The sequence below is a fragment of the Streptomyces sp. NBC_00572 genome, assembly GCF_026341815.1.
Classification (GTDB): domain Bacteria; phylum Actinomycetota; class Actinomycetes; order Streptomycetales; family Streptomycetaceae; genus Streptomyces.
The window spans coordinates 1-57,671 of record NZ_JAPENX010000002.1; the positions used below are offsets into that span (position 1 = coordinate 1).

Below are 57,671 nucleotides of genomic sequence, written 5' to 3' on the forward strand. Positions count from 1 at the left end.
AAACGCAGCGGTTCGCTGCGCTCACCGCCCTCCCGCTTCGCGGAGGGCCTCCGCTGCGCTCCGGGGCCTGAAAGGGGGCCGGCCCGCTGCGCGGTCCGGGTTGAAAGGTGAAGGGGTTCGCTGCGCTCACCCCCGCCCTGGCGCAGCCGGGTGGTCCCCTCCGCTGCGCTCCGGGACCCGAAGGGAGCCGGCCCGCTGCGCGGTCCGGGGTGCAGGGTGAAGCGGTTCGCTGCGCTCACTGCATCTCCCGCTTCGCGGGGGTGGCCCCCTGCGCTGCGCTCCGGGGGCCTGAGGGGCCTGGAAGGAGGCCGGCCTTGTTGTACGGCCCTGATGGGGAGGCTCACTGCGCGAACCAGGGCACTGTATCCAGGGCGGGACGCTGCGCTTACCCGCCTCATGCTCCACGCGCAAATCCCATCCCCCGAGTTCCGTGCTGAACACCAGACGCCACTACATGAAGCGAAGAGAACCCCAGGGGTACTGCGCCTCCGGCCCACACACAGTCAGAGACCCCCTCCACCGTGCCTCAAAAACCCCAACAGAGACCCGGAACACGTCAACTGCCGGCAGGTCAACTGCCGGGCGGCAGTACTACGACCCTCCAGAGAAGGCCCCCACCACACCCCAGCCACCCACAAACCCCACCACCCCAAAAACGACAAGGCAAGGGGGGCTAGTGACGGACCATCGGAACGAAAGAGGGAAGCTGGTGACAGGTCGTCAGAACAAAGAGACACGGGTACCGGAACCCGCTGCCCAGACAGAAGAAGCAAACCCGGGAGTGACCCCTGAGGTGATCCCGGGGGTGATCCCACGACTCACACCACGATGTGCTTCAAAACGAACAGAAGATAACCTATGGAGGAGTCCACACCCACCTCACCCCACCCCACACCTACCCGACACCGGCGGGCCGACGAGCGGGCCGTCGCCGCCGTCCGTGAGGCACTGCGCCGCAGACGCGGGCGTTCCAAGGGCACCGTCAACGGCCTGCTCCCACTGAACACCCAGATCCTTCAGAACCGGCACGGCACAGACATCGTGCCCGAGGTCATCACGGCGAAGGCCAAGCACCGTACTCCCGCGCCGGCCAAGGACGAGGAGACAGCGGCGACCGCGCCGGTCGTCAACCCAATGGCCGCCCTGGAGAAGTCCGACGCTTCCGCCCGTCGTCACGGAATGCGACGTGCAGCACCACACGCCGACGATCCCACCGTCGGTGTCACCCTCACCCACTGACCAATTCCAACCGCAGGCCCACCGGCCGTACCGGGCCACCAGGAGCTCGGTGACAGGGTCCAGCGAGCGTCGACGGTGCTCGTCAGCAGCTTCGGGGGTAGGCAGCAGGGGCACGACAAGAACAGTCAACGTACTCGCCGCACCCTCGTCCAGCTCGGCCGAATGCCGTAGCGGATCCACTTCCGCCCAGGTCAGGGTGTGTGCCCACAGCTCAGTCATGACGCCACTCTGCCGTGCGCGGCCGGTCGAACTCCAACCCAATACCGAGCAGGCGCCTCAGGTCACCGGGGAACGATCTCCGGCCACACGGGACGCTGTCTTCATCCGCCTCCGTCATGCCTGGTGAGCGGCACGTGTGAACAGCTCTCCGCACAGCCAGCACTGCCCCACAGCTGTTGCTTCTCAGAGCTCATGCGATGCGGCTCTGGCCTGCACAGACGCCGTTACCAGGGAAGAACGTCAACAACAGGCAAAGGAAGCGAGATAACCCAGGAACTCGACCCGGTCCTAAGGGGCTTCGACGCCGGTTTCTAGGGCGACGACCTGTAGAAGTCGCGAGGACGTCGCGAGGGACGCTGCCCCACGCCGATGCATCACGGTCCCGGCCGAAGGGGTGGGGCGGCCCGACGGTACTGCCCCCGGGGTGTGCCCCTGGGCGCCGGACCTCACCCGCGCACGCCATATCGGCGCGGGCTGCGGCCGACCCTACAAGATCGGCGCGGCACCAGGGTCGGCCGGACCACCGCCGAGACGCCGCCGGGTGGGCCTGGGCTCCAGCGGTGTGGCAGCGGCCTGTTCGGCGGTCCAGTCACCAGCGGCGGCGCGTTCGGCGGCGGTCCGGGCGCGCGGGTCACGTGCAGCCGGCTCGGGGATCTCAAGGCCTGGACCGAGGGCGGCCCGCCGGCGTGCGGTACTCACCGCCCCTGTCTCCCCCTCGCCCGGTCTATTCGGGCTTCCCCGGCTCACAGCGGTGAAGTCGGGGGGCACCCGACGCTCTGTGCATCGCCTCGGACAGCTCCACCGGGCCGCAGCACGCGTCCCTGCCTGCCGTGATCGTCGCATGGCAAGGTACGGTGCCCGCGTGGCGCGTCGAGATATCTCTCCGCGCCACGTCAGGGAGGGATCAATTTTGCGCACATCCATACTCCAGCGCCTGGCCACGGTGGCCACGACGCTGGGGCTCACCGCTGCAGGTCTGCTGGGGGCGGGCGTATCGCCCGCGCAGGCCGCGACCAGCGACTGCCCGTCGGGCTACTTCTGCGCCTGGAAGACCGGCGACGCCACTGGCTCGATGTACAAGACGAATTCAACCGCGCTGTCGCTCGGCACCTGGAACGGTACGTTCCGGTCGGTCAATAACCGCACGTCCAAGTGGGCCTGCCTGTTCAGCGGCACGAACTACGGTACCTCCGGCGGCTTCATGGCGCTCGCGCCTGGCTTCAAGGAGACCGGCTGGTTCAACGGCTTCGGCGGATCGGTACGAATGGTCCCGACCGAGGACGACTGCTACCCGAGATCGACGCCGACCTGGACCTCGACCGAGACTGGCGGGTCCGGGTTCAGCGATTTCAACGGCAACTGGAGCCCAGACGTCCTCGTCCGCGACAAGCAGGGACAGCTCTGGTTCCTGCCCGGAGGCAGAACCGTCGACCTCCTCGGTACGGGCGGCTGGAACGCCTTCAACGCTCTCGTGCGTCACGGTGACTTCAGCCAGGACGGCCAGGAGGACGTGATCGCGCGCGAGGCGTCCACGGGCAAACTCTGGCTCTACCCTGGACAGAATTCGGGCATGAGCACGGTCGCCTTCGGCACTCGCAAGCTCATCGGCACCGGTGGCTGGAACGTCATGGGCCAGCTCGTCGGCGCCGGTGACCTGAACGGCGACACCCGCTCCGACCTGGTCGCCGTCGAGAAGTCCACGGGCAAGCTCTGGCTCTATCCGGGCACAACTGCCGGCACCCTCGGCTCTCGCAAGCTCCTGGGCAACGGCGGCTGGAACGGGATGAACGCCCTGACCGGCGTCGGGGACATGAGCAACGACGGCCACCCCGACCTGGTCGCGCGCGAGGCGTCCACGGGCAAACTCTGGTTCTACCCTGGCAAGGCCGGCACCTACGGTTCCCGCGTGCTCATCGGCGGCGGCTGGAGCTCCATGGCCTCGCTCCTTGCGGTCGGCGACTACACCGGGGATGGCTACAACGACCTGGCTGCGATCACCGGGGTCGGCACCTCCGCCACCCTGTGCCCCGCAGGAGACGGCTGCCTGCTCATCTACCCGGGCACGGGAACAGGCAAGCTCGGGCCCGCCGCTCGGAAGGCCAACGACTGGTGGGACGTGAACGGGGCCTTCTGACCGACACGGACCCCAGAGACCCCTTTCCGACCCGCACGACTGCCGCATAGTCCGACCTGCGGAAACCATTGAAGCGGGCCCTCCTCTGAGGGCCCGCTTCTGCTGCGTAAGGCCTGCCGGGAGGCGGGCCGGGTCAACGCCCCATGGGCGCGGCCGATGAGGGGCCGCGACCACGCGCGGGCGGAGGGCTGGATCGAGGAGGGTGTCGTTGGGCCGCGCCCGTCACCCAGCACCAGTAGGCCGCCAGCAAGACCGGAGAGAGGTACTGATGAACGACACCGCACTTACGCTGCTGCCCGCCGAGGAACACTTCCTCAGCGACCTCTTCGACCTCGATGAGCCGCTGTTCATGTGGCTCGAAGGGACCACCAGCGACGCCCGAGCCGGGGCGGACGACGTATACCGGCTGCCCACCGACCTGGACGGCGTGGCCGTCCGAGCCGCCTGGAACAGCGTCTACCACGCCCTGCCCAAGGGCCTGGTAGACGAGCGGTACGCCCAGCGCACCGGGAAGGAGGTCGCCGGGGGCAAACGGGTCTACAGCCCCGACGGGTACGAGCACACGCCGCTGTACGGGGCGTCCATCAGGCAGTCCGACGTCGAGATCCTGGCGGCGCTCCTTGGCCACTTCCGCCGGGCCCTGGAGATGGAGCCGGGGTACACCGACCTGTGCAGTCTGCTCTACGACGCCGGCGAGTGGTACGGCGATGAGAGCAGAGACCGGGTCCCGGAGAGCCCCGAGCAGGTCGTCAACCGACTCTCCCGCGCCCTCACGGTTCTCCAGATGGACGACGAGGACACGCGCGCCCTGCTACCTGCCGTCACCACGGCCGGGTCCGACGGGCGGATCCAGCTCACCTTCGAGCAGGAGCAGGCCGCGCGGCGCTACTTCGAGCGCGTCATCACCGTCGTCACCGAGGGGAAGGGCCGACTGGAGCGTGAGCTCGCCCGGTTCGTCGAGTTCGGCGGCCGCGGCTGATCTCTCCTTCTTCGCCTTTCCCTCCGGGGCCGGGACCTCAGCCCGCACCCGAAGCCCAGGCCCCGGTGCCGTCCGGCGCGAACGGCAGGTACCACCCCACGACCTGACCGCGCCGGTCGGTGCCGGGGGGAGCGGGGGTCCGGGGGGCGGCGAAGCCCCCCGCGACCACCGGCCTCAGCCTCAGATACGCCCCATCGAGCCGACGGCAGCCCCGCAACGGCAGCACCTTCACACCGGTTCGACAAGGCGCCTTCACGACGGGAGGCGCACGGCGAACGCAACGACCAGGTTCTCCATGACCGTCTGAAAGCGGATCAGGTCGTCGGCCCACCCGGGGACCGCCAGGTACTGAACGGTGCTGATAGCGATCCCGGCCTCACCAGCGGCTCCATGCGGAGCGAGACCGCCTACCCGGGCCCACTGGTCCCACATCACGTCGGACATCAGGCGATGCATGAGCTCCGGGTCCTCCACGGCCCGCGTCCACAGCAGAACCAGCGTGCCGGAGGCTTTCGTGCAGGCGTGCACGGCCGCGCACAGCCGTCGGTCGTCGGCTTCCTCGACCACCCGCATCAGCCCGCGAAGACCGTGTGCCATCGGTGACTGTGCCATCAGGTCGACGCCGGCGAGTTCGGTCTCTCGGTGGGCGGCCCTGATGCCGTCGATGATCTCCTTGCCCTCGGGCCAGGTAGCTCCCCACGACTCCATAAGGCCCTCGAACCCCACATCAGTCGTTCCACCGACCAGCATGCGAGCCCCGGGTTCAGTCAGTGCTCGGTGGAAGAGGTTCGGCACAGAGCGGCTCGGCCGTCGGCAGTAGCGCTGACGTGGCAGGAACGCTCATCAGCCACGGCAGCACTCACGCGAGGGCAAAGCGACCCCGTGGCGCCAGATCGATCTCGACTGGCTCCGTGTCGAACGGGCCGCTGGAGGCACCTGCCGCGAGCTCGCCGAGGAGACCGGCTTCTCGCTCGGAATGATCAGTTACCTGGGCCGACGACATGACCTGCCCGGTGGCCGACCCGCCTGGAAGGGTTGACCTGCCGCGTCACGCGGCGGGGTCGTCGTCGAGCGTCAGCTCAGCAACCCAGTCCTTGGCCGCGACAAGGTTCGGTGCGGTGCCGACCACCTGGTACGTGAAGTCGTCCCACTCCTCCAGGACCCGTGGCTCGTCGGCCCGGAGGTGGACCGCGTCGCACCCCGCGCAACGGTTGGTGACGGGGGAGATGCCCAGTGAAAACGATCTCTTCGATTCGCGTCCGAAAGGGTTCCGCTATACAGCCCCGGGCGCGGGGTGCCAGCCGGTACCGTTGAGGCAGAAGTAAACACACGGGGGTCTGATATGCGCATGCCTCTTGAGGCTGGGCTGGTCCGGATCTGGGACGGCGACGAGCCCGTCGGGGCCGGCTTCCTCGCCGGCCCCCGGCACTTGGTATCGGCCGCGCACGTGGTGGCCGGAGTTCTCGGGATATCCGCCGATGAGCCCCCGCCCGAGGGGGCCTCGGTCAGTCTTGACTTCCCGCTGCTCGCTCCCGGCAGACGGCAGCTCGCCGACATCGTCGCCTGGCGGCCTCCCATGCCGGAGCAGGGGATGGACGTCGTCGGGCTGCGGTTGCGGGAGCCACCGCCAGCGGACGCCCGGCCGCTCGTCCTGAGCCGGCGTCACGGGGAGTTGGACGGCTCGCTGGTCATGGTGGGCTTTCCCCGCGGTCTGGAGCTGGGCACCTGGGTGCACGGGCGCCAGGGCGGTCCCGTCGCCACGGGCTGGGTGGAGATCGAGAGTGACCCGGCACGGCAGGCCATGCTGGCCCCCGGCTTCTCCGGAGCCCCCGTATGGAGCACCGACGCGGACGCCGCTGTGGGCATGGTTGGCTACCGGGTTACCGGCGCCGGCACGAAGATCGGCTACATGCTCCCGGTGGACATGCTGCTGGAGGCGTGGCCCGAGCTGGCCGAGGTGATCGAGCGGCGCGTCCCGTACCGGGCGCTGCGCCCCTTCACCGAGCAGGACGCCGATCTTTACTACGGGCGCGAGGAGTTGGCCGGTCAGGTCGCCGACCGCATCCGCTCCGGAGCGCCGCTGATCAGCGTCATCGGCGGATCGGGCATCGGGAAGTCCTCGCTGTGGCACGCAGGCGTGGTGCCCCGGTTGCGCGCCACCGACTCCTCGGGCGCCGTCCGGCTCACCCTGGCGTTACGCCCGTCCGACGCCGCCACCCCGCTGACTGCACTGGCCTTCGCGCTCGACCGGCTGATGCGCCCCGACCTCACGGCGGCGGCCCGGCTGGAGTCGGTCGCCGCGACTGAGGTCTGGCTGGCGGGCGGACAGCTGCCCGACATCGTGGCGGCTATGCTGGAGCAGCACCATGCGGACCAACTGGTCGTGTGTGTGGACCAGTTCGAGGAAGTCTTCGCGGCGTCGGACAACGACCGCTCCGCATTCGTCCGCGCTCTGCTTCCCTGCCTGTCCGCCGGGTCCCGACTGTGTGTGCTGGTGAACCTGCGCGACACCTTCCTGGGGACGGCGCTGGCCGATCGCGCCGCCGCTGACCTCGCCCGGATGTGGCTGCCGGTCACTGTGGGCGAGATGACCGAGGCCGAACTGCGCCGGGTCATGACCGGGCCGCTGGAAAGCGTCGGCACGGTCGCTTTCGCTGACGGGCTGGTCGAACGCATCCTGGACGACCTGAAGCACACCCCTAACCCCCTGCCCCTGCTCGAATTCACTCTCGCCGAACTGTGGCAGCGCCGGAGAGCGGGCCTGCTGACCCATGCGGCGTACGAGGAACTGGGCGGCATCTCAGAGGCCCTTGCCCGCTACGCGGACCGGATCTGGGCTGGCATCGACCCGGCGACCCGGGAAGTCGCCGACCGGCTCCTCATCCAGCTGGTTCGGCCTCTGCCCGACGGCGACCTCGCCGTACGCCGCACCGCGTTGCGCGACGAGTGCGACGATAACCAGTGGACTGTCGGTCAACGCCTCGCCACTTCACGGCTGCTTGTGATGCACCGGATCGGCGGCGACCCGAGCAGCGCCTCGGGCATCGAGCTGGCGCACGACTCGCTCCTGCTGCACTGGCGTCATCTGCGTGAACTCTGCGACGAGCACCGCGCGTTCCGCCTCTGGCAGGACACCCTCAGACAGCGCATGGCCACCTGGTCCCAGCAGGGCCACCCGGGCAGGCGGCTGCTCGCCGGTGCCGAGCTGAGGGACGCCCGCCGGTGGGGGCGCACTCATGAGGCCCATCTCTCGGCCCAGGAGCACCAATACATCCTGGCTGGCCGGGTGCGCCGCTGGCGGGTGAACGGCACGGCCTCCGTCGCCCTGGTCCTCGCGCTGGTGGCCGGGACGCTGACCTACCAGCACCGCAGCGAGCAGGTGGCGCAGTCCCTCGCGGGGACTCTGCGCGCCAAGGCCGAAGAGCTGGCCCCCTACGACTCCTACGCCGCGATGCAACTAGGCCTACGCTCTTACCGTACGCACCCGGGCAGCGGTCTGCCGGACGTCTTCGACGGGCTGGGTCCCGTCGACCGGATAGTGCCGAACCTCGGTGCGACGACCACGGCACCACGCGACGAATCCCCGACGCCGACGCCGACCGCGCAGAAGCCTCCCCCGTTGTCGTACGCCAACCAGATGGCACTCCAGGATCTGACCCACCTGGTGGCGGCTGGCGGCCAGACCCTGGTCACGCTCGCTTCGAAGGGCCAGATCGTCCCGTGGCGGGACACCGGGCGCGGGCTGGTGGCTGAGCCCCTGGACGGGGTGCTGGTGGAGAACGACCTGGCCAACGAGGCGGTGATCAGCCGCGACGGACGGTACATCGCGTTCCCGGACCAGCCCTTCCCGGACCTGGATGGGAAGCGGAGCGTCCCTGGCTCCTGCCCTGTACCGGACCCCATGAGCACCACCATCAAGATCTGCCTGGTTGTCTACGACACGGTCGAACGCCGGGTCGTCTTCGGCAAGGAGTTCGACCCACTGCCCAAGGTCGGCCGGGTCTCCATGAGCATCGATCCGAACAACCGGGTACTCGGGCTGGTGCTGCCGGACAGCATGATGCCCACGACCGCAGCGGGCCAGCGCAACACGCTGTACCTCCTCGACCTGAAGACCGGCATGCTCCTCCGCAAGGCCGTCTTGCCGTGGCGGAGCACCGTGTTCGACTTTTGGCTGGGCCCGGACGGCGAGTCCGCGATCCTCGGCGAAGGCGAGGCAGACGAGTCCTCGATCCGTACCGACATCACCCTGACCCGGGTGAGCGTGGCCCCCGACCGGATCACCCGCACCCCGCTGGCCGATCCCACCCGGACACAGAGCTTCATCACGAGCCTGGACGGCCGGACCGTCGCCGCGGTGCTCAAGGGCGCGTCCGGCGCCCCAGCCGAGCTGAGGGCCTGGAACATCGCCACCGGCGCGCAGACGGGGTACGTTCCGCGCCTCGACCCCGCGGAGGCGGACGGGACGCTCGCCCTCAACTCCACCGGGACCGCCGCCTGGTTCTCCCTCCTCCCCGATTTCGACGCCATCAACGACAACGCCGACATCGCCGACTTTGCCGCCGAGGCCGGGAGCCGCGTGTCCATCCGGTCGCTTGCCACGGGAAAGCGCGTCGGCCGCTCCTCCTATCCGGGGGCCTGGCCGACGCTGATGCCGCTGGGTGACTCCCCAGACGGCCCGGTCCTGCTCGTCGACGGCACGGCGCTGGGCGTCGTGTCGGCAGCCTCCGACGGGCGAAGCCCCCTCCAGCGGGTGGCGGACGCGGCCGAGGCCGGCCCACGCGAAGCCATCAGGAAGCCACCCAGCATCGACCGCGTGTGCGCGCTGCTGGGCCCCCAGGCCAACGATTCGCGCAACATCAAGAATGCGGTCCCCTCCGGGGCGTACAACAGGTCCCTGTGCCCCTGACCCGGGAGCACATCCTACGAAGCATGCACATTACTCATGGATGAGGTGTCACATGGCTGAGATCGCTCGCTGGTCGCTGGACAACGGCGGAGAGGTGCTGGTAGAGATCGCGGAGGACGGCCCTGAGATCAGCCCGGTGTCCCGCTCCCGGGATGTGGTCCGGTCCGCAGCGACCTCGCTCGGGTCCGCACTGAGCAGTGTGCGGGACGCCTCGTCCACCATCCTCGGCCAGTTCCGCGATGCGCCCGTGTGCCCGGACAAGATCGAGGTGGAGTTCGGGGTGCGCCTGAGCACCGAAGCCGGTGCCGTCATCGCCAAATCCAGCCTCGACGGCCACTTGACGGTCAAGCTCAGCTGGGAGGGCGGACGAGCCGCCCAGGAATGAGCCTCCCGGTACCGGCAGGTCGCGCACCGCACTTCCCAGCCTCCGCCGAGGACCTTGCCGAGAGCCCCGCCGAGACCCGCAGCAGAGGGCGCAAGGTTCCGGGTTCACCGTTCAGGTATGGAGAAACCGGAACTATGGGGCGAGACACGGTCATCGTGCCCCGCCCAGACGAGCCCGCGTCTCCCACCGGCCCGTGCGAGTAACGGCAGCCCCCGGCCGGACACAGCCACCGTCGAGAGCGCGCTCACACCGGCCGGACCATGACCACCACCGCCTTAGCGTTACCCGCTGATGTTCCCCGAGGCCGATCGCACCCCTTGCCCAAGCGATACATCCCCGACTGCACTGCCCCTATGAATCGACGATTGGCTCCAGCCCTGTTCCTGCTGCCGATGCTCCTCACAAGCTGCGGTGAGGGAGGAGAGAAGGCAACCGGGCCTTGTGCCGAGGGTGAGGCCCGACCGGACTTCAAGGGCGTCATGACCGCCACGAGCCGGGGCAAGGACACTATGCAGGTGCAGATCCAGATCAAGAACCCAACCTCGGTGACCTGTGAATACGAGTTCAAATTCGTGTACACCGACCTGCATGGTCAGCAGCAGACACTGACCCAGGAGATGGGCTCGAAGGGCCCGGAGACCTGGTCCTCTGTCGCTCCGGGTGAGCGCCGCTCCCACGACGTCCCCGACGTTCCGCGGAGGAACGCGGAGAGCTGGAAAGACGAGGCCGGCAACATCTCCTCCGATCACCTCATTGAATTCGTGAGGAAGCCCGCGAAGGAGTGACCACCTTCCGTGTCGGCCCCGGCGATGTTCCCAGGCGTACCAAGCGGCCGAGAGCGCCTGTCTGCTCGCGGACGTGGTGAGCGCCGGCGGCTGGAGCACGGTGGCTGCCGACGACGCCCTGACCGCGATCGAGACCCTGACCGGGGCGCTCGGCGGCATCGGGCCGGAGCTTGCGGAGGTCCTCGCCGCGGTGACGGCCGCGACCGCCACCGCCCGCCGGCGCCTGGGCCTGCCCGCCCTGCGCCGGAGCCTGCTGCTGCAGGGAAGCCCTCCCCTTGTACCGGACGCAGGCCCGGCGCCGCGGACTTGGCCTCGGGTTCCAGGGCATCCGCTGAGCCGCCACCGTCGTTCTCACAGCATGAGCGCCCCCACGAAGCCGGACGGCTTCTCCACCCTGCAGTACGCGGCCGACGCGATCGTCGGCGAGATCCTGCGCCGCCGGATCGATGCCGCTGCCGCCCACCGCCAGGACAGGCGACAAGTTCTGCAAGCCACCGGTACGCGGACTTCTGGTCCCCGAGGATGGGGCAGGCGTCCCTACCCGCGAGTGGCAGGGACTGAGGCCGAAGGGGAGAGAGCATGGGCGGAGGGCACCTGATCTCCGACGACGAGACCCGCCAGGTCGCGGAGGGTTTCCTCACGGCTTCCCCGTGGTTGGGAGATGCCGAGTGGGAGAGGGTTGTGATCGCTCCGGACGCCGAATACTGCTTGAGGCGGTTGAAGCAGCGTTCGACGACGTTGCGCTTCTTGTAGAGCTGCTTGTCGAAGGCGCACGGTCTGCCTCCGTCGCGGCCTCTGCGGGTTCGGTCGGCCCGCTGGTCGCGGCGTTCGGGGATGGTGTGGCCGATCCCGCGTTTGCGCAGGTAGGCGCGCATTTTGCGGGAGCTGTAGCCCTTGTCGCCCAAGACGTGGTCCGGGCGGGTTCGGGGTCGTCCGGGCCCGGCTCTGTGGACCCGGATGGTGTCCATGACGTCCTCGAAGCGGGTGCAGTCGGCGGCGTTGCCGCCGGTGAGGACGAAGCCGAGCGGCCGGCCGCGACCGTCGCAGGCGAGGTGGATTTTCGTGGTCAGTCCGCCTCGGGATCGTCCGAGGGCGTGATCACATATTTCCCCCCCGACTCCGCCCCCTTTTTCGGGCGCCGGCGGCATGCTGGTCTGCCCGCGCGACCGTGGAGTCGACCGACACCAGCCAGTCGATGTCGCCGGAGGCGTCCTTCTCCGCCTGGACCGCGGCCAGCATCCGTGTGAACGTCCCGTCCAGCGCCCACCTGCGAAAACGCGTGTACAGAGTCCTCCAGGACCCGTACCGCTCCGGCACATCACGCCACGCCGACCCCGTCCGCAGCTTCCACACGATCCCGTTCAGCACCCGCCGGTCGTCCAGCCGCGGCCGCCCCGAAGACGACCGCGGCAACAGCCCGGACAGCGCTTCCCACTCCACATCCGTCAGCTCATGACGACGCACCATACCGACATGATCCCCCATCAGAACCATTTGAAGACACCCCCTAGGGGCGGGCGTGAACGCGCCCAGCTGGGGCAGGTCCGCGACCACCGTCGTCCACGAAAGACTGGGGCGCCGTCGTCCACACTGGAGCTCCGGCCCCGTCGAGGGCCGCGTCAACCACATCAAGATGATCAAACGCCAGATGCTCGGACGTGCCAAGCTCCCCTTACCCCGCAAACGTGTCCTCCTCACCGCGGCACAAGTCGGCCACCGTCCCCCTGCCCTTGATAGAACTGCTTCATGAGTTCGAACGATGACCAGATCGTGCAGGTTGAGCACCACTTCGGAGTCCGCTTTCCCCAGGACTACCGGGACTTCCTGGGCACTACCGGGAGTCTGAGCCAGTTCGTTCCCCCCGCTGACGACTTCCTGGTGATCGACGCGCTGGACGAGCTCATCGGCATCAACGACGCCGGTGAATTCCAGAAGCGCTTCCCCGGCGCCGTCGTCATCGGCGGAGACGGAAGCCGCGAGCTACTAGCCTACGACTTCCGCCAAGACATCCCGCCTCTGGTGACACTCGACGTCTCCGCGGAAGACTGGTCATCCGCCATCCACCAGGCAACGTCCCTCTCCGCCCTGCTAGAGAATTTCCCCCGAACCGGATGGAAATGGGACGACGTCGATCCCCCGCTCTGCTGACCACTGCCCTCACGGAATGTGTGCCAGAACCCCTAGAGATGAACGAAGCCACACCGCGTGATCGTCGACGCCGGACTGGTCGACGGGATGGATCTCCACCGCGGTGCCGCGGCCCCGGTTGTGGGGCGCGCCTGGACGGAGCCGGTCAGGTTCGGCGGCGCGCTGCTGGTGGGTGCCGTACCCCTGTGTGCTCTGGGCTGGCTGGGGGCTATCCGAGCCAGACGATGCTCAGGACCGACAGGCGGTGGGTGAGGCGGTTGACCGTGTAGACGACGGAGAGCTGTCCGACGGATGCTGCGCGAACGTCCTCGCCCTCCGGATCGCCGGGGTTCCACTGCGGCCAGCCCCACGGGGAGCGGACCGCGATGTCCAGCAGGTCACGGACCATCTCCCGGGCAGGGTCGGGGAGCGCGGTGAGCGACTTGGCGGCCTGGGGGGACAGGCGTGCCGCCCACGGCTGTTCGGTCACAGGCGGCCACCGAGGACGTCGTCAAGGTCCACGAAGTCGGAGTCGTCTTGTCCTGAGTCCATGAAGGCGTCGATGTCCGGAGCGACGGCGACGCGCAGCTGCCAGGTGCGTACGACCTCGTGCAGCGGGGTGAGGCTGAAGGTGTGACGGGCGTCTTCCAGCGCTTTGGCCCAATCCCGCTCGAACGCCGGGACCCACAGCTCTGCCCGGCGGTCCGCGCGCAACTGGGCACGCAGTTCGGCCGGCGCGCCCGGCGCGGGCGGGGGCGCGGGAGCGTGTGGCATTGGGGGTGCGTGGTCGGGCTGGGCACTCATCGGCTGTTCCTCCCGGCGGCGGGTCGTACCGCAACGGTACGCGCGTCGGGTCGCCGTGGATGCGGGCATGGGCCAGATCCTTCTACCGGGCCGGCGTTGCAAGCGAGAGGCCTGGCGTGCCGGAGCGATAGCAGGTTCTGCCTGTTCCAGGCGGTTGCCGCATAGTTGAGCAGTCCGGTCGCCGTCCTCTCCGCCTGGGTCGGGTCGCTGGTGTGACTGAGCGCCTCGATCCAGACCGGCGGACGGGGTGACGTCACGCAGGGACGCCGAGCGGCGGGTGGTCGAGCACGCGGGGCTTGTACTCGACCAGCTGGATGCGGCCGTCGAAGGTGCGGTGCTCGATCATCTCGAGGGCAACGTCCGGATAGCCGTCGTAGATGCGTTCCTCGCCCGTGGCCCCGGTGATCACTGGGAACATCACGACCCGGAAGCGGTCGACGAGTCCGGCTCGTAGCAGGGACCGGCTCAGGCTGAGGCTGCCGATCGTGCTGAGGGGCCCCGAGCCACTCGACTTCATGGCGCGGACCGCCTCGACAGCGTCGTCGCGGACGAGCGTGGAGTTGGCCCACGGCAGCGGCGCTTCGAGCGAGGAGGAGAACACCACCTTGGACGCTTGTGTGAGCTCGTCGACGGACGCCTCTTCCTCGGGCCTGAACTCGTCCTGGCCGTCCGGGACCTCGCCCGCGGCGAAGCCCGACATCAGGCGGTAGGTGTTCGCTCCCATCAGATAGGTGACCTCGGGCTGATCGCCGAGCCACGCCAGGTACTCCGGGCCCTCAAGGCCCCAGAACCCGGGCCATCCCTGTCCCGATGCACAGCCGTCGAGGGAGGTGATGAAGTCGACGAGAAGCTCCGACATGGCAATGTCCTTTCCTGGCGTGTCACCAGCTTGGACCGACCCGGAGCAACAAACTCATCGGCCGCGCCGTGGAGCAACGAGGAAACGGCCCGGGTGAGGTCTGAGGAACATCCGTGTCAGATCGTGCGCTCAGCGTTCTCTGGGTTGATTGGCGCTTTGACCGCCCAGAGCCGCGCCCCGATCCCAGCAAGCTCAGGCTGGGAGTGCAGGTCTACGCCGACAAGTTCGGGGTGGGCGGGGCGGTCGAAGCGGCCCCGCCCACCCCTGAGGGTCAACCAGTGGCGACGATCTCGTTCACGATCCCCGCGCCAAGTTCTTCGGTCATGGCGGTGTGGCCCTCACTGCGGCTGGCGCACGTGAAGGCGTCGAGTGCGCTGTCGTCCGGGGTAATCGGCCGGTAGAGCGCCTTCGGGTCGTTGATGTCACCGGCGCCGACGGCGCTGATGCTGGGAATGAAGCAGGACGTGGTGATGACGTCTGGGTCCACGGTGTTGCCGAGAAGGCCCATGAGGGCCGCGGCCAGGCCGAAGCTGCCGGTGTCGCCCGCGGGGGACGGCACGGTGAACAGGCCTCCGGGAGCACCGTCGATGTCGGGCAGCCCGCTGGTGTGGACCGATACCGGTTCTCCGCCGGTCTTCTGCAGGCGGGCGACTACCTGGTCACCCTGCGCCTGGGTCTTGAGCCACGTGTCGTGCAGCGTGTCACCGTCGCACCTCACCGCGGTTGCGTCGGCCTTGATGCCGTTGCCGGTACCGGTGTCCACGCAGTTGGCGACACCGACCTTGCGCGGGCTCCGCGGCCATCCCCCGACCTCGTCGAGCGCCCTGAGGAACGCGGTCCGCTCCGATGCCTGCTCCGGGGTGGCGTCGGCCTTCTCGATGTGCCACCGCGCCATCTGCTTCGCTGCGGGGCTGTTGAGCAGCCCGGAGAACTGGCGCAGGACGGGGCCGATGCCCGGGGTGTCTCCCCAGTTGTCCGTCGCGAAGTGCGTGAAGGCCTGAATGGCGATGGGGAACCATGGGCCCTGGTGAGGGGTGTCGTAGGAGAAGTAGAGGGACGTCTCGTGGTCGGGGAGGCCGGGGTCTTGCTCCATCTTCGCCAGGGCGTAGCGGGTGAGCCGTCCGCCCATGCTGAATCCGCCCACGGCCAGCTTCGCCCGGCCCACCCGCTCGTCGATGGTCCGGCGGATGCATTCGATGACGGTTTCCGCGTTGTCCGTGATCGAGGCCGTCCGGTCGGTGTAGCCGAGGATGATCACGTCCCGGCCTGCCGCGTGGAGCTCGGAGATGAAGCGGTAGTCGCCGTTCTCCTCCAGGCCGTGCCAGAGCTGGTCGAGGTCGCTCGACCCGTTCGAGAAGCCGTCGGAGAGGATGACCGGGCGGACGAGCTACCGACGGTTCAGCGGGCTGTAGTAGACCCAGGCCGTTCCGCCGGAGAGGGGCCATTCGTCATGCGGTTCCGGAGCGGGGGAAACGAGGAGCGGGCTCCGGGGGAGACCGGACCCCAGACGTCAACGACGGGTGCGGACATGATCAGTCGACTCCTTGCACAGTTCACGGGTTCACCGAATGGCCGGTCGATCACGCCGTCATTGCGAGATCACGACCATCCAGCACCTTGTCGTCAGCTCTCCTTGCAACCGTTGGGCATGTCATTCAAGATGTCCAGGTGGCCTTAGAGGTCGTTTCTTATGGTGCGATCATTCGCTGGTCCGTGCATGGCGGATCTCGTTGAGCGGTTGGTGCCGGACGAGTTGTGGGTGCTGTTCAGGCGGGTGGTGCCACCGACGGTGGTGATACGTCCGCAGGGCGGTGGCCGGCGCCGGGCGGGTGACCGTGAGGCTCTGGCTGCGATCGTCTTCGTGGCGACCTCGGGCTGCACGTGGCGGCAGCTGCCACCGGTGTTCGGCCCGAGCTGGCAGACGGTCTATCGCAGGTTTGCCCAGTGGAGCCGGGACCGGGTCTGGGCGAAGCTCTACCGCGTGATCCTCGACGAACTCGGGGCGCGAGGTGAGCTGGACTGGTCGCGGTGTGCGATCGACTCGGTCAGTCTGCGGGCGGCAAAAGGGGGCCGCTGACGGGACCGAATCCGACCGATCGCGGCAAGCTGGGATCGAAGATCCACCTGATCTGCGACCGGAACGGTTGGGTATCTCCGGCGCGAACATGCACGACAGTCAGGGCCTGGAGCCGCTTGTGCGGGGCATCCCGCCCATCCGCTCCCGCCGCGGGCCCCGGCGCCGAAAGCCGGCGAAACTGCACGCCGATAAGGGCTACGACTACGATCACCTGCGCCGATGGCTGCGTCAGCGGGGCATCCACCACCGCATTGCGCGCAAGGGCGTCGAGTCCTCGCAGCGGCTGGGCAGACATCGCTGGGTGGTCGAGCGAACCGTGTCCTGGCTGGCCGGCTGCCGCCGGTTGCACCGCCGCTATGAGCGCAAGGCCGAACACTTCCTCGCCTTCGTCGGCATAGCCGCAACCTTCATCGGCTACCGCCGTCTGAAGCGATCAAGTGCCTGTCACGAGCGGGAGAACACCGCCACGTCGTAGCGTTCGAGGACTGGTCGGGGCTTGCCCGACGTCTGGCTCCGGGCCGCGGCCTCCATACGGACAAGGCCCCGGTGGAACTCCTCATCGGTGAGATGGGTGAACTTCGACTGAGGCCGGACGACCAGCCGGGCCCAGTACTGCTCCAGGTTCGCCGCGACCGGCTGGGCGAAGGAGATGACCTCCTCCAGGTCGAACCCGGCAGAGACGAAGTCGGCGACCACTTCCTCTTCGCCCGGGAAACGCAGCTCGTCGATCGCCCGGAGCCGCGGCCAGTAGTCGTACACCAGCGCGTCCAGCCGTTCGCGGAACGTGGTGCGGACGACCACTTTCCCGCCGACGCGCAGCACGCGGGCCAGTTCCCGGGCCGCACGCGCGCGGTCGGGGATGTGGTGGATCACGCGGGACATCAAAGCCAGGTCGAAGAAGCCCTCAGCAGCGGGTACAGCCTCCGCCTCTCCCGGCAGATACCGCACCGCGGGATGCGGATGATGCCGACGTGCCTCGACGAGCATCGCCTCGGACGCATCGATGGCCACCACCTCGCTTCCCTCGATCCAGCGGGCCATCGCGGCCGAAAAGACGCCCGTTCCCGATCCGATCTCGACGATGGACGGCGATGACCGCCGCACATAGGAAGCGATCAGCTCGACCCAGGCCCGCAGCGAAGCTTCGGGCATCTCGTTGCCACGCTCATAGGCGCCGGCCAGTCGCTCATCGTCATAGACACGGCTCATGAGACCGATCCTCACCCAGGGATCACACCCAGACAAGAACGCCTCCGCCCACCACAAACACCAAAAGAAACGACGTCTTAGAGGTGATCGTCGGAGTAGTGGGCCTGCTCGGAGGCGCTGCCATCACCGCGTTCGGGACCGCGCCTGTACAACGCTCCAGCCGGCGGTCGGCCGAGCGGAGTAGGTCTCTGGACAGGCAGGCGCAGACCAGGGGGCAGGCGCTGGAATCAACGGCGGCCGCACGCACGGCTTCCAGGTCCTGCGCACTCTTTCTGGGACATGTCATCCAAGATCTGGAGGCCGACCGGCCGATCGATATCAGCCTCTTCGACACCACGCTTCGCGAACTGCTGGCCGAAGTGAACACCGCCTTCTTCCGGATGGCCGCCACCGAAGCCGAACTCGTCGACACCCGGCCCCTGGCAAGTGCCCGTACGTCCCTCACAGAGACCAGCACGGTGATCAGGAAGGTGCTCCTTCAGAAGGAAGCGGGCCGGTCGCTCGACAAGTCTCCGGCAGAACTCGCTGACCTCGTGGATAGAGCAGCAGCGGACCTCAACCTGCTGATGCACACGCAGGCAGTCCATCTCCGAGGCGCCGCCACGCCCGAGGTATTCGGCGGGGGCTACGGCTACCCCGGTGCGTCAGCCTCTCCAGTACCTCGCGCATACCCGTATCCGGATCCTGCGGCGCTTGAAGGCACTGGGACGCCCCGCGTGTACCCCCAGCTGCCGATGCCGCAGTCTTCGGCATACGAAGACATCGCGATGCCCCGCGTGTACCCCGCGCCGCCGACGCCACGTCCTGCGGCATCCGAAGACACGGAGGCGACCAGCCCGCACCCTGAGCTGCCTCCGGGTGCGTCAAACCCCTTCTGGTTCGCGGTGCCCACGCAACGCCGGCTCAGCGTGAACATCGGTCCGCCCGTAATTCTTGAACCTGGTACCTGGTACCTCGCTGTGTCTCAGCGGGGGGACACCCTGGACGTCCAGATCCAGGACGGCACTCGTGGAATCCTCTACGACACCAGTGGAATTCAGCGAGCCTGACTGACCCATCGGGGAGCGTTCTCAGTGTGCGTCGGCGACCGTCGCCTGGGTCAAGGCGGGCTGGACACCGTACGTCTGTCCACTCCAGAAGGACGCCTTGATTTCATCAAGCGTCGTTGGGCTTGCCGCGTAGGTTCCGGCCGACGTAGGCGCGGACGTTGCAGTAGCCGTCCGGGTAGCCCTGCGCCTTGATCTCCTCCCACAGTGTCCAGGCGTTGAGAACTCCTTCAGTCAGAGGATGGAGGGTCGGAGCGTTTGATGGCCCGGCCGACGAGCACGGCGAGCGGGATCACGACTGCGAAGTAGACCGCACAGATCACTGCTGCCGTAGTACTGAAGGACACCAGGAGGACAAGCCCTCCAAGGACGAGGGCCACGGTGAGGGCCAAGAGGAACAGGCGCATGGAAGGTTAACGACCACAGCTGCTTGGGGACTTTGAGGGCAACCCAGGGCGCCGGTCCCGTGCGAAACCGGCGGTGGCCGCCCATCCCATCACATAGCTGGTACCCACACTCAGATATGAAGCTCGGGAGGGAAACCGGTCCAGCGGAGCTCGGCCGGAAGGTGGCCTGTGTCATTGAATAGGAGGACGGACGGGAGTCGGCCGGGCGCGTAGCGGATGACGGTCAGTGCGGCATTGGCGTGGTTGATGCCCATCCAGCGCTGCTTCGGGGCGTCGAGGGCATCTCGGACAAGCCAGGCGATGAGGAAACTGTGGGTGACGACGAGTTCGTGGCAAGGCTCACCGCCGGTGACGGGTCCGGTGAACTGCGCGAGGGCCTCCTGCGCCAGCCCGGGTCCCTGTTCGCGTTCCTCGGCCGGGAACTGGGCCAGGTGCCCGAGCATGGCGTCGGCCGAGTGCGGCGGCAGCTCTTCGCGTTGCGGCATGTAGGGAATGTAGTCGCCAGCAGGTGCGAACCGTCGCAGGGGAACACCGTCAAGCTGCTCGCCGATGAGCTGAGCCGTCTGCTCTGCGCGTGCGAGCGGGCCGTGGTAGACGGCGGTGAGCGGGGCCTCGCGGAGACGTTCGCCGAGCAGGACGGCCTGGCGGCGGCCGATGTCGGTCAGCTTGCTCTCGTCCGGCGAGGCCTCACCGTGCCGCGTGAGGTAGAGATGGCGGGCAGCTGTGCCGGTCATGGAAGGATCCTCCGTCAGAGTTGAACTTGCGGACGTCTGAGCGGACGTTGGCAATCGGCATACGGTTCCGCCGCCGATGGCTACGTCACGCAAGGTACCTACCGGCATCGATGCGACTTGGTCCGTCGACGGTGCCGCGCCCCTTGCTGCCGGCCTCCGGCATGAAGTGAGCAGGTAACCGGGGGGGATCGCGGGCGAGAAGTGCCCGAGCCACCGCGCCAAGGTCGCGACGGACTCCTGATGCGGTCCGGTGCGGTCGGCCATGTGGATGGTGTGCGCCGCTGACCGGCGGACCCGCTCCACCGACACGACCCGACCCGCCGCGTCGGAGCAGACGAGGCTGCGGGACGATGAGGGCATGAACGCGGAAGAGATCGCTGCCCTCATCACACAAGCCGGTCACAAGGACCCCGATCTGCGTGCCGAGGTGGCGAGCGAGCTGCCCACGGCCCTGTCCGGGCAGGCGGACGATCCCGTACTGGCGGCTTTGATCCGGCTGACCTCCGACGACGAAGCGTGCGTGCGCGAGCAGGCCACCTTCGCGCTGGGGCAGCTCGCCGAGGTGGACGGTCCGGAGATCAGGGCTGCCCTGTGGCGGCGCGTCGAGGACGAGGACCAGGAGACGCGCGAGGAAGGCGTACGCGGTCTCGCCGTGCGGCGGGATCCCGGCGCCGTGCCGCTGCTCGCGGCGCTGCTCGACGAGCCGACCGCCTACGTCCAGACGTTCAACGCGGCGGCGGTACTCGGCGATCCGGGGCTGCTGCCTTCGCTGACCAAGTACGACCCGGCGGATCCCGGTGTCAGTGAGGCGCTGCAGGCCTGCGACCCGGCCGCCCGCGCCCTCCGCGACGCGGCGGCGGGCGCCCTGCTGGAGGCGGTCTACGCCCGGGTGCCCGAGGCGGACGCGGCACTGTACGCCTCGCGCTTCGAGGCGAACCTGACCCTGTCGCTCGTCACCGCCGCACACGGCGTGGTGACGTGGAACGCGGACGGCCTGCTGGTCCGCGCCGACGGAGACCCGCTGCGGGCGGCGGACCTGGTCGCCGAGAACGTCTGAAGGAGTCCCAGAAAGCACCGTGCCCCCGTCCGGCGAAAAGCGCCGGACGGGGGCACGGGGGTATGACGCGTGCTACTTCTTGCGCTTCTGCGCGTTTCGCGTCTTCTCTACGACCTTCTCGTTGAACTTTCTCTTCTGCCTCGCCGAATTCAGCACCTTCTGGTCGAGACAGGGCTCGTTGTTGTCGTACCTCTCCAGGGCTTCTTCCTCGGCAGCGGACAAGGTCTTGCCCGAAGTCTGCTTGCCGCCCTTCGACTGAGCCACGCTCGAGCTGGTGTCCCACGAGGTGGCGTCGTCGTTGGTCGAGTCGTACGTCGTTCCGTAACTCTGCGAGTCACGCCAGCTGTTGATTCCCTCGCTGATGGCGTAGGCCACCGCGACGACGACGACGACCACGACCACGGCCACCACGAAGACGACCAGCGCCTCGGGTGCCGCGAGTACGGCCACGACACCGCCCAGGAGGGCTCCGAAGAACCTTCCGCTGGGGTCGGCGTGGTTGAGCGGGTTGTTGTCCACGTACCCGTAGGCGCTGAGGGTGCTGCGCACCTCCGGGTCCACGGTGAGGAACTGCGCGGTCGACGGGTCGTAGTAGCGGGCCCGCAGGTAGGTCAGGCCCGTCTCCGCGTCCGCGTACTGGCCCGAGTACTGCAGCGGCGTCGACGTGCCGGAGTGGGCACTGACGGCGCCGTACGGCGTGTAGCCGTAGGTGCCGGCGATCGCACCCGCGGCGTCGGTCAGTGCGCGCGTGGAGCCGAGCTGGTCGTGGAAGTACCACTGGCTGCCGGCCGCGGCGATCTGCTCGACCGGGGTGCCGCCGGGACCGTAGAGGTAGCTGGTGGTCCCGTCGTAGAGGAGGTTGGGGTCCTGGTCGGCGTCCCACGAGAAGGCCGTCGTAGTGGTCCCCACGGTCTTGGAAGCGCGCAGGCCGTTGCCGTCGTAGGCGTAGGTCGAAGTGGCGCTGCCGATGGTGGCCTTGGTGAGCCGGTTGGCCTGGTCGTAGGTGTACGCGCTGACGGCACCCGCGCCCGTGGTGGCCTTGGTCCGGTTGCCCTGGGTGTCGTAGGCGTACGTGGTGGCGCCGGAAGCGGGGGTGCCGCAGACCGGGTTGACCGGCGCGGCACCGGTGGTGGACCAGCAGAGCTGGCCCGCCGCGTCGAAGACCTGGTTGGTGGTGCCGATCTGGATCGGATTGGCCGCCGCGTCGTAGCCGAAGGTGGTGGTCGTGGAGCCCGTGGCGGTCTTCAGCTGATCGCGTGCCGTGTAGGCGAAGGTCTGCGCGCTGCCCGGTACACCGGTCGGAGTCTCACCGCTGAGCTGGCCCGCGAGATCACGGGTGTAGGTCAGAGAGGCGAGTGTGGTCGTGCCCTTCTTGAGCGTGTCCGTCATCCGCTGGCCGGAGTCGTTGAATCCGGTGGTGGAGACGGTGCCGTTGGGGTAGGTCGTGGAGTTCCAGTGGCTGTCGGCGTCGTAGCCGAAGGTGGTGGACTTGGTGTTCCAGTCCACCAGCCCGGTCAGCCGGTCGGCCTTGTCGAAGGTGCGGGTGAGGGTGCGGCCGGTGCCGCCGGGGTAGACGATGGAGGTTTCGTTCCCGTTGGCGTCGTAGCCGAACGTGGTGGTCGCCCCCGCGCCGTTGGTCTGGGAGGACAGCTGCCCGAAGGCGTTGTAGGAGCGGGTCGTGGTGCCCGTTCCGTCGGTCATCGACGTCTGCCGGCCCGCCGGGTCGTAGCTGATCGCGGTGACGTTCGGCGTCGTGCCGTCGGAGTACGTGACCGACACCGGCTTGTTGGCCGGGTCGTAGGTGTACGTGGTGACACGACTCTGCGGGTCGGTGGTGGTCAGCAGGTTGCCCGCGGTGTCGTAGACGGCCGTCGTGGTCCGGTTGTCCGGGTCCTTCCTGGTCGTCTGCAGACCCTGGGCGTTGTAGCCGTAGACGGTGGCCGCACCGGCCGCGTCCACGGTCCTGGCCACGGTCCCGTCACCGTTGTAGACGGTCGTGGGCTTGCTGTTGTCCGGGAGGGTGACACTGGTCTTCTGGTCGAAGGCGTCGAACCCGTTGACGGTCTTGTGGTTGTTTCCGTCCGTGGACGAGGTCATGTTGCCGTTGGCGTCGAACGTCGCCGACACGGTCCGGCCGAGCGGGTCCACGGTCTTGGTGTGGTGGCCCCACACGTCGTAGGTGAATGCGGTGCAGCCCTTGGCGGGCGGCGTGCAGCCGGGAACGGTACCGGCTGCCACACCCGCGGGGCTGACTTGAGAAGTCATCAGCCCCCGGTTGGCGTCGTAGCCGTATCGCGTCTTGTTGCCTTCGGCATCGGTGGCGCTGGTGATGTTGCCGGCCGCGTCGAAGGTGTTCGTGCTCGTGTTGCCCCGCGCGTCCACCGTCCGGGTGGCGTCCGAGGGGTGGGCGGCGTCCTCGTAGTTGATGTTCACCTTGCGCGCGGGAGCCGTGCCGCTCACCGGCTCCTGGGTGACGCTGGTAAGGAGCCCGAATCCGCTGCCGGAAGCCGTGACGTGTCCGGATTCGTCGTACCCGTAGGTGGTGTGCAGACCGGACGGGTCGATCTTCGAGATCAGGTGATCCGCGTCGTCGAACGCCTGGCTCGTGGTGAAGCCACGGGCGTCGCTCGCCGAGATCTGATTGCCGTGGTCGTCGTAGGCGAAGGTCTGGAGGTTCCCCTTCGGGTCGCTCGCCGACGTCATGCCCATGCTGACCGGGTCATAGGTGTACGTCCAGGTCCCGGCTTCGGCGGTGCCGAACCCTCGGGTCTCGGACGTCAGCATCCCGCTCTGGTAGGTGTAGAGCGTCTTGTGGCCCACCGGATCGGTGACCCGGGTCTGCCCGGCCGTCAGGCCCGCCGCGGCATCCGGACCGTACTCGAAGCCGGTGATGCCGCCGAGCGGATCGGTCTGCTTCGTGACGCGCTCGGAGGCGTCGTACACGTTGGTCGTGACCGGGGTGGGGGTCGCCGTGGAGCCGAACTGCGCGGCACTGCGCATCGACGTCATCAGGTGCGCCGCGTTGTAGCCGAACGTGGCGTGGTCGTCGTCCTTGAGCGACGGGGTCCGCGTGGTCCCCGCACCGTAGACGTCGGTGAGGTTGCCGCCGCCGTCGTAGCCGTAGGTGACCTTACGGCCCGCCGAGTCGGACAGGCCCGTGATGTGGGTGCCGGTCCAGGTCAGGGTATACGCGCGACCGCCCGGGTCCGTGATGGTGCTCAGCTGGCCGGAGCCGTTGTACGCCATGGTGGTGGCGTACGGCGGGGTGGCCTTGCTGCCGACCAGGTCGGTCGCCGAGAGCAGGCGCCCCGTCGCGGTGTCGAAGGTGAAGACCTCCTTCGACTTGCGCGTGAAGGTGTACTTCGTACCGGACTTTGTCAGGGACGCGTTGTAGCGCGGGGCGCTCGGGGCATAGGTGCCCGCGGTGTTGATGAAGGTGACCTGCGAGCCGTCCTCCTGACTCACCGTGACATCACCGCTGGTGCCGTTGGTGGCGGCGGAGAGATTGTAGGAGTACGTCCAGCCCCAGCCGAAGGCCCCGTTGATCGCCAGGGAGGCGTTCGGGCCGGCCGGGCTGGAGAGGGCGGAGGCGTAGGTGCGCGAGAAGTTCAGCGGCGCGCCGCGTCCGGGAGTGTTCAGGTCGGTGATGGTCTCGCCGAAGTACCCGGTGCTGGTGTCCACCGGGTCACCAGCGGTACGTCGCACACAGCCGCACTGGGTCCAGGCCGGGTTGCTGCCCTTGGGTGCGTCCTTGATGCCGGGCGGTCCGCCGATGGGCTGGCCCGGGGTGCCGCCCATCGGGATGAAGGCCACGGCGTCGTAGGCGACGTCGTAGTCCGCGTAGTTGATGTTGCCGGAGCCGGTGATCTCACTCTGGTTGGTGAGCTTGACGTTTCCGCCGTTCTGCATGGCGAAGGTGCCGATGGTGACCCATTCCTCGGATCCCCAGTCCTGGTTCACCCGGATCTTCCACGGGCTCACCCCGCCGCCCGGATTGATCGTGTAGACCACGTTGGTGGCCGAGGCCGCGGTCGACGGGAAGTGCAGCTTGATCTTGTAGTACTGCAGCTTGGGCAGGTTCGGCGTCCAGGTACCGGTGTTGATCAGGTCCGGGTTGGAGCCGTCCTCGGTGTGCGTGAACAGCACGTGGCCGCCGAAGCCCGCACCCAGCTGGTGGGTGTCCAGGGCTCCGATCGGGTCACCGGCGCCGTTGGTGCCATAGGAGTACGAGAAGGTGCCGCCCTGCGACCAGTTCGAGGAACCGCAGCCCACCAGGTTCAACGGTGGCTGGCTCTGGGACTCGTCGACGATGATCGGCGAACCGTAGCCGGCGTTCGGGACCTTGGAGGTGTCCAGGGTGCAGGTCGGCGGATGTGGGTGGGGCTTGACGACGGCCGGTTCTGTGGACCCAGCCCCAGCGGTGTACGCGCTGGTCGCGCACGTGGTGGCGCAGTCCGAGATGAACGTCACCGGCGAGTGCCACCAGCACTGGAGGCTGGCCAGGGTGCAGTTCTTGGGGTTCTGCGCGCCCGTCGGGTCGCACAGGTTCTCCGCCGTGCAGAAGGCGCCGACCGGCGGGATCTGCAGCCAGGTCTTGCCGCCGTGGTAGTCCGGCTTGGGGTACGCCGGCTGGTTGAAGCGCAGGATGGGCTGGCCCACCCAGCCCATGATGCGTTCCTGGTACGGCCAGCTCGCGGGGTGCGAGGCGTCCGCGTAGGAGGAGCGCAGGTAGGGGGTGCGGGTCGGCGGGTAGTCGGGGTTGGCCGGGTTGTTGGACCAGCCCAGGCCCCAGGTGCCGTCCGCACCGACGCAGGTGGGGCTGGGAACGCAGCCCGTGGTGTTGCCGAACTTGGCGTTGGGCTGGATGCCGGAGTTGTACGCCCAGGCGGCCAGGTACCAGTTCTCCAGGTAGCGGGGGTTGCCGCCGTTGACGGTGATGCCCGCGTCGTAGAGCTGGTTCCAGGTCCTCTGCAGGATCTGCAGGCCCGCGGACACGTTCTCCTGGTAGTCGACCGCGATCTTCGTCTGGCCGTTCACCGAGTAGGTGGTGTCGCCCTTGGACATGCCGGTCGTGACCTGGCCCAGGCCGTAGCCGCAGTCGCCCTTGGCATAGTCCATGTGGCTGATCGAGCCGCCGGCGCCGTAGTAGTCGCCGACGAGTACGCCGCCCGCGATGCCGGGCAGGGCGTGCCAGGAGGCCTGGCTGTAGTTGCTCTCCTGCGCGACGATCGCCTGGTAGATCGAGCGGGGCACCGTGTCGAAGGTGTCGCCCGCCGGGTGCTTGAGCGCCACCCTGCCGAAGTCGCTGTTGGGAGCGTACGCCGCCAGGCCCAGGTTCGAGAACCCGGCCGGGCGGGTGTAGGCGGAGCCGGTCAGCAGACCCTGCTCGGCCATCTCGATGCCCCAGGAGACCTGCGCCGTACCCGGCTGGAGGACCTGCCGGTTCTCGGCGAGCCGGTCCACCGCGCACTTGGGGGTGGTCTGAGCCGCCGCCACCGCCATGGGAATGACCGGCTGCGGCGACTTCGTCCACAGGCTGCCGGAACCGGAGCTCGGCGCGGTGTTCAGGGACTTGTCGCCCGCGGAGGGTGCGGCGACGGGCTTCACCACGGGGGTCGGCAGTGCGGTGACCGCGGACCTGGCGGACTTCGCTGCCGGGCGGTTCAAGAGCCCGCCGCTCTTGGTGGCCAGCACCAGGGGCGCGGACGAGGTGGTCTTGGCGCCGTCGCCTATCAGGGCACCACCGTCGAGGGAGACAGCGGTGACGCCGTTCGGGAGGCCCTTGGCCTGTGCCCGGGTGATCCCGGAGCCGGAAGCGACATCGCTGGCGCCCACCGCGATGGCATGGCCGGAGCGGCCCTGCATGAGGCGCAGCGACTCCTTGGGGCCCTGCCCCAAGGAGGAGAGCTTTCCGGAGCGCAGCCGCATCAGCTTGGACGGTTCGGAGCGCTCGGACTGGACCGCGAAGTCCACCGTTCCGCCGGCCGTCGGCCGCAGGTCGTACGCGTCACCGTCGACCTTTGCGAGCACCTTCGGCGCGGCGGAGCCCGCCGCGGGCGAGGGAATCCGTACGAGAGAGGCACCCATCACGCCGACCGGGCCCTCTGGTGTGGGGACCACGGAGGTCACCTGCCCCTGCACAGTGACCGTGCTGCGGATCTCGCCCGTGGGCAGATCCACCGAGAGGACCTGTGTACTGCGCTGGTTCTCACCGGGGTTGACGACGAACGTCGCGTCTCCAGCGAGGCCACAGCCCGGCGAGTGGTACTTCATCGCCACACCGCTGGCCACCGGCTTGACGGCGCCGCTGCGCAGATCGACCGAGTACGCGAACGCCCCGTGGTCCCGGGCTTCCGCCCGGTTGACGGCGGACGCCGGCAGTATCGTCACCGCCGCGTAGCGCCCGTCGCCCGAGACGCACTGATAACCCGTCCAGGAGGCATCGTCGATGCCTCCTGGACGCATGACCGCCAGCTCACGCCAGGTGTAGCCGCCGGCGCCGGTGCCCACGGCCAAGTGGTAACCCGCGCTGTCACCCCACCCGTTGACGAGAACGTCTGCCGCCGGACCCGTCGATTCGGCGGCTGTCCGCGCGGCGGGCGCCTTTGCGGCCGTCGGACCGGACGCCGCGGACGCGAGGCCCGGTGGAGCCGCCAGCAGGGACACGGCCAGGAGCAAGGTCCCTGGTACGCCCAGCGTTGGCCTTCTATATCGCGACACAACAAACTCCCCCTGAAGGGGTGCGCACGGTGCACACTCCACACGCCGCACCGGATCCACCAGCACGGCGAAACCCCGGCCGGATCTGGACCGATGGAACGGCCGGACCGGCAGGGAAACCTTTGGACGACGGCAAGGCCGAGACCGGCGGCGGTGCCGGAGTCAGGGACAGAGGAGGGGCCCACCGGCCCGGCGGCGGAGACGATCACGCCAACCGCGACGCCATGGATGTACCCCCAGCCGGACCACGTCCGACACGCCCCTCAACGCGTCGGGCTTTTCCGGCAAGCGGGTGTAGTCGAAGTGGCCCCTCCCACGTCGAACCTGATTATTAGATCATCCTTAAATCTAGACAATTGGCACATACAATAAATGGGACAGTAAAGATTTGACATTGCCACAGGTGGCACCCGAACACGCTTCGGCCCCGTCGGGGGAAGTGCATTCCAGGGCCGGGGCGCCATGCGCCAAGAGGTGCCGGTGCGGAGAAGTCCAGACTGGGTGACATGTCGGTTATATGCACACTGGAGCAAGTGGAGAATCGACTCGCTCACCACCTTTATGTCCACCTTCTTCACATTCGGGATATTCGGGTCTCGCCGAGCATGGCCACCAATCCGGTGAATGGCTTGATTCAGACTTGCAGAACGAACCGCGGCCATGGCATATGCACGAGAAATCTGGTCGACACCTACAACGAGAACACCTCACAGCGGCAAACGTGAGGTGAATGCTGAACACTCGTGCAGGCGGCCAGTCGAACGGTCGACTGGCCGCCGATCACACTCACGGAAAGGAAGATTCGATGAGGCGCAACATAATTCTTGCCAGTGCTGTGATGGCCTCCCTTTCCCTGGCTTGCTTCGCTACCCCGGAGAAGGCCTGCTTGATGGGCCGCGGGACTCCCGGTACCTCCGGCTTCCGGCACCGAGGTCGACGCCGAGAAAACCGCCACGAACATGGACCGACGCCACGGGGTTTATGAGGCCTGCCAGGTGGCGGAGTACGAATACCAGACGGCGGCGTCGTCGTCCCAGCCGTCCTCGCGCTGCATGTAGCCAAGCATCGAGCGGCGATGGCGATGGAGTCGCGGCCGGCGCGGCGGGCGGCGGGCGGCGGGCGGCGGGCGGCGGGCGGCGGGCGGCGGAGGCCAGACCGATTTGCAGCGAATGCCCGATCCAGGTCATCGGAACCCCAGACCTTCCTTAAAGTTCAATCTCCCGTCCTGGGAGCTCCTGCTCCTCCCAGGGCAGCTCGGATGGAGGGATCAGGAAGGACTGAGTGGGCTCGTGCCGCCGGACCCGTCCATCCCGCTGCAGGAACCTCCTCCCCGCCGCCTGGCGAACGAGTAGCCTCGGGGGCGGGATCTGCGCTTCGAACCACGGGGACGAATGCAGGTCCTTCACCTCAATGGCCTTGCCGTCAACGACGATGTCCCTATCCTCCGGACGAGACCGCAGCGCCCGGCTCCACGCCGTGGTCCGGACGTCCCAGTCAGCTTCGGGAACCTCGCACGCCATCAGGAACCCGACGAACTGGCTCCGGCTCCGCGGAATGAGCTGCCGGGTCACGAGGCGGTGCGCCGCACTGCGCCGAAGTACCCCGTACCCGCCGGCCCGCGACTCCATCAGCCGCAACGACAGCGACCCGGCCCGCCGGTACAGGTCCACCAGCGCCTCGATAAGCTCCGCCACATCCCAGATCGCCTCCGGCTTCGGCGCAGGACGCCTCCGGCGCGTACCAACCACCGCCTCGCGCCGGGCCGCCTTCCACAACAACAACGCCGTCTCCAACGACGCGTCACATGCCCTGGCGTACGACAGGACCGTCGTACGCGTCGGCACCGAGTCCCCCGATGCCGCCCGCTGCAACGCCGTCGCCGTGCACTTCGTCCTGGTGGCCAGCTCCCGGTAAGTCCGGCCCGACCTTGCGCGCTGTCCCGCAGCCAGCGCGCAAGGTCGGCCAGAGCCCCCTTGCTGGTCGTCACCGGACCCGCAGATCACGGCCGCACTCAAACGAGCCGGCCGTAAGCGCGGCAACGAGGCCGAAGCCGAGCGGCTCCGCGAGGCCTTCCGCCAGGACTGGGCCCACCAACCGCCCCTGGTCGAGGACGCGTTGGGCAGGCAAATGCTCGCTCTCCTAGGCCAGCTCACAGCCGCTTGCGCCGCCGCGGACGAACTCGCCCAGGCGGTGGAGGAAGTCTTGCCGCAGCATCCTGACGCGGAGATCATCCTCAGCTCTCCCGGCCTTGGCACCCAGCTCGGGGCCCGTGCGCTGGCCGAGATCGGAGACGATCGCACCCGGTTCGCCGACGCCCGTGGCCTGAAGGCCTACGCCGGCGCCTCACCCATCACCCGGGCCTCGGGGAAGAAGTCGAGCATCACCCGGCGCTGGGTGAAGAACGACCGTCTCAACCATGCGGGATACCTCTGGGCTTTCGCCTCTCTGACGGCCTCCATGGGAGCCCAAAGCCCACTACCGACGCCGACGCGACGAGCACTCCGACTGGCACGCCGCCCAGCGCAATCTCTTCAACCGGCTGCTCGGCCAGCTCTACCGCTGCCTCAGGAACCGTCGGCTGTTCGACGAACTCGCTGCTTTCCCACCTTCGGGCGAAGCACTTGGTGCGGTGGCCGCATAGGTTGCGGACCGATCAAGCCGGAGGTTTCACCCAGGGAGCCAGACGTTCCCCGACCGTGAGGTTCTCGCACCAGTACCGGAAGACGGTCCCCTGGACGATGTCGAGCTGCCCAGCCGCGACCAGGCCGGAAGCGAGACTCGGCCCGCCCGCATCGGCCTCGAAGGCAACTAGTACGGGAGGTGCCTCGCCGACCTGCCGGGCAATGAGCCGGACCTCGTCAGGCGTCGGCGCACGAAACACAGGATCCTGGAAGGCGGCCGGGCACATGACAAAGACCGGGTCGCTGAACACCAACTCCAGGCCGTGGGCATACGAGATGTCGTGCCCGGCGCCCAGACGCAACCGCCCGGGGTCGCAGGCGACAATGTCCCAGTCCCACCAAGACCCTTCGGGAAGCTCAATCACAGCTCGTTGCCGACCCTGGACCGCGCCGTCAATCGTGAATCACCAAACCAAACTCACGCAGCCGCGGAAGGCAGACTTCCAGGCACGCCTCCAGAGAGACGGCGTCCACGCGGACCAAGAGATCATCCCGAAGCGGAGCCCCGCTCGCGACGACGGTCCAAGGCTTCATCGCATCGCGCATGCGCTCGGCGTCGGCCTTGAACAGCACTGTCACACCCTGCTCTGCCAACGACTCCATGACCCGCACTACGTCCATCGCATCCCCACCCCCTGCCCGCAATCGAACAGCCAGAAGGCTACACCGGGGCTCTCACGACCCCGGCTTGACTGCTTGGCACCGTGAGGTGTCTACCGCCTCGCCAGCACCCGAGCACGCGCCGAGGAATCGGCCAAGGCCGGCTGATCTTGTCGTAACTGCCTGCCGGCCCCGAGATCCGGACGAGAATCGGAGCCCAGGAGGACTGATGAAGGGGGATGGCCGTGAGGCAGACACTGAACCTGTGGCGTCAAGAGCTCGGAGAGGTGCCTGAGTCGGTCTGGCGACAGACCGAGCTCCGCGTGCTGATCCTCGCGGACAACGGACTTACGGCCCTCCCTCCAGACATCGGGCACCTACACCAGCTGAACACCCTGGACCTGGGACACAACGCTCTGACGTCGGTGCCCGAAGAACTCGGCAAGCTGACCGAGCTCAGCGACTGTCTCTACCTCCATGACAACCAGCTGACACGACTTCCGGACTCTCTGGGAAACCTGACCCGGTTGCGCTACCTCAATGTTGGTGAGAACTCCCTCACCACCCTGCCGGAGATGATCGGTGGGATGAGCGGCCTCATCGAGCTCAGGGCACAGCACAATCGGCTCACCACCTTGCCCGTTGCCATCGGCCAGCTCCACAACCTGCGTGAGCTATGGCTCAGGGGGAACGCGATCGAGCACTTGCCGATGTCGGCAGCCGGCCTGCGCGAACTACGCCATCTGGACCTACGCGAGAACTCTCTGAACGGGGTGCCGGAGTCACTGGCCGGCCTCCCGCGCCTGCGTCAGATCGACCTGCGGAGCAACCGCCTTGGCCAGCTGCCCGACTGGCTCGCCCTGATGCCATCGCTGGAGAAGCTGGATCTGCGTTGGAACGAGGTCGACCCCTCGCTACCGCTCCTCGGCGAGCTGGAGCGGCGGGGGTGCGTCGTCCTGACGTGACAGAGACGACACCACCTCTCGCCACAGTGCCGCCATTTCTCGGGTTCTGGCTCAGGTTCCGTGCAGCAGTGACTCAGCGTTGCGCCTCGGGAGGTACTGAACTTGATTGAGTGATGTCGGGGCTGGCCCCCTGGCAGGAGTTGCGCGTCTCGTGAGCCTGTGGGTGTTGCCGAGCAGTCCGTCGGGAGAGGATTGTCCCGTGAACCAGCCCCTGCCGCAGTTGCCGAAACCCGAGTTCGTCTGGATTCCTGTTGAGGCCCCGCCCGAGGTACCCACCCAGGTTGCGCTCGATCTCGGGAAGACTGGCATCCCAGGCGGACTGATCGGATACGAGTACCGACCACTGAGCGAGCCGGTGTACCTCGCGAAGCTCGGTAAGCGGGGGCTGGTAGGTATCGCGATGAGCGGCCTGTCCGGACGTATCGCCATTGACGTGGCCAGCGGTCACGTGGTGGAGACTCCCTCGATCGAGTCAGCGGCGGTCAGTCACGTGAACAGGGACCTCGCCTCGTTCAACCGAAGCGTTGCGGCCGTGATCGCACGCTTCCCGTTCTACGCCGAGGGCGACGAAGAGACATACAAGGTGGCGGAAGAGTTGCGCGATCTCCTCTCCGGCATCGACGAGACCGCTCTCGTGCCCGATGGGTTCTGGGAGACCTTCTGCGACGACGTGGAGATGGGGGACTACGCGGGCTGGGATGCATGATCCGGGACCGGTCCCGGATGCGGTCAGCCATCCAGACTCAGGTCGGTGGCAGCGATGCAGCCGTCGAGGGCAGGGCGGTACTGGATCTGCTTGAGGCTGCGCTTCACGGCCCTGGCCATCTGGTCGACGCGCGGCGAGTCTGTCCCGGGAAGCGCGCGTGGCCGGCCGGGGAGAGCATGGGGGTGTGGACGCGGGGCTGGAAAGGAGTCGTCGCCGACGGGTGTCCGAGCCCTTATCGCGGGCGCCGGTTCCACCGGCTCGGTTCGCCTCTAGTGCCTGCTGAGGCACGGTCCTGACACCGCCGCGCAAGGAGGAGGCGGATGAGCGAGCCTGTGGAGGAGCTGGTCAGCGGTGCCGCGCGGGATGCCGGGGGGTGGATGGGCGCGCTGGCGGTGGCGCAGGTGGCCACCAGCGCGGACGGCATCATCGTGCGGTGGAACCGCGCAGCCCAGGAGCTGCTGGGCTACACCCCGCACCATGTGGTGGGCCGGCACATCGCGGACCTTCTGCACCCCGGCGCGGACCGGAGTCTGGGACGGTCACTGTGGGAGGCCGCGGCCTCCGGCCGGGGCGTGATGGGCACGGTCACCGCCTGGCACGCCAAGGGGCATCCGATCGAGCTGGAGATCTGGGCGAGCCCGCTGCCCGACCGCCATGAGGACACGGCCGCGGTCATGGTGTTCGCCGCTGACGCCCACGCCGCACGCCGTATCCGTGGCTCGTCGGCCGTGTGGGACGGATTGTTCGCCCGCTCGCCGGTCGGCATCGCGGTTCTGGACACGCAGCTGCGGTTCCTGCGGGTCAATCCGGCTCTGGAGAGGATGAACGGCCTGTCGGAGTCCGCCCACGTCGGCCGGCGCCTGTCCCAGCTGCTGCCGGAGGTCAACGCCCGCGACATGGAAGAGGCGATGCGCACCGTCCTGGAGAGCGGGCAGCCGGTGCTCGATCGCCGCCGGTCCGGGCGCACTCCGGCGGCCCCCGATCGCGACCGGGTGTGGTCGTGCTCCTATGTCCGCGTCGAGGACCCCGGCGGCCGGGCGCTCGGGGTCATCGCCACCCTGCTCGACATCACCGACGAGCAGCGCGCCCAGACCGAGGCCGAGGCCGGGCGGCACCGTCTCGCCCTGCTCAGCGAGGCATCGATTCGCATCGGTTCCAGTCTGGAGCTGGAGGGCACCGCCCAGGACCTGGCCGACCTCGCCGTCCCCCGCCTTGCCGATGCCGTCACCGTCGATGTTCTCGACTCCCTCGCCCGCGGCGACGAACCCGGTCCGGGTCTCTCTGCCGGCGTGGGCCTGCGCCGCCTGGGCAAAGCCCCGCTGACCGGCTCCCCGGTCATCGCCGCTCTGGCTCCCCTCGGCCGCACCCTCGTCTTCCCGGCCGGAGCCCCCTACACCCAGGTCCTCGCTGGGCGCGAGCCGTTCTTGCTGGCCCACCTCGACGCGAAAGCGATCGCGCCCGCGGCACGCCACACCTCCCGGCCGGCGAAGCTGCTGGAACTGGGCGTGCACTCGTTCATGATGATCCCGCTCGTCGCCCGCGACCTGGTACTGGGCATGGCCACCTTCTACCGCACCCGGCCCCTGGGCCCATTCGACAGCGACGACGCCGCGCTCGCCGCCCAGCTCGCCGCCCGCGCCGCGATCAGCATCGACAACGCCCGCCTCTACCACCGCGAACACGACACCGCCGTCACCCTGCAGCGCAGCATGCTGCCCCAGCACATCACCCCTCCCCCGGGCATCGAGGTCGCCCACCGCTACCTGCCCGCCAGCGACGCCAACGAGGTCGGCGGCGACTGGTACGACGTCCTGCACCTGCCCGGCGGCAAGGCCGCCCTGCTGATCGGCGACGTCATGGGGCACGGCATCGCCGCCGCGGCAGTCATGGGCCGGCTGTCCGCCAGCGTGCGCGCACTGGCCCGCCTCGACCTCGACCCGCAGGACATCCTGGCCCAGCTGGAAGCAGCACTGGAGGACATGACCGAGCCGATGCTCACCACCCTGCTGTACGCCGTCGTCGACCCGGCCACCGGCCACTGCCGCCTCACCCGCGCCGGGCACCCCCCGCCCGCGCTCATCAACCCGGACGGCGAAGTCCAGCTCCTCCATGTACCGCCGGGCACGCCGCTCGGCGTCGGCGGCACCCACTACACCACCACCGACCACACCCTCCAGCCCGGCAGCATCCTCGTGCTGTACACCGACGGGCTCATCGAATCGCGCACCAGCGACATCGACGAACGCCTTGCCGAACTCACCGACGCCCTGGCCGAGCCCTGTCCGTCCCTGGACGCCATGTGCGACAGTCTCCTGGCCCGCCTTGTGCCCGCCTCCGCCGACGACGACATCGCTCTCCTCATCGCCCGCACTCCGCCCGCCGGGGCATGAACGCCGTCCGCCCGCGTTCGAAGAATCTGACAGGTCAGATGCATCGTCGGACGTCCGGGGCCGCAGTGCCGATCTCGTAAGTTGATCAACGAAGTGCAGGCCGCGACGCAAGGCCATCCGCCCCTACGCCGAACCGAACCGAGCCGCCCGCAAAGCCCCTGGGGGTACCGCGATGACGTCCGCCCGTCGTGTCCTCGTGTCGTCGCGGGGAAGCGGCGAGGATCCTGTGACCCTGAAGCATGGACGCCGCCGCACCCGACTGGGAGCCCACCCAGTTCCCGGGCCTTGAGGTCCGCAATGACGCGACGGGAAGCGTGCCATGCCGATGAGAGGTGACGCGCGGGCCGAGGTCACGCCGAGTGCGGCGCGGATCGCCTTGAACTTCTCAGCGGTTTGGCCGACGGTGAGGGAAGAAACGCCGTCACCGGCCGCGATGGACAAGTTCCGGGGAGCAAGGGTCTGTCGGCACTCAGCCGGCCAGAGAGTTTCCGCAGGTCGGCAGCGTCGGCAACCCGTCAACGTCGGCAAACAGCGGCGCCAGCAGTCCTACTCGCGGGTGACTTGTCCGCTGGTGTCCGAGGCGGGAGTCCGGGGCGAAAGCCGCCGCTGCCTTTCACTGCCCTGCCGTAACCGCAGCGAGGCGGGTGGGCCGGGCGCTGAAATTGCAGGGCCGACCGGGCGCGCGTCACCCTGGTAGTCGAGGGCAGGTGCTGACGTGCACACCAGCGACGAGATCTACCACCGGGTGCTCTGGGACCCGCGCTTCGACCCCGAGCGGTTCGTGATGGGGATCGCCGAGCGCGGGGCCCCGCCGAAGCGGGTCCTGCTCGGCGACTTCGTACCGGGCGGGGAGATCCCCTGGCACCGGGTGGCGTTCTTCGAGGCGGACGGCCAGGTCGTCTGGGACCGCGCCTCCGGCGTCGACCGGCTCGACGAGACTCTCGTCGGGCAGGTCGGTCCCGTGCCGGACCCGGCACCCGGCGACGTCCTCGCCGTACCGTCGACGAACCGCACCGCCGTCGCCTGGCTGCCGCCGGCGGAGTTGTGGCCGCCGATCCAGCACATTCGCCGCGAACACGACCGGCAGATCCGCCGCTGGCCGCCGCACGTCAACGTGCTCTTCGGTTTCGTCCCCGAGGCCGAGTTCGCCCGGGCCCTGCCGCTGGTCGCCGCGGCGCTCGCCGAGACGCCGCCGTTCACCGCCCGCCTGGCGGGCGTCCACTGGTTCGGACACCGCGAGGACGCCACCGTCTGGCTCGACCCGGCCGCCGCCGGCGACGAGCCCTGGGCGCGGCTGCGGGAGTCCCTGGAGCTCCGCTTCCCGCTCTGCGGATGGCACGCGCACGGCTTCACCCCGCACCTGTCCCTCGGCCGTACCCCGGACCCGCACCTCCTCGCCCGCAAGGTGCAAGCCCTCCTTGGCCCCATGACGGCCCGGGTCGACGAGCTGGTCCTGCTCTCCCGGCGAGGCGACGAGCCGATGCGGGTCCGGGCCCGCGTCCTGCTCGGCAGCGGCGGCGTACGCCACCCGGAGAAACCGGCCCTTCCGGGCAACCATCCGTCGTCATCGCCCGTCTAGTCAGGTGCGGCACGATCTGACGCCGACGTTCCTCAGGCCCCGGTTCGGAGGGGGACGAGCCCACCCTGGCGAAGGCACCGTCAACCAGCGGTTGAGGTACGCCCCAGGGCAGTCCGGGTGACCGCGACGCGCCCCATCCGTCCGCGCTGCGGATGCGGATGCGGATGCGGATGCGGATGCGGATGCGGATTGCAGAGGTCGTCCACTGTTTCCTGGCGGTCCTGCCGTCCCGGTGCCCGTGGACAACCGCGGCCGGGTCGGCGAGCTCGGTCAGGGCGTGAACGGCGGCGTCCTTGCCATGTCTTTGACCGCGCTCTTGCCCGACCTCCACGCCATGCCCTCGCTCGCTCGTCGACATCGAGTTCTGGGGCTGGCGCCTGCCGACCTCGGTTCGGCAAGATTTCCGGCATGGGGATGCGGCGAGCGATCCAGCGACGCCTGCTGTGGTCCGGGGCAGGCGCGGTCGGGGTGTGGCTCCTGGCGTTGGGGTTCATGGGCGGTTGGGACGTCGCAGATCCCGTCGCCAGTGTCGTGGGAGCCCTCGCAGGCGTGGCGGGCCTGTCCTACGCCCTGGTTGCTCCGCTGGACACGGAGCAGTTGGCCGACCGGCTGGCGGGCGAAGTCGTGCGGCAGGAGCAGGGCGAGTATGTGCGGTGGCTGGACGGGAGTACCGGTGGACGTATCGACCTCGCCTACACCGTGCTTGTCCACGGCCAGGTCGAAGGGGCGCCGATCGATGGGCGACTGAGTGAGCTGACTGCACTGCACGATCGCCTCTCACCGTCGCGCATGGTCATCACCAGCGCCGACATCACGGACGATGCCGGGACAGGAAAGTCCCTGGCAGCCCTGTCGATGGTGCTCGACCTCGCACGGGACAGGCAGCCCGGACAGGCCGTCGCCCTGCGCATGGCAGCCACGTCGTGGACCGGCCAGGACCTGGAGGACTGGCTTGTCCGGCACCTGGTGACGGCCTTCGGCGTGGGCAGCGGGCCGGCGCGACGGTTGGTGGAGGCACGCCTCGTGCTTCCCGTCGTCGACGGCCTCGACGAACTGGACCCGCCGGGTACCGCCCCATACTCCAGCCGGGCCGCCTCACTGGTGCGCCTGTTGAACAACTGGCAGCACGGCACGCAACCGGCCGCCGTGGTCCTCACCTGTCGACGCGGCGTCTACGACGGCCTTGTCAGCGCGGAGGCGCACCTGCGGGCCGCCGTCGTGGTGCGGCTGGCGCCGGTCGACGCAGAGCAGAGCCGAGCATTCCTCCGCAGGAGCGTGGCCGACACCGAGGCGGGACTGAGCCGCTGGCAGCCGGTGCTCGATGCGCTGGCCGCCGCCCCGCAGGGGTCCGTAGCTGCGCGGACGCCGGCCGTTGCCCGGCTGCGTCAGGCATTGGCGACGCCCTGGCGCCTGTCGCTCGCAGTGGCGGTCTACCAGGAACGGACCGCTGAGGGCCACTATCGCCGCAATCCCGCAGAACTTCTTCCGCTCGCCGAGTCCGGCACGCTTCACCAGCACCTCCTCGACCTCTACATTCCGGCGGTGCTGGCCGCGCGGGGAGATGAGACCGTGGACCCCAACGGTCCGGCCCGACGCTGGCTGGCCGTACTGGCCTCCTACCTCGACGGCAACCGCCACGGGCGACGGGCGGAAGACCGCACGCTCTCCGCCACGGACCTCGTGCTGCCCGAGCTGTGGCCCATGGTCGGGGCGCAGCGCACCAAGCGTGCCATTCGGTGGGCCTGCCTCGTCTGGGCGGCAGCGATCGAGCTCGCGGTGGTGGTCCGAGCGGCCCTGACGTCCTGGGATCAACTCGGCTTCTCCTTTCTACCGTTGTTCGCACTGCTGTTCGCGTTTGGGCCGGACCTGTGGGAGGGCGATGACCGTATGGTTCTGCGGCCGCACCGCTTCGCGCTGGGATGCGCCTTGGGTTCCGTCCCTCTCGTGCTCGTCGGGTTGTTCGTTCCCTCGACGGGTTCGCCGGCCGGCTGGGTGGCGGCTGCGGCAGCCTTCGGGCTGATGGCCGGTGGTGCCATGGGCGTTGCTGTCGCGCCCGACGAACGACGAGACGGGCCCCGCGCCCTTGTGCGCAGCGACGCGGTTTCCTGGGTCCTGTTCCTGGGAGACCTCGTGGCGATCTTCGCTCTGCTGGGCTATGGGATAGCCGGTTGGCAGGGCCTCGTTTTGGCGCTTCTGCCTCTCGCGCTCTTCGGTGCGCTCAGCTTCCACACGTTGTCGTTCCGGTACGTGGTCTTTCTCGTGCTGGCCCGGGGGATGCTGCCGTGGCGGCTCGGCCGCTTCCTGCACGCGTGCCACCAGGCCGGGATACTGCGGACGGCCGGTGCCGCCTACCAGTTCCGGCACCACGAACTCCAGGACCACCTAGCCGGCCAGCGGGATCGCGCGGACATGTGAGGCACTGGACGCTGTGCGCTCCTCGGTACGCCTCCGCGGTGCACCTCAGCGTTGGGCAGCCGATCGGGCAGTGGCTGTCGAACCTGCGCCGCCCGGGTGCTGTCGTCGACAAGCCGGAGTGGGAAGCTGCGCTGCGGGAGCTCGACGAGGACTTGAACCCGTCGTGGCCGGGCGGGCGGCAGCGGCATTTTGCTGTGGTGCGGGAGATGCTCGTGGAGGAGACCGTCCTTGCCCACGTCGAGCCGGGCGTCACCGTGCATGGGGTGGACATCGGGGCGTGGCTCGTGCAGCAGCGTCAGCCAGCCCTGTGGGCCGGGCTGATGGACGGGTGTCGGCGTACACATCAACCGTGCTCAGCCGCCCGCGGACGTACAGGGTCTGTCGCTGATCTTGTGACGCGGCGAGGCCGAACGTCTCGCGAGACACGGATCCCGGTCATACCAGGGACGAGGCGTCGGCTTCGACCGCGCCGACGGGTACACGGACCTGGCCAGGTCTTCCTCGCTGACCCTGCCGGGATGCTGCTGGATCGCGCGGGCGGCCATCCCCGCCCCGAGCTCGGGTCAGCCGCCGGATCACCTCAGCCGCCTGACCCGCCGCCGGTCGTAGCCCCGGTGATGGCCTGTGTCTCCCGCCCGATCATGTCCTGCAGCGGCACGCCGTCGATGTTGCTGAGGATGACGCCGACCCAGCCGGTGTACGGGTAGATGTCCCAGTTGGCGGCGACACCCGGGTTGCCTCCGGCGCGCTGGTACTTCCACTGCCCGTTGACGATGGAGACCGGAATCCCGTACGTGCCGAACGACGCCGGTCCGTGGGGGATCTTGGCTCCGGTGAGCACGTCGGCCCAGGGCCGGTCCAGAAGTGTGCCGTCGCCCAGCGCGCGTGCGAACCGGACCAGATCCGGCGCGGTGGCGAAGCCACCGTCCCCGGGGGCATCGATGAAGGCGCGGCCCGGGTTCCTGCCGAATACGTTCGGGTTCGGACTGCTCTTGTCCAGGTTGCGGACGGCGTCCACCTGGCTGCCGTCGGCCAGCGTCATGCACGGGTGCGCGATGTGCTTGTCGGTGAGCCACTGCGGCCTGGTGTAGAACGCCGAGCCGGTCATGCCGCAGCGCTTGAAGATGTGTTCCTCGACGTAGTCCCAGTACGTCGTGCCGGCCACGGCCTCCACGATCAGCGCGGAAATGGTGACCTCCACCTCCGCGTGAGAGGTGTCGGGGGTGCCCGGGACGCCCACCAGTTTCGCCTGCCGGGCCCGCTGCTCATAGTACTTGTGCACCTCATCCCGGCTCTGGAAGACGCGTTGCACGTCCTCATCCGGGCTGTCCAGCCCGGAGGTGCCGGAAAGCAGGTGATGGATGGTCACCTTCTCGGCGACGTCCTTGGCGAAGCCCTTCAGATGGGTACCCACCGTGTCCGACAACTTCACCTTGCCCTGCTGCGCCAACTGCAAGATGGCCACCGCGCCGAACGGCTTGCCCGCCGAACTGAGGCTGAACGCGACGCCCTCGTGATTGCGGATCCCCTTCTCCTTGTCGGCCATGCCGTAGCTGCGCGACAGCACCGTCCGGCCCTGGTGCGACAACAGCACCACGCCGGAGAACTTGCCCTCGGCGGCCAGCTTCGCCACGTACCGGTCGTATGCTCCGCCAGGCCGGGTGTCCGGTGGGATGCCGGGGTCGGCTGGGGCCGGACGGTGCTGTCCCGCAGCTACGGCATGGCCGCGTCGGGCGCCCACCAGCGGCACGCCGGCGGCCACCACGCCGGCGGCCGCCAACCCGCCCCACCCGAGGAGCCGCCGCCGGTCAATACCACGTACGGAATCCGAGTCCATGATCACGGTCCATTCTCGATCGCCAGCCCGACCGTTGCAGGTCTGCCGCTGTCCATGCCTCCACTGAAGACGGAAGACTGTTGCGGTGGCGTATGCGATTTTCGATACGCCCGCGAGACTTCGAAGCCCCGGCATCAAGGAACTGTCGCAAACTGGCAGTGAGAGGGCCCTGTCGCTGATGATCGCGACAGCCCGGCTACTGCAGGTGCTGGACGACTCGTCCTAAAACATCGCGCTGCCGAGCATCCAGGACGAGCTCGTCATCACGCCCGCACGTCTGCTGCCCTGGACCATGAACGCCTGGGAACCGCGGCGGCGGCACGCGCATCCACCCCGGTGCGCCGGTCGGCCGGGAGCGACAGTCGGCCAGCACCGGTGGTGTCAGTGACAGCTCGTAGGGTGCGCTGGGATTCGACGAGGAGGTTCCATGGGCTTTTCCGGTCATCTGGTCTTTGCGCGCAGCGAGCGCCCACTGCTGGAAGCACCCCTGTTCGGCAGCACCGGTCCAGAGCTGAGGGACGACGTGCACGAGTGGCAGCCGCGGCCGGGTGGCTGGCAGACCCTGCAGTTGGAACAAGGCATCTGGGAGGACGAGCACCTGTCCACCTTGGTCGATTGGACCGGAGTGCCGGCCTGTGTCGCCGATGTCTCCGACAGCAGCGTCGCCCTCGTGACCGGCCTGGACACCATCGGGCACCGCTGGCAGGCATGGCTCAACCTGGACAACGCCGCTGCTCTCCTCGTCGAGGAACCCGAGGACATGGACGACGTGAGCCTGTGGATGGCCACCCCGGAGTTCGAAGAGGTCATCGGACGTAAGCGCGCAGAACTCGATGCGGAGGTACCGGCCGACGCCGAAGGCGCTCTCATATGGGCGTCAGCAGCTGGTGTCCAAGCCGCGGCGCAGCAGCCGCGGATCGAGGAACTGCTGCGCGCACAGGAGACCTTCGTCGAGGAGCTGTTCGACGCGCTGCTGGACGAGCTGGGCTTCTCTGAAGCTGTCCACTCCGCACCGCAGCCATAATAAACGACGTCTTACGAGTTGGTGCGTGATAGCGGGTGAGGTGTGTTCGGCCTGGCCGCGGCCGGTTTTCAGACGTTGGCGGTGCGGTCGGAGACGAGGCCGGCGATGGCGCGGTAGGTGTCGGGCAGGACATCTCGCCGGTGTGTCCAGCGGGTCAGTTGCTTCCAGCGTTTGTGATCGGCAAGGGCGTGTTCGACGGTGATGCGGTCGGACGAGTGCCCGTGTCGGTCCCGTTCCCACTGCTCGACTCTGCCGGGCAATGCTCCCGGCCGTGGTTTTCTGGGCGGTGTGATCGCTTGGCCACGGTGGTCGCGGCTCAGGCCGAGATAGCCGTCGTCCAGGAGGACTTCGACGTCGGGGAAGTGCCGGAAGCAGACGGCGATGCCTTCGTTGCGGGCGGCCGTGGCGTCGTGCATACGCCCAGGTCGCAGGGCATCGGTCCATAACGTGCGGCCTCGCCAGTCGGCGATCACGGTGGCCTTCATCGTGTTCTGCTTCTTCTTGCCCGAGACGAAGGCCCGGCGTCCGCCGCGGCTGGCCGGCGGCCGGCGGACCTGGATCTCGGTGGCGTCCAAACGCAGCTCGACGCCTTCGGCCTGGGCATAGGCAAACACATCCGTCAGCGTCCGAAGCCGCAGGCCGGGACGGTCGGGAACCGCGCACCCCCGCTCCGCCAGGAGCGTGCGCACCTCTCCGATCGCCCGGGTGACGGTGGAACGGTCGACACCGAACAGCAGACCCAGCACCGAGTGCGGCAGGTCGTGCCGCCGATGGATCAGCGTGGCCACCAGCCTGTCGACGAACACCAGCTGATGGCTGGCGCCGGCACCCGCGGCACGCTTCCTGGCTCCGCCCCGCGTCGCATGGCGACGACCTTCGACCCCGGCCTGCCACGGCTCGGCCAACTCTTCGACCAGACACGCAAGATGAGACCGAGAGAGCCCCGTGAACAGCCGATGCGCCAACACCGCCCGGTTGACCATGATCGCCACAGCGGGATCATGCCATCCACCTGGCACGACACCTCACCCGCTATCACGCACCAACTCGTAAGTCCAAAGTCTTCGGGTGCATGAAGCGAGGGTCTCGTTGATCCGTTTGTGACGACAGATCTCGAAACCCTCGCGACAGCACTGTACGTGAGGTTGATGACTCTCTGACAGGAACGCGGCGTTGGGGCCGTCCGCCGAGGCTGACCGATGCCGAGGGGCTGCGGTCGAAAGCCCGGCGCCTGGCGGAGCGCGGGTGGCTCCTCCTGGAGGCGTCGGGGGCGTTCAGTGCCGGTCGGCGGCCCGAGGCCGTGCCAGACGTCGGCTCATTCGCGTGACCATCGACCACTGGATCACCGCTTCACTGGTGGCGGGCAGGGTCTTGTAGTCCCGGGCCAGGCGGCGGGAGTTCATCAGCCACGCGAACGTGCGCTCTGCCACCCACCGCCTCGGCAGCACCACGAACCCTGCCAAGTAGTCGGGGCGCTTGACGGTCTCCAGGGTCAGAGCGAACTTGTCCCGACACCAGCCGACAAGGCCGCCGGTGTAGCCGCCGTCTGCCCACACGAGGGTGATGTCGCGGTGCAGACGGCGCAGTCGCATCAGCAGGCCCGCCGCGGCGTCCCGGTCGCCGATGTTCGCCGCCGTGAGCGCGACGACCAGGAGCAGGCCGAGGGTGTCGGTCACGATGTGCCGCTTGCGGCCCGGCACCTTCTTCCCGCCGTCGTAGCCGCGTGAGGCGGCCGGCACCGAGGCCGCGGCCTTCACTGACTGCGCGGCGATGATCCCCGCCGGGGGCTCGGCCTCGCGGCCCTCGCGCTTACGGACCGTCCCGCGCAGCCGGTCGTGGAACTCGGCGATCAGCCCGTGCTCGCGCCAGCGGCGGAGCAAGGTGTAGACCCGGCCCCAATCCGGGAAGTCCGCGGGCATCGCCCGCCACGAGATCCCGCCCGCGACCAGGTAGCGGATCGCGTCCAGCACTTGCCGATGACAGTAGCCCCCGGACCGTCCACCCCGCCCCTGGAACCAGGCAGGCACCGGCAGCAACGGCCGGACGGCCACCCACTCCGCGTCGCGGAAACCGCCGCAGTCACCCGATCGGGACTCCCGTTCGACCGACAGCCTTCGAGATCGGTACGGGCAACAACCACTTACATGTCGGGATGCTGCGGCAGGGCGAGCCAGTCCGACCAGGAGATCTCACGGCCGAGGAAGCGCGGCCGCTCGAACGGCCAGTCGGCGGCAATCCACTGCGGCACCAGCGCGTCGAGGGCCTGCTCGACCTTGCTGCCCACCAGCTCGTCCACCACCCACCAGGAGATCTCGCCGTCCGCGCCGGCCCTCTCCGGCGGGTCGATGTAGACACAGCCGAGCAGAACTGTCTCCGCCGCGTCGAACAGCGCGTAGTTGAAGGACTGGTGCGCGGCGATCTCCTTCTCGTGCCGCAAAAGGTCGGCCTGGTCGGCCTCGTAGGTCATGGTGGCCGCGGGCCAGCCCCAGGCCGGGCCGAAAATGGTCCACAGCCGCTCGCGCGAACCCATCACAGCCGGATAGTCGAGCGGGGTGTCCACCTCCCGGATCGGCCGCAGGTGATGACCACCGCCCGGCAGCGATACCAGGACGGGGTGGACGAAGTCATCGGGAAGCCAGCTCATGGCGCCCGACCGTAGCAGCGCGCGGCCGTCGGTTCCCCTGGATTTTCCCCGCATACCGCCAGGCCCCGCTCTCATGCCGGGAAGGGCCCGCGATCACCCGATCGAGACTCCCGTTCGATCGACAGACTCCATGATCGGTATGGCAACGGCTTCTTGAACCAGCGAAACGCGCTGGAGACGCGTAGGGAGCAGATCGGCGACACCAGGCCCGTGTGAACGTTTCCGCACTCCGGCTGGCCGGCCAGCCGCGGCGGAGAGATGAGGGTGCTGGCGAGGGTGACGGCGGCGAGGTGGCGGTCAGGGCGTTTGTCGTAGCGGGTGGCGATGCCGCGCCATTGCCTGAGGCGGTGGAAGCAGCGTTCGACGACGTTACGGCGCCGGTAGGCGGCTTTGTCGAGCCGGCAGAGGGTCTCGCCGCGGCAGATGCGTCCGTTGATCTGGTCGATCCGCTCGGGGATCGTGGCCTTGATTCCGCGCCGGCGGAGATAGGCCCGGAAAGTGCGGGCCGAGTAACCCTTGTCCCCGACCACGCGGTCGGGCCGGGTCCGGGGTCTTCCCGGACCCGGCCGGGCCACGCGAATGAGGCCGATGACGGCCTCGGCCTGCGTGCGGTCGTTGCGGTTGCCCGCGGTGAGAAGGAGGGCCAGGGGCCGGCCTCTGCCGTCGCAGGCCAGGTGGATCTTGCCGGTCAGCCCGCCGCGGGAGCGTCCGAGCCCACGTTCTTCGAGCCCCCTTCAGCAGCCGTGTGCTGATGCGCTCGCACGATCGTTGAATCGATCGCGACCAGCCGGTCCACCTCCGCCCGGGACTGGGCCGTGGCCAGGAGGCGGTCGAAGGTGCCGTCGGCGGCCCAGCGGGCGAACCGTCCGTGGACGGTCTGCCAGGGGCCGAACCGCTCGGGCAGATCCCTCCAGGGCAGCCCGGTGCGGAACTTGAACACGATGCCCCCAAGGACCTGGCGGTGATCCCGCCACCTGCCACGAGCCCGACCAGGTGGCGGCAACAACGGCTCGATCACCGCCCACGCAGCATCAGAAATCTCCCCATCCCTCACGACCAGACCAACGATCCGATGATCGGAAAGACACTCCCTAGTGCCTTCCGGACTCGCCGACGTCGCGCGTCTGCGGAACGGGCTGCAGGGCTGCGCGCCGACGGGCCCCGTCTCGGGCGGCCTCGGCGGCCGTTGTGTGCTGCCCAGCCCCTGGCGGTAGTTTCGTCAGGTGGTGAGGTTGTCCAGGCAGTTGCGGTAGGTGTCGCGAGCAGCGCGCACGCAGCCGGTCAGCCGCTCTGGACGCTGCTCAGCCGATCGACCTGCTTCTCGATGAGGCCGACCGGCACCAGGCCGCCGCCACGCCCTGTCAGCATCAACTACCAGGCCACTCGGGGCCCACCGCTGACAACCAGATGACGGCTCTTCCCTGGCGCTCCCCCGCAGACCATCACGCCGGTCTGGGTCAGCCCTCCGGTGAGGCGACGGTGGTCGGCTCGATGATTGCTCCGGCGTCGCGGGGGAAGACGGCCGCGCCATTGCCGTACGGGGGGGCTCGCTGGGCGGCCGTACAGGTGGACGTCCTGGTAAGTCCGCCACCTACGGGGCACGGTAGGTGTCCTCGGCGGTGGGGCCGGGGCCAGGGGTCTCACGGGGTGAGCGGCGGGGGCGGCTCGCCCCCGGCGCGGGTCCCGCCAGGCCGTGCAGCAGCAGGGTGGTAAGGGTGTCGACGATCTCCTCGTCGGTCGCCTTCGGGCCGTCCGCTCGTGCCGTGATGACGGCGAACCCGAGCATCGAGACCATCGCCCCCATGGCGGCGGCGACCAGCGCCGGGTCGCCCGGCAGCTGGTGGCCGCGCCCGCGGAGCCACTCCAGGTGCTCGCGGAGGGTCGCCGTCTCTGCGGCCAGACTCGCCCATGCGCGGCCCTCGCCGGGCGGGCCGGCGAAGTTGGTCTGCATCAGGGCCACGACCACCGGCAGGTGTTCGCGCACGACCCGCCAGGTGACGGCGAGATGGTCGCGCAGCTGGTCGGGGTCCGTCAGATCGTGGTCGACCGGGTGGCCGCCTGCGCCGATGTCGGCGTCGGCCTGTGCGTTCAGATTCTCCATCAGGGCCCGGAGCAGGGCGTTCTTGTCCGCGAAGTGGGCGTAGAAGGAGCCGGTGGCGCGCCCTGCCTCGCGGGTGATGTCGGTGATCTTCGTGTCGAGATAGCCGCGCTCGGCGAACAGCCGCCGGGCCGCGTCCTTCAGCGCCGCCTCGGTCTCGGCGGCCTTCTCCTTGCGTACGCCCATCACGTGAGTCCTCTCGTCGGGCTTGACGTGCGTCCTCCCCCTGCCTCATTGTGGACCACAGTTCAGTGAATGCAGATTCACTGAATTTCGATTCAGGGGGTATGCATGAACGTCATCGTGGTCGGCGGAGGAGTGGCGGGTGCGGCAAGTGCCCTTGCGCTACGACGGCTTGGCATGGAGGTCACGTTGTACGAGGCGTACGCCGAGCCGGCGGGCCAGGTCGGCTCGTTCCTGAGCCTGGCGTCCAACGGTCTGCGCGTACTGCGCTCCCTCGGCGTACTGGACCGGGTACAGCGTGCCGGGATCGACGTGCCCGGCCAGCGCATGTGGTCGAGCTCGGGCAAGCTGCTGGGTGACGTGCCGCGAGGTCGGCGGAGAGGCGACACGCTGCACAGCGTGACTCTCATGCGGGGCGACCTGGTCGAAGCGCTGCGCGCGGAGGCGCTGGCGGCCGGAGCTGCCGTCGTCACAGGTGAGCGCCTGGTGGATGCGGTCACCACCGGGACGGGCGTACAGGCAGTCTTCGCGAGCGGTCGTACCGAAGGGGCGTCACTGCTCCTCGGCGCGGACGGCATCTGGTCGGCCACTCGGTCGGTGCTCGACCCGCACGCGCCCACTCCCGAGTACGCGGGCATCTACAGCATCTCGGGCATCGCCGAAGGCATCGAGACCGAACCCGGCTTCTTCAACATGACGTTCGCACGGAACGGCGCCTTCATCCACCTCGCCGCCCCCGGCGGCAAGGTCTGGTGGTCGGCCCAGGTCTCGTGTCCCGCGCAGCCGGAGCTCGGACTCACCGAGAAGGAGTGGCATCGCCGCCTGACCGGGCTCTACCGGCACGAGCAGGTGCCGCACGCGATCCTTGCGGCGACTGTCGAACTGCACCGCCCCACCCTGATGCACAAGCTCGGCGCGGTCCCGGTCCGCCACAACGACCGCATCGCGCTGCTCGGCGACGCCGGACACCCCGTCGGCGCGGGTCAAGGCGCATCGATGGCCCTGGAGGACGCAATGGTCCTGGCCCGGTCACTGGTCGCGGAACCCTCGGTGCCCGCCGCCCTTTCGGCGTACGACGCCGCCCGCTCGGTCCGCATCGCCAAGATGGTCAAGGCGGCCTCGGGCAACCGTGACGCCAAGACGGCCGGCCCGCTCGCGCGGAGGATGCGCGATCTGGTGATGCCGGTGGCAGTCCCCCTCTTCTTCGACAAGGCCACGGCCTGGCTCTACACCCACGACTGCGGCGAACTGCCCACCAGCCGAATGGACGGAGACTCCCAGGCCCGTAGCTCACGGCTCTGAGGGACCGCGGCACCGCGTGTGCCTCGCCCCGGATTCGTTCGGCCCTGGCCGTCCCCGCCCGCCGCTTGGGCGGGGACGGCCAGGGCATTCACGCGTGCCGACCGCGGGTGTCAGGCCCCGAGTCCGGCGAAGAAAGCGCGGACGTCGGTGACGAACTCCTCCGGCTGCTCCAGCGCGAGGAAGTTGCCTCCGCGCTCAAGCTCGCTCCAGTGGGTGATGTGGTGGTCCCGCTCGGCGAAGCGGCGGATGGCGACGTCCGTGCCCAGCGCGACGGCCACGCCGGTCGGGACGGTGCCGCGCGCCTTCGGGGCCCAGGCACTCGCGTCGTGGCCCGCTTCGTAGTAGAGGTTCGCCGAGGAGCCGGCGGTACCGCTGAACCAGTAGACGCTGACGTTCGTCAACAGTCGGTCGCGGCCCACGGCGTCCTCGGGCAGCTCAGCTGCAGGGTCCGTCCACTCCTTGAACTTCTCCACGATCCAGGCGAGTTGGCCGACCGGCGAGTCATGCAGCCCATAGGCGAGGGTCTGCGGGCGGGTGGACTGGATGGCGTTGAAGCCCATCTTGTCCTGCTGGAAGTTCTCCAGCCGGGCCAGCCGCTCCTGCTCGGACCCGGTCAGCCCCTCGAACTCTGCGGGGTCCCCGGAGGGGAAGGTGATCAGGCCGTTCACGTGGACGCCGACGACCTTGTCCGGTGCCTGGCGCCCCATCTCGGTGACGATCCAGGCGCCGCCACCCGTGCCCTGAACGCCGTACGAGTCGTAACCGAGCCGGCCCATGAGCTCCACGAACGCGCCCGCGATGCGGCCGGTGTTCCAGCCGGCCTCACCCAGCGGACCGGAGAAGCCCGTGCCGGGCGTGGACGTCACGATGACATGGAAGTCCTGCGTCAGCGGTCGGATGACATCGACGAACTGCATGAACGAGCAGGGCCAGTCGTGCACCAGAAGCAGCGGGACAGCCGCATCGTTCTGCGAACGGACATGCAGGAAATGGATGTTCTGGCCGTCGATCTCGGTGGTGAACTGGGGGAACTCGTTGAGCTCCGCCTCCACCTTGCGCCAGTCGAAACCGTCGGCCCAGTACGCGGCCAGGGCTTTGAGGTAGTCGGTGGGGACGCCACGGCTCCAGCCGGTCCCGGGAATCTCGCTGCCCCAGCGGCTACGGGCCAGCCTGTGGTGCAGGTCGTCGAGCTCATCCTGCGCAATGTCGATGCGGTACGGGTGGATCCGGGCGTCGATGCTGCTGCTGATCTCCATGCATGCAACAGTATTCTCGATGTAGGCACGTTACATTCCTAATTACACAACAGGCTGGCCCTCATGCTCGATACCTCCGCACGCCTGCTGCGCCTGCTCTCCCTCCTGCAGACCCCACGGGCTTGGCCGGGATCTGAACTGGCCGAGCGCCTGGGGGTGAGCGGCCGCACCATCCGCAACGACATCGACCGACTGCGCGAGCTCGGCTATCCCGTGGACGCCACACGCGGATCCACCGGTGGCTACCGGCTCGGTGCCGGGGCAGCCATGCCCCCGCTGCTTCTCGACGACGAGGAGGCCGTCGCGGTGACGATCGCGCTGCGCACCGCCGCGCAGGGCGCTGTCCCAGGCACCGAGGAGAACTCCCTGAGGGCGCTGGTCAAGCTGGAGCAGGTGCTGCCCTCGCGGCTGCGCCGACGGGTGCGGGCCCTGCAGACCCACACCGTGGCCGTGCCCGCCGACCATCCGGCGCCGATCGTCTCCGCAGAGGTGCTCACCACTCTGGTATCCGCCTGCCGCGACCGGGAACAACTGCGCTTCGACTACCTGGACCACGTCGGCTCGTCCACCCGCCGCGTGGTGGAGCCGTACCGAGCGGTGAACTGGGGACGACGCTGGTATCTGGTTGCGTGGGACGTCGAGCGCGAGGACTGGCGTACGTTCAGGATCGACCGGATCCAGCCCCGCACCCCGACAGGACCGCGCTTCGCTGAGCGTGAACTGCCCGGCGGCGACGTCACCTCGTACGTTTCCCAACGGGTGTCGAGCGCGGCCTGGCGCTACCACGCGCGCGTGACCGTTCATGCGCCGGCGACGGCGGTGATCGAGCAGATCAACCCTGCGGTCGGCACCGTCGAGGCTATCGACGCCGACACCTGTGTCCTGACCACCGGAGCCGACACACTGCAGACCCTCGCCGTCTACCTGGGCATGCTCGACTTCGACTTCGACGCCACCGAGCCGGAGGAACTGGTCACCCACCTGCGCTGGCTCGCGTCGCGCTATGCCCGCTCGACTCCGCCAACCCACTGAGGCGAGCCCCAGAAATCCCTCGACCGACCACGATCGGCACCATTGAAGTGACCTCACGCGTGCGCCCACGGCCCCGCCAGGGCAGCAAAGACCAGTACCGCCCCTTGCAGGAAGCGGCCGGGCCGGAGTCCCGCCATGCTCTCGCCTCCGCGGTGTTGCCGGGCACCGGCCGGGCTGCGGCGATCACCAGCCTGGTGCCGGCGTCGATGATGACCTGCACGTGCACCGAGAACCGGTGGTTACGTGAGGACGCTCCGACCTTCCGGTCACGGACCGGGATCAGAGTGCCGCCCACGATCCACAGCCGGTTCCACCGCGGCGGCCGAACAGATGGCCGGCTCGATCGCGAGCAGCGGCCGCAGCCGCTGGATCACCCGGCACACCGTCGCCGGCGAACAGCCGAACAGCAGCGCCAGCTGCCGCATCGTGAGTGGGCCGAGACCAAGAAGAGTCCACGCCGGCCACCGAGGGCCGCAGGTTCCCAGCAGCGGCGTCACCTTGCCGTGACGACACCGAATGGGTCGACCTGACCGGCCCCATGCCGACCACGAACCGCCGACAGTCGCAGCACAACCACGACCCGCGGAACACACACCGAGCTGCACGACCCCTGGTGGTTGGTGGAGTAGCGGTAGTCCTTGGATTGCACCACCACCGCGTTGGCGCGAGCGGGTGGTACAGGTGCAGGAACCCTCAGACGGAGCCAGGGCCGTAGGCGTCTGCAATCTGCTTGTCGTCGGCGGGCAGCGGCATGCCGAGGGACTGCTCGACGGCCGGCCAGTCGATGACCGACACACGGGCGGGCGGTGGGCAGAGTCGCAGAAGGTTGCCGGTCGTGGTCATAGAAGGAGTCCTTGGCGGCGTCGCTGCAGTGAGACTTCCCTCGCGTTCCCCCAGAGAGTCCAGCGAAGCGCATCGTCACCGGCTGCTGCCGGCATTGCTCAGTACGGGGAGCACCCCGATGCGTGACATCTGGATTCAAGGGATTCGTGGGGAGTCGAGCCTGCGGCAGGGGACTTCGTCGGCAACGGTGCGCTCGAGGTGTGGCCCAGGGCCGGTCTTGATCGAAGTAAGGTGCTCCGTTGGGCGTGATCACTCAAGAGGGAAGACGGTCAAGGATTTGAATCGCATACGTACGACGGTGGCACTCGGTCTGGTGCTGTCCGCAGGGCTGGTGACCGGGTGCTCCGGAGGGGCGGACTCCGATGCCAAGCCCGGCGGCGGGGAGACGGGGAAGGTCACGGAGTCCGCGCCCGCGACGCCGAAGACCCCGGTCTACCAGGGCAAGCCGGTGCCCGGGCTGGCCGCGAAGCCGGCCTGGAGCCTGCCGAACGAGGGGGGTGGGAACTGCGCGAGCAAGGCGTCCGAGAAGGAGACGTCGCAGCGCGACGTCTGCACGGTCGGGGACGCCGTCATCGTCACCGGCTACAGCGACGGGCAGTCGGGCACGAGCACCTTCACCGCCCGGCTCCTCGACGCCAAGAGCGGCAAGCTGCGCAAGAAGTTCGACTTCGCCCTCCCCCCGGAGGACGGGTCCACGTCCTCCTCGGCGGTGGCCCTCGCGCAGGTGGGCGAGTGGCGGGACGGTTCGCCGGCGCTGCTGATCCGCAACCGCGTCGACACCCCGGCGAGCGGCCTGAAGAAGGCCTCGACCCAGACCGTGCTGACCATGTACGCGCCGTCCGGAGAGAAGCTGGGGAGCTCCTCCTTCGACGATGACACCCACATGTCCACCCCGGTCCGGAACGGCTACCTCGTGGACGCCGGCAGCTCCGGCGGCTCCAGGTTCATCCCGATCGGTGACGGCGAGACCCTGACCAGCGAGGCTTCGCACGTCGATCTCCAGGGGACGGTCGGCTCCGGTCTCGGCTACTTCTCGCAGCAGGACATCTCCTACCAGCCCTCCGCCGATTGGCTGACCGCCACGGACATCCGCACGGGCAAGAAGGCGTGGAACACCAAGGACCTCGCGCCGCCGGCCGCCATCGCCAAGCTGGTCACCTCGGACAAGGCGACCAGTGCGCGGCTGATGCCGTACCAGGGCGACAAGGCCCTCCTCGAATGGTCCTCTTACGGCGATTCCGAAGCGGTCATGACGCTGATCGACGTCAAGAGCGGCCGCCGGCTCGCCGAGGGGCCGGGCATCGACACCAACGGCACCATCGATGACGACGGCCTCGCCATCTCCCCGGACGGCAAGACCGCCGTGGTGCAGTACGGCAAGGGCGCGGTCGCCTGGAACACGGAGACCGGCAAGGAGCTGTGGCGCCAGGCCGCGGACGAGGTGACGATCACGCCGCGCGCCCTCCCGGGCAACGGCGTCCTCTACGCGTATGTGGACGGCACCGGAGCCGCGCTCGGCGCCAACGACAAGAAGCTGCTGGCCTCCGGTATCGAGGAGATGCCGCAGTTCACGACGAACGGGTACGCCGCCGTCCGCAGCGCCGGGGGCCTCTTCATCTTCGCCGCCCAGCCCGTCTGACAGGCGCCCCGCCCCGGTTCAGGGGTCCGGCGCCGGGCCCGGCGGGGTCCGGCGCCGGGCCCGGCGGGGTCCGGCGCCGGGCCCGGCGGGGTGGCCGGAGGCGGCGGACGGCGTACGCGGCGATCGCGCGGCGGCGGAGACCAGCCCGCCCAAAGGCCCGACCGGGCGCCGAACTCCTCGGTCAGTCGGCCGACCAGCACCGCCCCGAAGGGCGTGGAGCCCTGCAAAACCAGGGCCTACACGGCCTCGATGCCCGGGCGGGACCGTGCTGCAGCCCCGCTGCGGGGCGCTGGTCCAGGACAGGTGGCCGGACCTGGTGCCGGCCGCTGAGGCGCAGCTGCCGCACCGGTCCGCGCCAGGTTCCGCATGGCTCCCGGCACCGTGGCCGTAGAGCCCGGCGGGGTGAACTGCCTCGGGGGCCGTCAGCCGGTGCAGCCCGGGACCGCCCCGGTCGGGCTGCAGTTGTTCGGCTGGTTGTCGCGAATGACATCACCGTCCAGAGTGAGAGTGCCGGAGGCCTTGAAGATGCCGCCGCCGTCGCCCGCCCGGTTGTGGGTGATGGTGTTGTCCTCCAGCGTGGTCGTGCCCAGCCCTGTGGTTCCCCCGGCGTGGTAGAGGCCGCCGCCCTGGGCGGTGCCGTCCTTGGCGGTGACCGTGTTCCGAAGGACCTTGTTGCGCCTGGCTGTCAGGGTGCCGCCGTCCGGGTTGTCGAGGCCGCCGCCTTGAGCTGTGCCGTTCGGTGCGTCAGCGGTGTTTCCGGTGATGTGGCTGTCGGTCAGGTCGAGCGTGCCGAAGGGGCCCACGCGGACGCCGCCACCGCGCGCGGTGCCGTCCTTGGCTACCGCCCGGTTGTAGCCGACCTGCACCTTGCTGACGGTCATGAGGCCGTTGTTCGCGATGCCGCCGCCTTGGGCGACACCGTGCGGCGCGTCCGATGTGTTGTGGCTGATGGCGCCACCCGTCACGGTCAGCCTGCCGGGCGCCGGGATGCCGTTGGAGACGGCGGCACGCGCGAATCCGCCCGGGGCGAAGGAACGGTTCTTGCTGATGACCGTGTCCTCGACGGTCGTCTCGGCGAAGCTGATGATGCCGGCCGCGAAGGCGGTGCTCTGGGTGTCCGCGGTGACGCTCGCGGTGTTCCCGGTCAGTCGGGAGCGGGTGACCGTCAGCGGGCCGTCATTCGCGATGGCGCCGCCGGCGGCGCCGCCACCGGCGGCGCTCCCGCTGTAGATGACGTGGTTTCCGGCAACTTCGGTCTCGCTCACGCTTCCGGTGCCGGGGCTGTCGATGGCGCCGCCCTGGGCGAACACGTCGGACCGGGCTGTGTTGCCGATGAATTTGCTGCGGGTCACCTTCATCGTTCCGGTGTTGGAGATGCCGCCGCCGCAGGCCAGGCCCGGGGGGTCGGGGAAGGCAGGGCAGTCCGTGGCGAAGCCACCACTGATCGTCGTGTGCGTGAGCGTGAGGTTTCCCGTCGGTCCGACGAACAGGATCCGGAACTTCGGCACGTTGTTCACTCGCCCGTCCCGCCTGATCGTGGCTCCACGCCCGTCGATGGTGATGTCGCTGGCGATCGCCGGCAGCCCGTTGCCGGGGTTCACGGGGTCCGGCGCTGTCAGCCTGTACGTGCACTTGCGCGTCAGGCGGAGCGTGTCCGGTCCAGGTGAGCTGTTCGCGGCGTTGATCGCCGCGACGAGATCCGGGACCGAGCAGCGAACCTGCACCGTGGCAGCTTGAGCGGCCGGGACGGGAACCGCCACCAGGGCGCCCGCCACGAGGCCGAGGACGGCCGGGACATACCGACGAGACATCGGGGACTCCTCCTTCTGCGCGTACAGCCGGCCGTCATGGGACCGCAACCAGCCGAGCACAGCCGACCACGCGCCACTGCCGTCGGCTTCCGGCGTGATCCGTCCGGGCTGGCTGACAGCCCGGACGGAGCATGAAAACGCGCGAACGGGCCAAGGCGCGCGAACGGAGAGGGAGTGCGCACGAGAGCCCGGGGGACGAGGCCTGCTCTCCTGCAGCTGCGGCATACACGGGGTGGGTGCCGCGTGGCTTGCTATGCGGTCTCGGCCGGCGGGGGCGTCGGGATGTGGACGAGTTCCTGGAAGCGAGGGTCCGACCGGAGTTCCTCGAAGCACGGGTCGCCTTGAGCCTCCGACTTGTCACCGTCGGTACCAAGGGCGTTCCGCAGGTCGTCGATCGCGTAGCCATGAAGTTGTCGGCTAGCTCGGTGAGCGCTCACCTTGGGTGGGGGAAGTCACTCGGCATCGTGTCGCGGCCCTGTCCGCCGTCGGCGATCAGCCGGCAGACCCTCGCTCTTCCCGTCAGGACGGGACAACAGCAGTGGCAGTACGGCGAAGAGTTCGGCCACCGCGCCCACCCACAGGGCCGTTCGCGCGCCGAAGTGCTCGCCGAGCAGGCCTCCGACGAGCGCGCCCAGCGGCATGGTCCCCCACACCACGAAGCGGACCGTCGCCGTGACCCGTCCCAGCAGATCGGGCGGGCACACGCGCTGCCGGAGCGTCACCGCGCCGATCTTGAAGGGCATGAACGCCGCCCAGCCGAGGCCCTGGAGCGCCACGCCCACCGCGAACCGCCAGTCGGCCTGGAAGGACGGGACCGCCGCCAGCCACAGCACCCCGCTGAGCAGGACGGATCCGCCCATCGCCAGGCCGGTGCCGAAGCGGGCGGCCAGACGGGCGGTGAGCAGCCCGCCGAGCAGGCCGCCGATCGCCTCGGCGGTGAAGACCAGTCCGCACCACAGCGGCGACAGCTCCAGCTCGCCGGCGAGCAGCACCATCAGCATGGCCGCGCCAATGGTGCCGCAGAAGTTCGAGATCGCGGAGGCGAGGGTGACGGCCCTGAGGAGCGGGTGCCGGAAGACGAAGCGGAGCCCTGCGCCGATCTCCGCTCGCAGGCCCGCGCGCCCCTTGTCCCCCGGATCCCTGTCCCCCGCACCCGTGCCGAGCGCGGCGTCCGGGCCCGGCACGGTGTCCGCCTGCCGGATGCGGGCGAGCAGAAGTGCCGAGGCCAGGTAGCTGAACGCGTCGAGCGCGAGCGCCACGGGTGACGCCACCACGGCCAGCAGCACGCCGCCGACCCCGGGTCCGGCCGCCTGGACGAGGTTGCGGGTGGTCTCCAGCCGTACGTTGGCCTCCACCAGCCGCTCGCCGTCCACCATCCGGGGCAGCAGGCTCTGCGCGGCCACGTCGAAGAACACCGTGCACAGCGACAGCCCGAAGGCGACCGCGTACAGCTGCGGCAGCGTCAGGACGCCCAGCAGAGCCGCGACCGGGACGGACGCGAGCAGCACCGCCCGGCCGAGGTCGCCCGCGATCATCACGCGGCGGTGGCGCGAGCGGTCCACCCAGGCCCCTGCGGGCAGCCCCACGAGGAGGAAGGCGAGGTACTCGCAGGTCACCAGGAGACCTGCCTGGAAAGGCGTGGCGTCCAGCGTCGCGATGGCGACGAGCGGGAGGGCGAGGAGCGTCACGGCGGTCCCTGCCTGGCTGACCGTGTCGGCGGCCCACAGACGGCGGAAGGCGGGGAGCGAGGCCGGGCGTTCGGCGTGTTCGGCCGGCGGCGGGGTTTCGGCGTGCGAGGCCGATGCCGGGCTCGCCGGCTGTTCGCGGGGGTGAGAGAGCGTCATGAACCGTAAGATCACCGGTCCGGGAAGGGTCCGACAATTGTTTTAGTCTGGGCTGAAAGTTGATGCCGCGAGGCGGGGAGGGGTGATGACGGACATGGGCGCCGTGTGCTTCGAGCTGGACGACCTGGCGAACGTACGATTCGCGGTCTCACCGCTGTGGGAGACCGTCGCCGGAGTGCGCGCCGTGGCCGATCCCGGGCGGTACGCCCTCCATCTGCCCTGGATCAAGGAGTCCCTCGGCGCGGCCGGGGGCCATCCGCCCGTACCCGGCTTCGGGATCGGCCTGGACCTGGACACGGTGCCGCCTCCGCGCTGCCCGCTGGCCGGGATCGAGGAGGAGCTGGCCGCGGCGGCACCGGAGGCCGCGGAGGTCGTCCTGCCGTGGTGGCGGACGGCGGTACGGCCGCACTGGCCGCGCATCCGGGCCCTGCTGGAGGCGGACATCGCCCATCGGACCCGGCAGTTGGCCGAGGACGGTATCGGGGAGGTACTCGCCGGGTTGCACCGCACCCTCGCCTGGACGGGGGACCGGCTCGTCTCGGCCGAGTTCCCGCCGGGCGAACTCGGACTGCGCGGGGGTGGGGTGACCCTGGTGCCGAGCGCCTTCACCGGGCGCTGCCGACTGGTCCCGGGCCGGGGCGCGGTGCCGCCCTGCGTGATCTATCCGGCGCGGGCGGTGGGGACGCTGTGGGGGTGCGCGGGCGGGGCGGGCGACGGGCTCGCCCGGCTCCTCGGGCGCAGCCGGGCCGGCCTGCTCGCCGCGGTGACCGCCCCGGCCACCACGACCCAGCTGGCCGCCCGCACCGGGCTGACCCCGGGCGCGGTCTCGCAGCACCTCGCGGTGCTGCGGGACGCGGGCCTCGTCACCGGACACCGCTACGGCCGCGAGGTCCACTACGTGGCCGTGGACCTCGGGCGGGCGCTCCTGGGGGACGAAGCCGGCCGGTGAAGCGTGTTACGGAAGGTGCGTCAGGAGCCTCGCTCGCGCCGTCCCCGTACCCGGCTCGCTGCGCTGCGCAGCTCAGGAGGCCTCAGGCGTCCGTGCCCTTGTCCTCGCGCTCCGCGCTGATGTGCGCCGGTGCGGACGCTCCGGCAGCCGCTGCCCTGCGCGTTCGCTCCGCCTGCAGTGCGG

General features: G+C 69.0%; 42 protein-coding genes and 5 pseudogenes (1 of these 47 running past the window's edge). 22 read left to right on the forward strand and 25 right to left on the reverse strand.

Annotated elements, in window-relative coordinates; translation table 11 throughout:
* The first annotated feature begins 858 nt into the window (after positions 1-858).
* The 3 genes from OG514_RS32370 to OG514_RS32380 all read left to right on the forward strand — a co-directional run bounded on the left by OG514_RS32370 (position 859) and on the right by OG514_RS32380 (position 4,571).
* Positions 859-1,239, forward strand: coding sequence for a hypothetical protein (locus tag OG514_RS32370; RefSeq protein WP_266902327.1), 381 nt, complete (start codon positions 859-861; stop codon positions 1,237-1,239).
* Positions 1,240-2,368: 1,129 nt separating this feature from the next.
* A complete protein-coding gene (locus OG514_RS32375) occupies positions 2,369-3,592 on the forward strand; it encodes an FG-GAP-like repeat-containing protein (protein WP_266901038.1) in 1,224 nt (407 codons plus the stop codon).
* 268 nt (positions 3,593-3,860) lie between these two features.
* A complete protein-coding gene (locus OG514_RS32380) occupies positions 3,861-4,571 on the forward strand; it encodes a hypothetical protein (protein WP_266901039.1) in 711 nt (236 codons plus the stop codon).
* A gap of 252 nt (positions 4,572-4,823) precedes the next feature.
* Here OG514_RS32380 and OG514_RS32385 read toward each other — a convergent pair whose 3' ends face one another.
* Together OG514_RS32385 and OG514_RS39515 are read right to left on the reverse strand one after the other, a co-directional pair.
* The gene (locus OG514_RS32385) at positions 4,824-5,321 is read right to left on the reverse strand and encodes a hypothetical protein (RefSeq protein WP_266901040.1); all 498 of its coding nucleotides are present in this window, start codon (positions 5,319-5,321) and stop codon (positions 4,824-4,826) included.
* 298 nt (positions 5,322-5,619) lie between these two features.
* The gene (locus OG514_RS39515) at positions 5,620-5,805 is read right to left on the reverse strand and encodes a DUF6087 family protein (RefSeq protein ID WP_353962717.1); all 186 of its coding nucleotides are present in this window, start codon (positions 5,803-5,805) and stop codon (positions 5,620-5,622) included.
* 114 nt (positions 5,806-5,919) lie between these two features.
* Between OG514_RS39515 and OG514_RS32390 the strand changes: the two genes are divergently transcribed.
* The 3 genes from OG514_RS32390 to OG514_RS32400 all read left to right on the forward strand — a co-directional run bounded on the left by OG514_RS32390 (position 5,920) and on the right by OG514_RS32400 (position 10,650).
* Positions 5,920-9,480, forward strand: a complete 3,561-nt coding sequence (locus OG514_RS32390; RefSeq protein ID WP_266901041.1) for a serine protease — start codon at positions 5,920-5,922, stop codon at positions 9,478-9,480.
* A 52-nt stretch (positions 9,481-9,532) separates the two neighbouring features.
* Positions 9,533-9,865 carry a CU044_2847 family protein gene (locus OG514_RS32395; protein WP_266901042.1) on the forward strand — a complete coding sequence of 111 codons (333 nt, stop codon included), beginning with the start codon at positions 9,533-9,535 and terminating at the stop codon, positions 9,863-9,865.
* Between the two features lie 353 nt (positions 9,866-10,218).
* On the forward strand, positions 10,219-10,650 hold the full coding sequence (locus OG514_RS32400) for a hypothetical protein (RefSeq protein ID WP_266901043.1): 432 nt from the start codon (positions 10,219-10,221) through the stop codon (positions 10,648-10,650).
* Between the two features lie 701 nt (positions 10,651-11,351).
* On the opposite strand, the pseudogene OG514_RS32405 reads toward OG514_RS32400, so the two are convergent.
* Positions 11,352-12,117, reverse strand: a pseudogene (locus tag OG514_RS32405) (IS5 family transposase); the annotation flags it as partial.
* 279 nt (positions 12,118-12,396) lie between these two features.
* Between OG514_RS32405 and OG514_RS32410 the strand changes: the two are divergent.
* Positions 12,397-12,798 (forward strand): SMI1/KNR4 family protein, encoded by a 402-nt coding sequence (locus tag OG514_RS32410; protein WP_266901044.1) that lies wholly within the window; start codon positions 12,397-12,399, stop codon positions 12,796-12,798.
* Positions 12,799-13,006: 208 nt separating this feature from the next.
* On the opposite strand, the gene OG514_RS32415 is transcribed toward OG514_RS32410, so the two are convergent.
* From OG514_RS32415 to OG514_RS32430, 4 genes are all read right to left on the reverse strand, one after another.
* Entirely contained in the window at positions 13,007-13,267 is a 261-nt protein-coding gene (locus tag OG514_RS32415) for a hypothetical protein (protein WP_266901045.1), read from the reverse strand.
* Entirely contained in the window at positions 13,264-13,650 is a 387-nt protein-coding gene (locus OG514_RS32420) for a DUF6247 family protein (RefSeq protein WP_323181668.1), read from the reverse strand. The genes OG514_RS32415 and OG514_RS32420 overlap by 4 nt, the downstream gene beginning before the upstream one ends.
* 184 nt (positions 13,651-13,834) lie before the next feature.
* Entirely contained in the window at positions 13,835-14,440 is a 606-nt protein-coding gene (locus OG514_RS32425) for a dihydrofolate reductase family protein (RefSeq protein ID WP_266901046.1), read from the reverse strand.
* Between the two features lie 271 nt (positions 14,441-14,711).
* Entirely contained in the window at positions 14,712-15,698 is a 987-nt protein-coding gene (locus OG514_RS32430; RefSeq protein ID WP_266901047.1) for a hypothetical protein, read from the reverse strand.
* A gap of 459 nt (positions 15,699-16,157) precedes the next feature.
* On the opposite strand from OG514_RS32430, the gene OG514_RS32435 reads away from it, so the two are divergent.
* Both OG514_RS32435 and OG514_RS32440 read left to right on the forward strand, forming a co-directional pair.
* Positions 16,158-16,517 (forward strand): transposase, encoded by a 360-nt coding sequence (locus tag OG514_RS32435; RefSeq protein WP_266901048.1) that lies wholly within the window; start codon positions 16,158-16,160, stop codon positions 16,515-16,517.
* The gene (locus OG514_RS32440; protein WP_266901049.1) at positions 16,471-16,992 is read left to right on the forward strand and encodes an IS5 family transposase; all 522 of its coding nucleotides are present in this window, start codon (positions 16,471-16,473) and stop codon (positions 16,990-16,992) included. Before OG514_RS32435 ends, OG514_RS32440 begins: the two co-directional genes overlap by 47 nt.
* Here the strand turns inward: OG514_RS32440 and OG514_RS32445 are convergent.
* A complete protein-coding gene (locus tag OG514_RS32445; RefSeq protein ID WP_266901050.1) occupies positions 16,962-17,726 on the reverse strand; it encodes a bifunctional 2-polyprenyl-6-hydroxyphenol methylase/3-demethylubiquinol 3-O-methyltransferase UbiG in 765 nt (254 codons plus the stop codon). The two genes, OG514_RS32440 and OG514_RS32445, sit on opposite strands and share 31 nt — an antisense overlap.
* An 83-nt stretch (positions 17,727-17,809) precedes the next feature.
* On the opposite strand from OG514_RS32445, the gene OG514_RS32450 reads away from it, so the two are divergent.
* A complete protein-coding gene (locus OG514_RS32450; RefSeq protein ID WP_266901051.1) occupies positions 17,810-18,775 on the forward strand; it encodes a hypothetical protein in 966 nt (321 codons plus the stop codon).
* A gap of 514 nt (positions 18,776-19,289) precedes the next feature.
* On the opposite strand, the gene OG514_RS32455 is transcribed toward OG514_RS32450, so the two are convergent.
* Positions 19,290-19,913 carry a histidine phosphatase family protein gene (locus OG514_RS32455; RefSeq protein WP_266901052.1) on the reverse strand — a complete coding sequence of 208 codons (624 nt, stop codon included), beginning with the start codon at positions 19,911-19,913 and terminating at the stop codon, positions 19,290-19,292.
* Positions 19,914-20,271: 358 nt separating this feature from the next.
* Between OG514_RS32455 and OG514_RS32460 the strand changes: the two genes are divergently transcribed.
* Positions 20,272-20,970, forward strand: a complete 699-nt coding sequence (locus OG514_RS32460; protein WP_266901053.1) for a HEAT repeat domain-containing protein — start codon at positions 20,272-20,274, stop codon at positions 20,968-20,970.
* A 72-nt stretch (positions 20,971-21,042) separates the two neighbouring features.
* On the opposite strand, the gene OG514_RS32465 is transcribed toward OG514_RS32460, so the two are convergent.
* Both OG514_RS32465 and OG514_RS32470 read right to left on the reverse strand, forming a co-directional pair.
* Complete coding sequence (locus OG514_RS32465; RefSeq protein WP_266901054.1) at positions 21,043-27,480, reverse strand: RHS repeat-associated core domain-containing protein; 6,438 nt, start codon at positions 27,478-27,480, stop codon at positions 21,043-21,045.
* A gap of 1,415 nt (positions 27,481-28,895) precedes the next feature.
* Complete coding sequence (locus OG514_RS32470) at positions 28,896-29,483, reverse strand: hypothetical protein (protein WP_266901055.1); 588 nt, start codon at positions 29,481-29,483, stop codon at positions 28,896-28,898.
* A 202-nt stretch (positions 29,484-29,685) separates the two neighbouring features.
* Here OG514_RS32470 and OG514_RS32475 point away from each other — a divergent pair.
* A pseudogene (locus tag OG514_RS32475) lies at positions 29,686-30,331 on the forward strand (transposase); the annotation flags it as partial.
* 12 nt (positions 30,332-30,343) lie between these two features.
* Here OG514_RS32475 and OG514_RS32480 read toward each other — a convergent pair.
* Both OG514_RS32480 and OG514_RS32485 read right to left on the reverse strand, forming a co-directional pair.
* Positions 30,344-30,736: a hypothetical protein gene (locus OG514_RS32480; protein ID WP_266901056.1), complete on the reverse strand. Its 393-nt coding sequence runs from the start codon at positions 30,734-30,736 to the stop codon at positions 30,344-30,346.
* A 28-nt stretch (positions 30,737-30,764) separates the two neighbouring features.
* Complete coding sequence (locus tag OG514_RS32485; RefSeq protein ID WP_266901057.1) at positions 30,765-30,992, reverse strand: hypothetical protein; 228 nt, start codon at positions 30,990-30,992, stop codon at positions 30,765-30,767.
* A 218-nt stretch (positions 30,993-31,210) separates the two neighbouring features.
* On the opposite strand from OG514_RS32485, the gene OG514_RS32490 reads away from it, so the two are divergent.
* From OG514_RS32490 to OG514_RS32510, 5 genes and pseudogenes are all read left to right on the forward strand, one after another.
* On the forward strand, positions 31,211-31,936 hold the full coding sequence (locus OG514_RS32490) for a leucine-rich repeat domain-containing protein (protein ID WP_266901058.1): 726 nt from the start codon (positions 31,211-31,213) through the stop codon (positions 31,934-31,936).
* 199 nt (positions 31,937-32,135) lie between these two features.
* A complete protein-coding gene (locus OG514_RS32495) occupies positions 32,136-32,642 on the forward strand; it encodes an SUKH-4 family immunity protein (protein ID WP_266901059.1) in 507 nt (168 codons plus the stop codon).
* A 320-nt stretch (positions 32,643-32,962) separates the two neighbouring features.
* Positions 32,963-35,032 carry a SpoIIE family protein phosphatase gene (locus tag OG514_RS32500; protein WP_266901060.1) on the forward strand — a complete coding sequence of 690 codons (2,070 nt, stop codon included), beginning with the start codon at positions 32,963-32,965 and terminating at the stop codon, positions 35,030-35,032.
* Between the two features lie 715 nt (positions 35,033-35,747).
* Positions 35,748-36,557: pseudogene (locus OG514_RS32505) on the forward strand (RNA repair domain-containing protein); the annotation flags it as partial.
* Positions 36,558-37,019: 462 nt separating this feature from the next.
* Complete coding sequence (locus tag OG514_RS32510; protein ID WP_266901061.1) at positions 37,020-39,026, forward strand: hypothetical protein; 2,007 nt, start codon at positions 37,020-37,022, stop codon at positions 39,024-39,026.
* A gap of 580 nt (positions 39,027-39,606) precedes the next feature.
* Here the strand turns inward: OG514_RS32510 and OG514_RS32515 are convergent.
* Positions 39,607-40,659: a serine hydrolase gene (locus tag OG514_RS32515; protein ID WP_266901062.1), complete on the reverse strand. Its 1,053-nt coding sequence runs from the start codon at positions 40,657-40,659 to the stop codon at positions 39,607-39,609.
* Positions 40,660-41,290: 631 nt separating this feature from the next.
* Between OG514_RS32515 and OG514_RS32520 the strand changes: the two genes are divergently transcribed.
* Positions 41,291-41,887 (forward strand): hypothetical protein, encoded by a 597-nt coding sequence (locus OG514_RS32520; RefSeq protein ID WP_266901063.1) that lies wholly within the window; start codon positions 41,291-41,293, stop codon positions 41,885-41,887.
* A 68-nt stretch (positions 41,888-41,955) separates the two neighbouring features.
* Here OG514_RS32520 and OG514_RS32525 read toward each other — a convergent pair whose 3' ends face one another.
* The 5 genes and pseudogenes from OG514_RS32525 to OG514_RS32545 all read right to left on the reverse strand — a co-directional run bounded on the left by OG514_RS32525 (position 41,956) and on the right by OG514_RS32545 (position 46,815).
* Complete coding sequence (locus OG514_RS32525) at positions 41,956-42,870, reverse strand: transposase (RefSeq protein WP_266902243.1); 915 nt, start codon at positions 42,868-42,870, stop codon at positions 41,956-41,958.
* 291 nt (positions 42,871-43,161) lie between these two features.
* Entirely contained in the window at positions 43,162-43,998 is an 837-nt protein-coding gene (locus tag OG514_RS32530; RefSeq protein WP_266902245.1) for an IS5 family transposase, read from the reverse strand.
* Positions 43,999-44,027: 29 nt separating this feature from the next.
* Positions 44,028-44,531, reverse strand: coding sequence for an N-acetyltransferase (locus OG514_RS32535; RefSeq protein ID WP_266901064.1), 504 nt, complete (start codon positions 44,529-44,531; stop codon positions 44,028-44,030).
* A gap of 257 nt (positions 44,532-44,788) precedes the next feature.
* Positions 44,789-45,585, reverse strand: a pseudogene (locus OG514_RS32540) (IS5 family transposase); the annotation flags it as partial.
* Positions 45,586-46,122: 537 nt separating this feature from the next.
* Positions 46,123-46,815, reverse strand: a complete 693-nt coding sequence (locus OG514_RS32545; RefSeq protein ID WP_266901065.1) for a TetR/AcrR family transcriptional regulator — start codon at positions 46,813-46,815, stop codon at positions 46,123-46,125.
* A 105-nt stretch (positions 46,816-46,920) separates the two neighbouring features.
* Between OG514_RS32545 and OG514_RS32550 the strand changes: the two genes are divergently transcribed.
* A complete protein-coding gene (locus tag OG514_RS32550) occupies positions 46,921-48,114 on the forward strand; it encodes an NAD(P)/FAD-dependent oxidoreductase (RefSeq protein WP_266901066.1) in 1,194 nt (397 codons plus the stop codon).
* 110 nt (positions 48,115-48,224) lie between these two features.
* On the opposite strand, the gene OG514_RS32555 is transcribed toward OG514_RS32550, so the two are convergent.
* On the reverse strand, positions 48,225-49,370 hold the full coding sequence (locus tag OG514_RS32555; protein WP_266901067.1) for an epoxide hydrolase family protein: 1,146 nt from the start codon (positions 49,368-49,370) through the stop codon (positions 48,225-48,227).
* Between the two features lie 63 nt (positions 49,371-49,433).
* On the opposite strand from OG514_RS32555, the gene OG514_RS32560 reads away from it, so the two are divergent.
* Positions 49,434-50,402 carry a YafY family protein gene (locus OG514_RS32560; RefSeq protein WP_266901068.1) on the forward strand — a complete coding sequence of 323 codons (969 nt, stop codon included), beginning with the start codon at positions 49,434-49,436 and terminating at the stop codon, positions 50,400-50,402.
* A 121-nt stretch (positions 50,403-50,523) separates the two neighbouring features.
* Here the strand turns inward: OG514_RS32560 and OG514_RS32565 are convergent.
* A pseudogene (locus tag OG514_RS32565) lies at positions 50,524-50,833 on the reverse strand (transposase family protein); the annotation flags it as partial.
* Positions 50,834-51,095: 262 nt separating this feature from the next.
* Entirely contained in the window at positions 51,096-51,245 is a 150-nt protein-coding gene (locus tag OG514_RS32570; RefSeq protein WP_266901069.1) for a hypothetical protein, read from the reverse strand.
* A 277-nt stretch (positions 51,246-51,522) separates the two neighbouring features.
* On the opposite strand from OG514_RS32570, the gene OG514_RS32575 reads away from it, so the two are divergent.
* Positions 51,523-52,884 carry a PQQ-binding-like beta-propeller repeat protein gene (locus OG514_RS32575; RefSeq protein ID WP_266901070.1) on the forward strand — a complete coding sequence of 454 codons (1,362 nt, stop codon included), beginning with the start codon at positions 51,523-51,525 and terminating at the stop codon, positions 52,882-52,884.
* Positions 52,885-53,306: 422 nt separating this feature from the next.
* On the opposite strand, the gene OG514_RS32580 is transcribed toward OG514_RS32575, so the two are convergent.
* Positions 53,307-54,920: a hypothetical protein gene (locus tag OG514_RS32580; protein WP_266901071.1), complete on the reverse strand. Its 1,614-nt coding sequence runs from the start codon at positions 54,918-54,920 to the stop codon at positions 53,307-53,309.
* A gap of 227 nt (positions 54,921-55,147) precedes the next feature.
* Entirely contained in the window at positions 55,148-56,539 is a 1,392-nt protein-coding gene (locus OG514_RS32585) for an MFS transporter (RefSeq protein WP_266901072.1), read from the reverse strand.
* Between the two features lie 85 nt (positions 56,540-56,624).
* Between OG514_RS32585 and OG514_RS32590 the strand changes: the two genes are divergently transcribed.
* Positions 56,625-57,488 (forward strand): ArsR family transcriptional regulator, encoded by an 864-nt coding sequence (locus tag OG514_RS32590; RefSeq protein WP_266901073.1) that lies wholly within the window; start codon positions 56,625-56,627, stop codon positions 57,486-57,488.
* Positions 57,489-57,570: 82 nt separating this feature from the next.
* Here the strand turns inward: OG514_RS32590 and OG514_RS32595 are convergent, their stop codons facing one another.
* Positions 57,571-57,671 carry the 3' portion of a hypothetical protein gene (locus OG514_RS32595; RefSeq protein WP_266901074.1) on the reverse strand. The gene runs 118 nt beyond the window's last position, so the window shows 101 of its 219 coding nt (coding positions 119-219); its start codon lies off the right edge, out of view; it ends in the stop codon at positions 57,571-57,573.

Coding starts and splice junctions, on each gene's coding strand:
- OG514_RS32500 (WP_266901060.1), top strand. CDS start 32,963: ATGAGCGAGCCTGTGGAGGAGCTGGTCAGCGGTGCCGCGCGGGATGCC.
- OG514_RS32545 (WP_266901065.1), bottom strand. CDS start 46,815: ATGGGCGTACGCAAGGAGAAGGCCGCCGAGACCGAGGCGGCGCTGAAG.
- OG514_RS32370 (WP_266902327.1), top strand. CDS start 859: ATGGAGGAGTCCACACCCACCTCACCCCACCCCACACCTACCCGACAC.
- OG514_RS32510 (WP_266901061.1), top strand. CDS start 37,020: ATGGGGATGCGGCGAGCGATCCAGCGACGCCTGCTGTGGTCCGGGGCA.
- OG514_RS32425 (WP_266901046.1), bottom strand. CDS start 14,440: ATGTCGGAGCTTCTCGTCGACTTCATCACCTCCCTCGACGGCTGTGCA.
- OG514_RS32385 (WP_266901040.1), bottom strand. CDS start 5,321: ATGCTGGTCGGTGGAACGACTGATGTGGGGTTCGAGGGCCTTATGGAG.
- OG514_RS32570 (WP_266901069.1), bottom strand. CDS start 51,245: ATGACCACGACCGGCAACCTTCTGCGACTCTGCCCACCGCCCGCCCGT.
- OG514_RS32435 (WP_266901048.1), top strand. CDS start 16,158: ATGGCGGATCTCGTTGAGCGGTTGGTGCCGGACGAGTTGTGGGTGCTG.
- OG514_RS32585 (WP_266901072.1), bottom strand. CDS start 56,539: ATGACGCTCTCTCACCCCCGCGAACAGCCGGCGAGCCCGGCATCGGCC.
- OG514_RS32400 (WP_266901043.1), top strand. CDS start 10,219: ATGAATCGACGATTGGCTCCAGCCCTGTTCCTGCTGCCGATGCTCCTC.
- OG514_RS32445 (WP_266901050.1), bottom strand. CDS start 17,726: ATGAGCCGTGTCTATGACGATGAGCGACTGGCCGGCGCCTATGAGCGT.
- OG514_RS32580 (WP_266901071.1), bottom strand. CDS start 54,920: ATGCCGCAGCTGCAGGAGAGCAGGCCTCGTCCCCCGGGCTCTCGTGCG.
- OG514_RS32380 (WP_266901039.1), top strand. CDS start 3,861: ATGAACGACACCGCACTTACGCTGCTGCCCGCCGAGGAACACTTCCTC.
- OG514_RS32590 (WP_266901073.1), top strand. CDS start 56,625: ATGACGGACATGGGCGCCGTGTGCTTCGAGCTGGACGACCTGGCGAAC.
- OG514_RS32485 (WP_266901057.1), bottom strand. CDS start 30,992: ATGGACGTAGTGCGGGTCATGGAGTCGTTGGCAGAGCAGGGTGTGACA.
- OG514_RS32560 (WP_266901068.1), top strand. CDS start 49,434: ATGCTCGATACCTCCGCACGCCTGCTGCGCCTGCTCTCCCTCCTGCAG.
- OG514_RS32550 (WP_266901066.1), top strand. CDS start 46,921: ATGAACGTCATCGTGGTCGGCGGAGGAGTGGCGGGTGCGGCAAGTGCC.
- OG514_RS32490 (WP_266901058.1), top strand. CDS start 31,211: ATGGCCGTGAGGCAGACACTGAACCTGTGGCGTCAAGAGCTCGGAGAG.
- OG514_RS32390 (WP_266901041.1), top strand. CDS start 5,920: ATGCCTCTTGAGGCTGGGCTGGTCCGGATCTGGGACGGCGACGAGCCC.
- OG514_RS32420 (WP_323181668.1), bottom strand. CDS start 13,650: ATGCCCGCATCCACGGCGACCCGACGCGCGTACCGTTGCGGTACGACC.
- OG514_RS32455 (WP_266901052.1), bottom strand. CDS start 19,913: ATGACCGGCACAGCTGCCCGCCATCTCTACCTCACGCGGCACGGTGAG.
- OG514_RS32535 (WP_266901064.1), bottom strand. CDS start 44,531: ATGAGCTGGCTTCCCGATGACTTCGTCCACCCCGTCCTGGTATCGCTG.
- OG514_RS32525 (WP_266902243.1), bottom strand. CDS start 42,870: ATGGTCAACCGGGCGGTGTTGGCGCATCGGCTGTTCACGGGGCTCTCT.
- OG514_RS32555 (WP_266901067.1), bottom strand. CDS start 49,370: ATGGAGATCAGCAGCAGCATCGACGCCCGGATCCACCCGTACCGCATC.
- OG514_RS32460 (WP_266901053.1), top strand. CDS start 20,272: ATGAACGCGGAAGAGATCGCTGCCCTCATCACACAAGCCGGTCACAAG.
- OG514_RS32520 (WP_266901063.1), top strand. CDS start 41,291: ATGGGCTTTTCCGGTCATCTGGTCTTTGCGCGCAGCGAGCGCCCACTG.
- OG514_RS32410 (WP_266901044.1), top strand. CDS start 12,397: ATGAGTTCGAACGATGACCAGATCGTGCAGGTTGAGCACCACTTCGGA.
- OG514_RS32395 (WP_266901042.1), top strand. CDS start 9,533: ATGGCTGAGATCGCTCGCTGGTCGCTGGACAACGGCGGAGAGGTGCTG.